Source organism: Nitratireductor luteus (assembly GCF_026162365.1).
Taxonomy (GTDB): Bacteria; Pseudomonadota; Alphaproteobacteria; order Rhizobiales; family Rhizobiaceae; genus Chelativorans; species Chelativorans luteus.
The window spans coordinates 1-56,600 of sequence record NZ_JAOANW010000018.1; the positions used below are offsets into that span (position 1 = coordinate 1).

Here is a 56,600-nt window from a genome sequence, read left to right on the forward strand (position 1 = left end):
CATGCTGCGCTTCCTTTCCTGATGCTTGTGGCTGTCGCGACAGACCACGTTCTATCATCAGCTCGAAGCGCAGCACCTTCCCGCATCACCGTCCGAGGATGGGGCGCAAGCCGAATATCCTATCTTTTTAGGTTCTTAAAGCTCTTTAGGCTCTTAAAGCTCTACGTGGAACAGTGTATCATCTTACCGCGACGACGTTGTTGCGCGAACCTCGGCTCGGCCGCAAGCTCATCTACACCGACCACGAGGATTTTCGAGGAGTAAGGAAAGGGACAGGCAGATGTATGTCCAGTTCGTGAAGTTCAAGAGTGGACTGACGGATCTTGATGTGCGCAGAACCATGGAAGAACGTGCACCCCAGTTCCGAGCAATTCCCGGTCTCGTGCAGAAGTACTACGTGCGGGAATCCGAGACCGGTGAGTATGCCGGCATCTACTTTTGGGAATCTGGCGAAGCGCTCGACGAGTTTCGAAACTCCGACCTCGCGCGCAGCATTCCTTCGGCCTATGAGGTCGCTGGCGCACCTCGTGTAGAGATCCTTGAGGTGCTCTCCCCGCTTCGCGGGGCCAAGTAAGCGTCAGGGAGGTCGGCGCCCGCTCGGCGTGGCAGGTTGGTGGTTGAAAGTTGCCCGAACACACGGGTGCCAGCGCGCAGGTTGGATGGCAAGAGCGGTGACGCCACATTTGGGGATCGTCGGAAAGGAGCCTCGATCTCAAATACCGCATCGTTCGGTAATTGGCTCTTCTCGACCCCTCAGTTGGATGAGATCAACGGTAGAGTTTGACCCACCCCTGCCTCTGGTGAAGATACAGGGAAGGACAAGATTGGGCTCAATCGAGCTTTTCATCGTGTCCGTAGGCTACGGCCGTAACGGGTCGCAAGCTGCCGTACAACTTCTGAAGCCAAGCCTATCGAGCCGAAGCCGGCAATATTCCTTCACATTATGAACTGCTGCTGATTATCGACCGTGCTTGCCAATGACTGTCGCTTCATCGTCTCGGCCGCCGCGCATGCGCAATGCGCAGCCACCTACCTGCACGATCTTCAGCCGGCGGTGAGCGTCGCGGGGGTGGAGACCTTAAGCCCCTTGAGATTTTGCCGTAGTGCTGTAAAATACAGCAATGTCAGCAAATGCAGGAGACGGCGATGCCGAAGTCCAGTGGCACATACTCGACCAGCGACCTGTCGCGCAAATCCGGTGATATCATCGCTGAGGCCATGCACCATCCCGTCACCATAACGCAGCGCAACAAGCCGCGTCTGGTGCTTCTCAATATCGAAGACTATCGGCGCCTGCGCGGTAGCGCAGACAAGCGCGCCATCGGCACAATCAATACCATGCCCGACAGCCTGCTGGAGGAATTCCAGGACGCGATCGAAGCCTACGCCGATTCAGATGACACGTTTAGCCGTGAGCTTTGAGGGTATCCAGACAGCCAGTGTTATCCGCTACCCCTATCTCTGGGTACGGGAGGCCGCGAGCGGTGAAACAGAGGGCCGCAAGAGCCGGCCGGTGGTCGTTGGCGTCCGCCTCGCCCGCGCCGATGGCGATCTGGTCCTGTTTTTCCCGATTACCACCAAACAACCTGAACCGGGCCGCTTCGCCGTGGAGGTGCCCGATATCGAGAAGCGACGGGCCGGGCTTGATGCCGCGCTGCGGCTTTGGATCATTTTCGACGAGGACAATACCGACATAGTCGGCCAGTCGTTCCATCTTGAACCCCGATCCCCCGATCGGGCGGTTCAGCAAGGCATTCTTCCTGCCCTTGGCTCGCGACTTCATCGCCTGCCGCAGATCCCTCAAGGAAGCAAGCCGAAAGCGGTAGCCACGTTCAGCGATATCACAATCTCAGCCGGCGAGCGCATCCGTGGTCGCCTTGGCCGGCGCGAACGGGTTCCAAGCTGAGCGCCGTGGGAGGAATATCATCGACGGTCTCTTTTTCGGCCCGTGGCCGCGCTGTTTGACGTCAAACAGATGCCGTCGTCCGCAGCGGTTCTCCTCCTTCCAGCGTTGGGCAAGGAAGGTTTCAAAGTACCATGATGATGTCGGGTTCTGCTCACCGCCAATCAAGCGGAGCCTTGAATCGAATGCGCGCACCGCCAGAGGCTCAGCAGGAGCTTCACCGCCACGGAGTTGCCCTGACCGGCAGATCCTGAAGGTTGCGGATGGACCAACCATGCCGACTTCGGCTTCGCCGTCCCCAATCGGGGCAAATGCCGATCGCTGGTCCGCGGCGGAAACAACCTAACTGTCGCCATCCGTAAGCGCGACGCCCAGAACTTTGACCCCTGGGCCGGGCGACCATCTCGAGCTGATCGGGTTGATCAAGCCGAACGAGCATGGCTGGTTCTTTCCCTGGGCGAAGGATCTGTCCAAGCAGGTCAACCACAACACGCTCTACAGCTTCATCTGGTGGCCGCGCGAGCGCAATGTGTTCCCGGTCGTCCCCAATTGGGATCCGCGCCGAACATGGAAGACGCTCGCCGGCAAGGCGGGTGTGTCGAAGCAGATCGCGCCCGCATCCAAAACCACGCGCTATGACATCAGCTCGAAGACCTACGACTGCCGGAACTACATGCCGGTAAAGCGTGAACCGATGGAGAGGTGGGATAAATTCATCAGGGCTATCCTTGCCAAAAGGCAAGGTAGGAGAGATGCTTAGCTGACATTGCTGAATTGGCCCTAACGTGAAGATTGACCCTTTCCCGACTATCGTTCCTGCATCCGGACAGCAACAGCCCCTGTTTCCGGAACCGCTTTCCACCAAATGCATTGGGCAATAGACGATGGGTATTTCCCCAGAAGCGGGCGACGTTGAATGGGAAGTGAACGTGCTGGACCGTCTGCGAGGACGCTTACGCAATCTCTACCACGGTCATTCACAAGGCGCGTTGCGATTCCAACTCGCTGTCATGGTCGTCGATCTTCTGATCATCGCATTTTTCGTTGCGAGCCCGGTGCTGCGCGAGCGGCCATCCTTTCTCTGGATTGACTATTCTATCGCGGCACTGCTGGCCGCGGACATCTCGGCTCGCGCCCTCGCCGCCAATGACATTCCGCGCTGGCTGCGGCAGCCCACAAGTGTCGTCGATCTCTTCATTCTGGCAACCTTGCTCGCGCCGCTGTGGCTGGCCAATCTCGGTTTCCTGCGCGTCCTGCGCCTATGGTCTCTCTCTCGCAGCGGATTTCTATGGCGTCCGCTTACGCGGCGGGGGTACGGATCGTGGCGGGAGGTCGCCCATTCTGCTCTCAATCTAGTCACGTTCCTATTCGTGGTGACCGGATTCATTTACACATTCTTCTTCCGGAATGGTTCAGGTCTCGCCGGTTATGTCGACGCCCTCTATTATACTGTCACGAGCATGACCACTACGGGTTACGGCGACATCCTCCTGCCGGGCATGTGGGGCAAGCTGACCTCTGTCGTCATCATGATTGCCGGCATTTCGCTTTTCATCCGCCTGGCCCAGGCGATCTTTCGTCCCTACAAGGTCCGATATTCATGCCCGCAATGCGGGCTACAGCGCCACGACCCCGATGCGGTCCATTGCAAGGCTTGCGGCCATCCGCTGAAGATTCCCGATCCCGACGATTGAGAAAGAGCCGCTCGGCATGGCTGGCGATACCAACCCGAAGAAGGGCGCGCTCGCCATTGTCATGGTCGTTTTGAAGAAGCTCGAGGTCTGGAACCCACCTTGCGGCTCCGACAGGCGCAATTTCTGTGCAAAGCGGGAATGCCGGCCGCCAATTTCGGACCCGGTGACTTTACCGTCTGCGTTCAGCCGAACGAGCATGTGAAAGTCGAGAATCTCGCCAACTGTGCGCGGATCGTACTCGCCACCACGCTCGACCTCTTGGAAAGTTAGAGCTCCTCCCTTGCCGGAATCATCCCCGCCGGAACGACCAGTAGAGAAAATATAGAAGCGGGACTGTGGAAACAGTCACGGAAGTTTAACGCGGCGGTCAAGCGCAGTTCATATGCCGCGACGATGCTTCTGTCTGGATGTGATGCATTCCTCAGGAGGGAGTTCCGACAATGAAGCGACTGTCCATATTTCTTTTCCTCGCGGCTTCCACGGCGCTCGCCGCGCCGGCGGCCGCAAAGGATACGTCCTATATCGGTTCGGTTCACACGGTGTCCGGCACTGCGGCCAATATGGCGCGCGGCAAGGTCTTTCTCGACGCCAATCGCAACGCCAGGCTGGACGAGGGCGAAGGCGGGGTGGAAGGAGTGCTGGTCTCCAACGGGCGCGAGGTCGTGAAGACCGACGCCACCGGCGCTTACGAGCTGCCGGCCTATGACGACATGAACCTCTTCATCACCAAGCCGGCCGGCTATGCGGTGCCGGTTAGCGAGGAAATGGTTCCGCAGTTCCATTATATTCACAAAGCCGCGGGCTCTCCCGACCTGCGCTTCGGCGGCATCGAGCCTACCGGCCTGCTACCTGAAGCGATCAACTTCCCGCTAGTCGAGGACGACATCGGCGACCAATTCTCCTGCCTGGTCTTCGGCGATCCGCAGCCCTACAACAATCGCGAAGTCGGCTATGTCCGCGAGACGGTCGGCACCATGCTCGCCAACCGCGACAACACGAACACCGAATGCCTCATCTTCGAGGGCGATGTGATCGGCGACGACCTGTCGCTCTATCCCCGTTTCAAGAAAATCGTGGCGACCGGCCGGGTGCCGCAATATTTCGTCCCCGGCAATCACGACGTCGATTTCGACGCCGAGAGCGATACCGATTCCTACGACACGTTCCGCCGCGAGTGGGGCCCGGAATACTACTCCTTCGACATAGGCAATGTGCATTTCGTGGTGCTCGACAATGTGCGCTATCCCTGCAACGGCGTCGACGACCATCCCTTCTGCGATCCTGCCGAAAGCCCCACCTACAACGGCGTCATTCACGACCGCCAGCTCGAGTGGCTGCGCAACGACCTGGCGCATGTGCCGCAGGACAAGCTGATCGTCCTCAACGCCCACATTCCTTTCGTTACCTTCACTGACAACACCGCACAGAAGCACCAGACCGACAATCTCGACGTTCTCTACGAGATCATCGGCGACCGTCCCGCACTTGGGCTGTCCGGCCACACCCACACCACAGAGCAGATCATGCCGGGCGAGAATTTCGAAGGCTGGGCGGAAGCCACGAACACCGGTCCGGCGAAGTTCCATCAGATCGTCACGGGTGCCGTGTCGGGCTCCTGGTGGTCCGGTGACCTGGATGACCGGGGCGTTCCGCGCTCCACCCAGCGCCTCGGCAATCCGCGCGGCTACTTCGTCTTCGAGTTCGACGGATCGGACTATGTCGAGACCTTCGTCCGCTTCGGCGGCTCGAAGGACGAGCAGATGCACGTCTCCTTCAACACGCCGCGCTTCCGCGAATGGGCGGCAGACCTGCTGGCCTTTGCCGATCTTTACGAGACGCCAAACGGCATCTTGCCGCCGGTCACGGTCAACGACCTCGGTGACATAAACATGATCACGTTGGACGACCTGAAGGACGGCACCTGGGTGGCGGCCAATGTGTGGAGCAGCGCCAAGGGCGACACGGTGTCGATCTCCATCGACGGCGGGGCGGCGATCCAGGCCCAGCGCACCCAACCGGGCAATGGCGAAGCAAAGCTCAAAGGGCCGGAATATGCCGATCCGCTGGCGCTGGTCACGCAGGCGACCGTTGGCCGTGCGGCGTTCCGCTCCGCACGCGGCGGTGACAGCACGGCCGGCTTCACCACCGGGCGCGGCAGCCGCGCGGCAGGCCTGCCGGGGCCGCTGTCGCGCGGACTTCTGACCGACAGTTCCAGCCATCTGTGGCGCGCGGACCTGCCGGAAACCCTGGCTGAGGGCGTTCATGTGCTGGAGGTGAAGACGACCGACCGCTACGGCCGGACCTTTACCCAAAAGCTGACCTTCGAGGTCGTGAACGAACTTCCCGATCCCGACTGGAACGAAGGTTTGTTCAACTAAGGCCTGTTGCTGTTCGGACCGGGCGGGCTGCAAACGGCGCTTGGGTCCGAACGCTTCCGGAAGAACGGGACCTCCTGCCCGGACGTCGAACCGCCCGGGCAAAACTACATCCGGAGCCAATGTGCGCATCTTCGTCAACGTCGTTTTGATCCTGACCGTGCTTCTTGCCCATGCAGGCCTCGCGCGCGCCCATTTTGCGCAGGGCACCAAAGTGCGGACCATCCTGATCGTGCCGCACGGGGAAACATTGACCGCCTATGTGCGCGCGCCGCTGCCGCTCGTCTTTTCCGACCTGGTCACGAGCGCGCAAGCAAGCAGCCAGCCGCTGGACACGCCGTTCCTCTATTTCGAAGAGACCGGGACGGGTGGTCGCTACAGGGTCTCGATGGGCGCTGTCGCGGCCAACGAGTCCGCGTTCCGTGAGCGGCTGGAACGCGCTCTGTCGTGGTCGCAGAACGGCAAGGAAATCACGGCCCGTCTCGTTGCCATGCGCGTTCACGCGCGCATGCCGGCGGGTTCTTTCGACAGCCGGGAGGCGGCGGAAGCCGCGATCGCGGGCGCCAGCAGCGGCCTCGACCCGGTTTTTGGCGAAGCCTATGTGGATTTCGCGGTCAGTTTGTCGCCGCCGGACGCGGCCGGTTCAGTTGCGGTACGCTCGGCCTATCCGCCCCTGCCGGTCCCCGAAGGCGTGACCATCGACAACCACATCATCGACGCGCGCGGCGACACGCCGGTTTCCTACACGCGACCGGGCCAATTGGAGCAGCCCGCGGTAATCGACACCTCGCTCTGGCGCACCGTCGGCGAATTCGCCTGGCAAGGCGTGCTGCACATTGTCGAGGGCCTGGACCATGTCTTCCTGGTCATCTGCCTGGCACTTGGCATCGGCGCGCGCGGCCGGCTGTTGTGGATCGTGACGGCTTTCACGCTTGGCCATTCGGTTACGCTGATCGCTACCTTCCTGGGAGCGGTGCCTTCCTGGGCCTGGTTCATATCCGCGGTCGAAGCCGGCATCGCGGCGACGGTGCTTTATGCGGCGGTCGCCGCTCTATTGGGCAGGATGGATTCGATCCTGCTGATTGCGGGCGTCGGCCTGCTGCACGGGCTCGGCTTTTCCTTCGTTCTCGGCGACATTCTTGGCCGTGACGCGCCCAACCTCGTGCCCGCGCTGGCGGCTTTCAATGTCGGTATCGAAATCGGCCAGTTGATGATCATTGCGGCAACTTTGCTGGCGGTGGCCGTCATAACCCGGCTTTCGGCGCCACTCACGCCGGTTCTGCGCGCGGCCACGCTCATCGGCATCGCCGTCGTGTCGGCCTGGTGGGTCGTGGAACGGTCCGCAACGCTCGTCGCTTAACGCATTTGCGATTGCTCGGCACTGCATGCCTGCGCTGGCGCGGCGCGTTGCCCTCGCACTTTGCATCAAGCCATTGCCAGATCACGAGCGTTAGGCGAAATTCCAGTGATGTGGTTCCTGAAACTGACGCTGGCGCTCGCCGGGTTGTACGCGCTCGTTGCCGCTATCGCGTATGCCCTTCAGACATGGCTGATCTTTCCAGCCGGCCTCGCAGCTTTCGGGCCGGAGCTGCCTGCCGGAGCACGTCGTATCGAACTGGCGACGAAGGGCGATGAGCACGTCGTCCTGGTGCGTTTGCCCGCAGAGCGGTCGGCGGCCGAACCACGGCCGCTCCTGTTGGGCTTCGGCGGCAATGCCTGGAACGCCGATGCGCTTGTCCTGATGCTGCGCCAGATGTTCCCTGAGCACGAGGTCGCCGCGCTGCACTACCGCGGTTATGGGCCGAGCAGCGGGCGCCCGTCGGCGGCCGCCCTGTTCGACGATGCCAAGCGCGCGTACGACCATTTGGCCGGTGAGGTCAAAGCCGATGTCGTCGCGATCGGCCTCAGCCTCGGTGCCGCGGTTGCAGTGGACCTGGCAGCTACCCGGCCTCTGCAGGGTATCGTCATGGTGACTCCGTTCGATTCACTCAAGGAACTTGCCGCTCACCATTATCCCTGGCTTCCTGTGCGCCTCTTGCTGCGCCATCGCATGGAAACGGCGGAAACCTTGCGCGGCCTCGACGTGCCGGCGGCCGTGATCACGGCGGAAAACGACGTCATTGTTCCCGCAGTGCGCTCGGCGCCCGTTCGCAAGGCGGCCCGCGATCTGCGCAAAGACATCACTATCGCGTCCGGACACAACGACCTCTATGACCATCCCGACTTTGCTGACGCGCTTCGCAGTTCTGTCGCTGCTGTCAGCGTCGATTGAGGTTCAACAATGTTGGTCCGGTGCGCTCCCTCACCCAAGAACATCAAAAAGCTGAACGCACAGCGACACGCTCGAACGCTACACCAGCCTCAACGATTGAGATCAGGATTGCGGTCCAGCAGCAGCGCGGCCGGCTCGCAGATCACCGACGCGTGAGGGAATGACTTTCCCCGGTTCCCATCGCCATCAGCGTCGCCCAACTCAGCATGCATTACGGCAGGCGCACGTGCAGAAGCTACCATCTTCGCGGGCCGGAGGCGCCATCACGTTGAGAAGATCGGAAACCTGGAAGATTTCCTGTCTGAATCGGCGCTGGCGAGCGCCTGACCGACGCTGTCGTTGTTTCTCTCCTACGCTGGAGCGCGCCGTCATGCACTTCATGCGCGATATCGGGTCGTTCGCATGGCCAGAAGATCAGGCTCCTTCTTCGCCTCCTGCGTGCCCGTTTTGCGCGGATCGGCGGTTGCTTTGGTCAGCCTCTTGATCTGATTCCGGTTGATCGAGTTCATCCATCGGCTGCTCCCGCCTTGGCGAAGCCTTCAAATGCGTCGTTCACGATCGCCTCGAGCCTTCCGACTTCCTCATCCGTAAGGAGCGCGAACTCGCGCTCGCGACTCTTGCGCGAAAGCGTGCCGCCGTTTTGCCGAACGAACATAACGAAGTCGCCCGCGGTGCGGTCCGGCATCTCAACGGTATCCATGATGCGCCGCACGGCCTGGTCGTGCCGCTGGAGATAGTCGGCCTCTTGCGGCAGATCTTCCTCGACCGTCCGGCGCACGCATTCAAACAGAAATTCTGTATGGGGCGTGGCATCGAAAAAGCGATAGAAATCGCTGGTGTCGTCGAGGACCTCGACATTGCCGCGATCGGTCGGCTTCCATTCGATGAGCGGCAACAGGCGTTGCGAGTAGCTCTCCAACACACGGCGATAATCGTTGATTGCTGCCAGAATCGCAGCCGAGACGGGAAAGACCACGCCCGGCGGATTGAAGCCGCGCTGCGCCAAGACATGGTGGATGAGGTAACGGTGAATTCGCCCGTTACCGTCCTCCAAGGGGTGAACATAGACAAAGCCGAACGCGAGCACAGCGGCTGCAATCACCGGGTCAAGATGCTCCGCGGCCCGCTGGTCGAACGCTTCCATCCCGGCGATCAACGATCCGAGATCTTCCGGCCGCGCGCTGACATGATCGGGCAGCGGCATACGGGAGTCGCGGTCGCTTGGGAGAGAGCATCCATGAAGGAAGTTTGCCTTGTCGGCTTGGACCTGGCAAAGCGAGTGTTTCAGGTGTACGCCGCTGGAAGCGGTGGTGCGGTTGTTTGCGCCGGAAGCTGTCCCGAGGACAGATCCTCGCCTTCTTTACGGAACTGCCGAGGTGCGATGGAACATGCGCGACAGCGCATTATTGAACACGTGAGGTCGGCAAGCTCGGTCATGAAGTTCGCCTGCTCTCACCAGCGTACGTGAAGCCTTCGTCAAACGACACAAGAATGAGGCGGCTCTCCGCCCGTCGATGCGGTTCGTTGTTCCAAAAACCGAGAGCCAGCAAGCCTGCTCCATGCGCCACAGGGAATTGCGAACCTGGCCTTGCTGTCGGAGATCATTGAGGAAGACAACCTCGGCCTCGAACTCATCGTCGTGGAAACCTCTCGGCTTTTTCTTGAGCAGATCGAAGTGCTCTCCTCTCGAATTGCCAGCTTGGAGAAGACGCTCAGATCGGGAGCAAAGCGCTCGGAGTCCTCGGCCCGACTGATGTCCATGCCTGGGATATGGCTAGACAAGGGCGGCACGCGGTCATTGCCCGGTGCCGCCCCCGCAATTACGCAATTCATGTGAGCCGAACACCACGAACGGCAAAGGCACGCGCCACGAGGTGGATGCTGCCGTCAAGCTCTGCGGGCAGCTCCGCCCGAAGCTTTTCCCGCAGCGATTGGCGTTTGGTCTCGGCCAGCGAAACGCAATATCCGGGCGCCGGCCCCTGGCCGCCGAGAAACGGCGACCAGTAGTCGTCGAAGTCGCGGAATACCGTCGGCACGTCGATCGCGCGATCCTGGATGTCTTCAAGGCCGGCCTCGGCGAACAGCGCCCGTAGCGGCTCAGGCTTGCAGATCGGGAACCTGCGCCCTTCATCGAGTTCGTGCGCGGCCGGATCCTGCGCCGCGGCGGCTTCCCAGAAGCGCCGCATCAGCTGCATTTCGCCGGCGTAGTCCCAGACATAGACCGCGACAGTTCCGCCTGGACGCACGGCGCGCCGCATTTCCGAGAGCGCTCTTGCCGGGTTGGCGACGAAGTTGAGAACAAGGCCGGCGATGGCGACATCGAAGGCCTCATCCTCGACAGGAAGGGCCTGCGCGTCTCCGGTCCGGAACGCTAAGCGTGGGTCGATGAGGCGGCTTCCGGCGAAATCAAGGAATGCCTCGGACGGGTCAATTCCGACGACCTGGCGCGGCGACGCGCGATCGAGGATCGTCTCGCTGAGCGCTCCGGTCCCGCAGCCGACATCAAGCCAGCGTGCATTTGCGGGGGCGGCGAGCCAGTCCAGGAATTCTGCTGCGACCAGCCTGCTCCAGCGCCCGACATAGGGCTCATAGGCCTCACCGGCGCTCCACTTGTCTTCACGTGGCGCAATATCTGTCATGGTATCCTCCCTTTTTCAGATCGTTTCCAGGAGCATGCGCCAAAGCGCAAATATCTCCAGTCCAGAAATTGAATCGGCCGGCAGTCTGATTTTTGCTATGATCGGGGTGGTATGGAGGCCGCCATGGACTACGGACAGCTCTGCCCCTTGGCCAAGGCCACGGAGATACTCGCCGAGCGCTGGACATTCCTCGTGATCCGGGAGCTCCTCTCAGGCGTCACCCGGTTCAACGAGATCCGCCGCGGCGTGCCGCTGATGTCGCCATCGCTCCTGTCGCGGCGGCTGCAGCGGCTGGAGCACGAAGGTCTGGTCCGGCGAGAGCCTTCCGGCTCCGGTCACCTTTACGAGCTGACCGAAGCCGGCCGGGAACTCGCGCCGATCGTCAGCCGGTTGAGCCGGTGGGGCGAGCGCTGGGTATTGGGCCACATCGACACGCACAAGCCCGATGTCACCGCGCTGATGTGGGCGATCCGGCGACGCGTCGATCCGTCGGTGTTCGAAGCAGCGCGTACCACCATCCAGTTCGAGTTTACAGATCAGCCCCGGGCGAAGCGCTGCTGGTGGCTCATCAACGAGGCGGCCCGTGTCGATCTGTGCCCGAAGGACCCCGGCTTCGAGGTCGACCTTTACGTTGTCACCGATCTGCAGGCCATGGCGCGAATTTGGATCGGCAAGCTGCAGCTCTCGGATGCGATCAATGCCGGTACCTTGGAACTCTCCGGGTCACGCGGCCTGCGCCAGGCATTCCGCTCATGGTTGCTCCTCAGCCCGTTCGCGCAAGGAGAAGCAGCAAACCGGGGCATCGACCGGCAGGCGTCGGGTTTGCAGTTAGATCAAGCTCGCGTGCGGGAAGAACGTCGGACTCCGCTCCTGTAACCAGCCTCTCAATCCCATCCTACCAGCTTAGGTCCGCTTTTTGCTGCAGTCGAGCCGTCCAACTTTGCTGGAGAATGGCAAGTTTTCCCCTTTGCTGCCCCTAGATGCTTCTTCTTGAAGATCACCAGGGAGCCAATGTTCTCTAATGGGTCGAGGGCGGCGGTTTGATTTCGGCATTTTCGACGCTTTCGGGTGCCTTCGTTCTCTGCGTGCTCGTCACCGGAGCTGCTGCGTGCCCCACGGCACGCCCACGGGTGACCAGATGCGCCGGAGGTTTGCGCTGGAAAGATAATTTACGTCAAATACCGGTCGAGATCCCCTGTCCTGGCCAAATTGAACGTCCCCTCAGTTGAGTCGATCACCCAAGGCTGCGCCGAGACACCTGATGTCGCCGCCTTCATCGCGACAGATTTATGGATATTCGGTGCGACCACAGCGAACTTGCGAATGGTGGTCAGTCAGTCATAGTGGTCGGATGGTGAAGGCCAAGCTGCGAGAATATAGAGGCAAGCGCGACTTCTCGAAAACTTCCGAGCCGGTCGGCGGCGTCAACGGTGAGGGCAACCGTTTCGTCGTTCATAAGCATTGGGCGACAGCCGATCATTATGATCTACGGCTCCAGGTCGGCGACGTACTCAAGTGCTGGGCGGTTCCGAAGGGACCTTCGCTCGATCCGGAGGAAAAGCGGCTGGCGGTCGAGACCGAGGATCATCCTCTCGAATATATAGACTTTGAGGGCTCCATCCCGGAAGGCGAGTATGGCGGTGGGCCAATGATCGTCTGGGACAGCGGCGTCTGGGCACCCATGGATGACATTGAGGAGAGTCTGGCCTCTGGGTCGTTCAAGTTTCGCATTGCAGGTGAGAAGCTCAACGGCGGCTGGATGTTGGCGCGACTAAAACCCAAGCCCGGTGAGCAAAAGCGGAACTGGCTTCTTTTCAAGGAAAGGGACCTTGCAGCCGACAGTACCATCGATATCCTCACCGCGCGGCCCGAAAGCGTCAAAAGCGGCCGGCTCATCGAGGAGTTGATCGAGAAACCCAAGCGCCCAGGTCCGCTGAAACCCGGTTTGCTGAAAGGAGCGATGAAGGCATCGGTTCCAGACCGCATCGAGCCTCAGCTTGCCACCGCTTCCGACAATCCTCCGGCAGGTGACGAATGGCTGCACGAGATCAAACTCGACGGCTACCGCACTGCGGTGCATATATCGGACGGCAACGTGCGACTGATAACCCGTAGCGGGCTGGACTGGACAAAGCGCTACCGTGATCTTGCTGCCGTGTTCACGCCACTTCCTTGCCGCCAGGCTGTCATCGACGGCGAGGTCGTAGTTCTTGATGAAAATGGCATCAGCCGTTTTGCGCTGCTGCAGGAGGCGCTCGCCGAAGCACTGAGCCACAAACTACTCTTTTACGCCTTCGACCTAGTGTATCTTGACGGTTGGGATCTCAGCAATGTCTGCCTCCAAGATCGCAAGAAACTGCTGGCGGGGTTGCTTTCCCCTCATGTGACGGGGCGCTCTGCCATTCAGATCAGCGACCATATCACCGGCGGAGGGAGGGCGTTCTACGAGCAGGCATGCGAGATGGGGCTGGAGGGGATCGTTTCCAAACGCGCTTCGGCCCCCTATCATCAGGGCCGCTCGAAGACCTGGACGAAGACCAAGGCTATGCAGGTGGGGGACTTCGTCATCGCCGGTTACACAGTTTCCGAGGCTGCAGAGGGTGTAGCCGCGCTGGCGCTTGGAGAGTGGGAGGATGGTGAGCTCTCCTACCGCGGCAAGGTAGGCACGGGCTTCGATGCCGAGACGCTTGGCCGGCTGCGCGAGCGTTTGGAGCCACTTTGCGAAGGCGCGGTAAAGCTGGAAGGCGGACCCAAGAATGTCATCTGGGTTCGCCCGGTTCTCTCCGCCCGCATCCACTACGCCAATCGCACCGCCGACAACATGCTCCGCCATGCGGTGTTCAAGAGCCTGCGTGAAGCGGAGCTATCAGGTGATGCTTCCCCAGTCGAGCGGAAGCGGCTGATCTCAGATGCCGATCTCGCCTCCATATGGGTGACCAATCCGACACGACGTCTATTCGGTAGGTCGGGGCCGACCAAGCTTGATATCGCCGTCTACTATGCGCTCGTCGGCGACTACATGCTGCCGCACATCATGGACCGCCCGGTGTCGCTGATGCGCTGCCCGACCGGCAAGCCGCAGGACTGCTTCTTTCAACGCCACGCATTTGCCGGCATGCCCGCATCCGTGGCAACTTTCCCGACTATTAATTCCAAGGGTGAGATGAAGACCTATCTCGCGGTAGAAGATGCCAAGGCCTATCTGGCGCTCGCACAGTTCGGCGTTGTCGAGTTCCACACCTGGGGTGCGACACGCAGGAAATTCGAAAAGCCGGATCGTATCGTCTTTGACCTCGACCCTGGCGAAGGGATCGGCTGGCGGGAGGTCGTCGAGGCGGCGGTTCACATCCGTGCCGAGCTTGAGAGCCTCGGACTCTTCCCGTTCGTCAAGACGTCGGGCGGCAAGGGCGTCCATGTCGTCGTGCCGATCAGGCCGAAACTCGCGTGGAGGCAGGTCCATCAACGAACAAGCGACATCGCGTCGAAGATCGCCGCAACCGCACCGGGCACCTTCACGACAACCATGGGGCAGGACAATAGGAAACGCCGGATTTTCATTGACTTCCATCGTAATGCACGGGGCGCTACGGCTGCCGCACCCTATTCGTTGCGCGCCAGGACCAACCTGCCGGTATCGACACCACTGAACTGGGCCGATTTGGAATCCATCGACGCTCCAGAAGATTTGAATTATTCTACCCTTCCGGGCATGTTGACGACCTCCGGCGATCCTTGGGTCGAAATCGCGGACTTTGCTCGAGACTTACCGACCTTGCAGCCGGCAAGGAAGTAGTTGAGTAGGAGAGTATTATGGCGCCAAGAGCCAGTTGGAAGGGTTACCTGAAACTAAGTCTGGTGAGCTGCCCCGTCCGACTCTACCCGGCCACCAGTTCGAAGGACCGCATCCGCTTCAATCAACTCCACAAGGACACGCACAATCGGATCAACATGAAGCCAGTCGATCCGGAACTGGGGCTGGTCGAGCGGTCCGATCTTGTGAAGGGTTATGAGTACGAGGACAAGCAGTACATCATCATTGAAGACTCGGACTTGGAGAGTGTCCGCATTGAGTCGAGCCATACGATGAACATTGAGGCTTTCGTCGACGAAGATTCGGTGGATATCATCTATCAGGACTCTCCCTACTACCTCGCGCCGGACGGTGCGATGGCTGAAGAGACATTCATTGTGCTTCGCGAGGCGCTGCGAAAATCCGGCAAGCTGGCGATTGCCCGCCTGGTGCTTTCGAGCCGTGAGCGGGTGATCACGATTTCCCCGCGCGAAACAGGTATGTTCGTCTGTACGCTGAGAAATCCGAACGAGGTACGCGGTACAGCCGAGTATTTCGGCAACATTCCGGTGGGTAATCCTGATCAGGAGATGCTGGATCTCGCCGAAAAGTTGATCGAGCAAAAGACGACGGAGTTTGATCCCGCCGACTACGAGGATCGCTATGAGATCGCCTTGATGAACATGATCAAGGAGAAGCTCAAGGGACACAAGCCTATTGTCGCCGCCGCCCCCGAGCGCGGCAATGTCATAAATCTCATGGATGCGCTGAAGGCCAGCCTTTCGCAGCCGAAGCCCCCGGCCAAGAGCAAGACCAAGTCCGAACCGGCGGCCAAGGCTGCGGCAGGCGGTGAGAAGCCGGCTTCCAAGCGAGCCAGTCGGAAGAAGGCGTGACCTGTATTGCTGGAAAAACGTTCGGTATCATCGGCGCCCTAGCAGCCTTTCCCAGGCGATTGGCAGCACGCGAGGTCGAAAGGCAGCAAGGACATCTAAGAAGCGGTGTGACACGCAAGACCAAGCACGTCGTCTTCGGCAGGAAGCTGCTGATGCGCTGCAGCGAGGCTGAAATTGAAGCGCGTTATGATGTCCAATGCGATGCCGGCCGTTATCCAGTCAGCGAAAATGGCTTCCTCCGGCTCTTAGGACTTCTGCAGGCGCCAGAAGCCTCTGCCATGAGCCGGCAGGATTTGCTCGGACAGTCGAAGCTTACTGAACGCGAATTTGCACTCCTGTCGCTCTTTGATGGTTTTGAGCACGACTGCGAGCCCTACTCGTTCCGTGATCTGATCCTGGCGAAGAAATATGCAAATCTGATCGCAGGCGGAGCCGGTTGGAGTACCATCGTCAAATCCGTACACCGTTCATCAAGTCCCGTGACGGCACTCACCTCGTTGTCGCTCGAGGCCGAAGGACGGGATGCGATCTATGCCCGCAGGGGCGAACGATTGAGTGAACTCGACGGTCAGTTACTGCTTCCCATGGACCGGGCGGGCGATGCAGAACTGGAAGACCTTTTCGAACAGGCAGAAGAGGCAGAGGCGGGGGAGCGGCATGAGGAGGCTGCAGCCCTTTACAAGCGATGTCTGTCCCTTGACCCCGGTGACGCCGTGGCCGCTTTCAACCGTGCCAACAGCCTGCGGGCGATTGGCCGATCAAATGAAGCGCGCCAAGCCTATCTCCTGGCCCTGAAGGTCGATTCCGAATTTGTCGAAGCTTGGTTCAATCTTGCAAGTCTCCTGAAAGAAACCGGTCATCCGGACTCGGCCCGCAAGTATCTGCAAAAGGCTATCGTTCTTGACGACGGTTATGCTGACGCCATCTATAATCTGGCGGTTTTGGAATTCGAGACCGGTCATCTTGTGGACGCACGCAACTGGTGGGCCCGCTATCTCGAACTCGACAAGAATTCGGAGTGGGCGCGCAACGCCGCCAAGGGCGTTCACTTCGTCGATCTTCATCTCGCCACGAGGAACATGAGCTGAATGGGCGGACGGTTCCTCTTCGACGGTCCTCAGGGCGCCCGCGCAATGATCCTGCTTGCCCATGGCGCAGGCGCGCCGATGGATTCGGTGTCCATGACGGCTGCCGCAAAGGCGCTGGGTGAGGTAGGATTTCGCGTTGCCCGTTTCGAGTTCGATTACATGGCAGCCCGTCGGACATCGACTGGACGAAAGCCTCCACCTCGAGCAGAAACCCTTAAGGACGAATATTTTGCCGCAGTCGCCGAGCTCAGTGCTAATGTTCCATTGATCATCGGTGGCAAGTCGATGGGCGGCCGCGTCGCCAGTATGATCGCGGACGAACTTTTTGCCGAGAACAGGGCTGCTGGCCTCCTATGCATCGGTTATCCTTTCCACCCACCCAGTAAGCCGACGCAGCTTAGGACAAAACATCTGGCTGGGCTGAAAACTCCGGCACTGATCTGCCAGGGCACACGCGATGTGTTCGGCGCTCGCGAGGAAGTTGCCGGCTATGCACTATCTGATCGCATCGAGTTCCTCTGGCTTGAGGACGGGGATCACGATCTAAGGCCCCGAAAATCGGTATCAGGCTATTCTGCGGCCGATCACCTGAAGACGATGGCAGGGGCGGTGAGTTCATGGGCCGAAATAATCGCGCGCTAACGGCCACAAACGCATGAAGATCGCGACCTTCAACATCAATGGCATTAACCGGCGTTTGGACAGTCTGCTTGAGTGGCTCCGCGAGGCGGAACCGGACGTCGTCTGCTTGCAAGAACTGAAGGCGACTGGCTCGCAGCTTCCGCGCGCAGCTCTCGAAAAAGCCGGCTACGGCGCCGTCTGGCGCGGGCAGCCCGCCTGGAACGGCGTTGCGATTCTTGCCCGCGACACCGAGCCCGTGCTGACGCGAGCGGACCTACCCAACGCCCCAGACGCCCAGGCTCGCTACATCGAGGCTGCAGTGAACGGCATCCTGATTGCCTCGCTCTATGCGCCCAACGGCAACCCGCAGCCAGGACCGAAGTTCGACTACAAGCTCGCCTGGTTGAACCGGCTGAACGTCCACGCAGCCGAACTCCTTTCCGCAGGTGTTCCGGTCGTTCTTGCTGGTGACTATAATGTCGTCCCGGAGCCACACGACATCTATTCAACCCGTTCCTACGACGACAACGCGCTCGTCCAACCGCAAAGCCGGGAAGCCTACCGCAGGCTGCTCGGGCAGGGATGGGTCGACGCGATCCGCAAGTTTTATCCCAACGAAACCGTCTACACGTTCTGGGACTACCGAAGGAACCGATGGCAGAGAAATGCCGGCCTGCGCCTCGACCATCTCCTGCTCAGCTCAGCGTTGGCGCACCGTTTGGTTGGCGCGGGCGTCGACAGGCAAGTCCGAGGCCATCAAAGTGCCAGCGATCATGCCCCTGTCTGGATCGAGCTGACGGATTGATCGCGCGACCGTCGTCGCTGTCGAGATTGTCCATCATCAAATCGGCGAAAACAGGCATCAGGAAGCTGAGTATGGCGGCGGTGCGTATTATGGCGACGATGATCGCAGTGATGCCGAAGCCTGAGCCGCCAATGGCCAGCCAGGGCGGACTCGGGCACGGAAAGCCTGCGCGCTGGCAGTCGCGAGCGTCAAGCGAGTAAAGAAGCCCGTCGCATTCCGGCGACGGGCTTTGCATAGCCGTCTTCGTCGCGATTCAGGACGGGGAGCACTGCCGGCGCGGGCCGACATAGGGCTGGAACGTATTGTCGGAAACTCGATAGCGGGGTCTCTTGGGAGCACGGCGCCGGAATCCGTTGTCGCGCCCTGCCCACCGGCTGTGGTCATGCTGAAGGGAAGACCGCGCATGATCGGCCGCGACAGAATCCGGTCAATACCAGCGGCGGGAATTGCCGGAGAGCGCATGGCCGACGAAGAGGCCGATCAGGAAGCCGACAACGCCAGCCGCGGACAGCACGCTCGCCGCCGTGCCCGGGTTCTCCTTGATCGCTTCCGAGACTGCATGAGCCTGCTGGCGAGCCTGCTTGCCCGCTCCGCGAGCCCGGCGGGTTACCCTGTCGTAGGCACCCTCGGTCTCCTCGCGGAGGTCATCGCCACGCGCTGGCAGCAACTTCCCGATCTTCGCCACTTCCTTCTTCAGATCCGCGATCTGCTTCTCAAGGTCCTTGCGGACGTCTTCCACGTTGGGGCTATCTGCCATGGATGTCTCCTGATAATGCGAGTGGGTTCAGCGTCAGCTCGCCGGGTCCCTTTAGGCACATTCAGTTTTCCTGAACGGAGATGCCGGTTTCGTCGATGTGGAGTTCGACGCCCGATGGTTTGGACTCTTCTCGAAAAATATAGATCGCAAGGCCGACTGCGACGATCGCAAGCACACCGATAATCAGGTAAAGCTGGTTCTGCTTCATGCAACGCCACCGCTGGAGAGAAAGTTCCGATTAACCGCCGTCGCGCTTCGCCGGCGGCAACGGCGTCTTATCGTTTTGCTTCTGGGCGGAGGCGGATGGTGCGGTCGTGGACGCTGGTACTAGGCCGCGTGGGGCAGCCGAAAACTTATCATTCCGTGGGTGATCGACACGGTCGTGCCGCCCGACCCCATCGAGATATTCACGCGACCTTCAAGCTGTTTGGCGAGCGCCTCGACGATGCCTGTGCCCAGTCCGGGACTTGCCTTGTCCGTCGTACCCTCTGATTTCCCGATCCCATTGTCGGAGACTGTAAGCCGCCAGCCTGACTCGGTGACCTCATAGGTGACGACGATCAGGCCGGCGGCCGTATCTGCTACAAACGCATGTTTGAGGGCGTTGATCACCAACTCCGTCACAACGAGGCCGATGCTGACAGCCGCCGCGGACGGTACTCTGGCCTCGTCCGCCTGAGCCCTGATCGAAATCGGACGGCTAACGCCGATCAACGAGGCAGCCAGCGTCTCGCAAAGCCGCGACAAATAAGGGCCGAGTTCGATCTGTTCTCCATGTCGCGCGATGGCGAGTTGCTGTTGCATGGCCGCAACCGACATGATCCGCTGATGGGTATCCTTGAGATATAACCGCGCCTCCTCCGACTGCACCGCACGCGCCTTCATGAGAAGGATGCTCGCGATGATCTGAAGGCTGTTGGCGATACGGTGCTGCATCTCCTCAAGAAGTGTCTCCTTCTGATGCAGCAGTTCCGCAGTCTGCCTTTCGCCGGCGCGGCGCTCGCTGATGTCCTCGATCGTCAGAAGCACCAGCGCGCGGTCGTTGCGCTCGTGGAACAGCTTGCGCGCATTCAGCTGCATCGTACGCCGCCCGATCCCGGGAACGTCTGCCTCGACTTCGCAAACGTCCATCGGCAGGACATTGGCCAAAAGGAATCTCAGTTCGGGGATGTTCCACCGGCCACCGCCCAACGCGTAGAAAGGTCGACCCTGAACCTCGCGCCGGCTGACTTTGAACATGCGGCGGAAGGAGCGATTTGCGGTGACGATGCGCAGTTCCTCGTCGAGAACCAGCAGGGGTTCGCGGATCGTTTCCACGATTGCCTCAGCCAGGGCGCGCGCTTCATCAAACTTCGGGATATACCGATTGGCGGGCGCCACCAGTTTGTGTGCCCGGAATGGAGGCACAGGCTGGAATTGCGTTCTCATGTCAGCTCTCCTGCAGCAGGCGCCCAAATTCGTACCCTGTCAGGCGAGCAGGGGATGAATATCCCGCAATCAGACATTCCGAAGGAGGAACTATCCATAGCTATAGTGTTACGCTCATGCCGGGATGACGGCTGTGCAGAATTGACCACATCGCGAGTATACGGAGTTCAGGATTCGATGTGCGGCTGGTCGTGCAGGACGGCGTTGAGCAGCGAACTGTGGACTTCGATCCCACCATTGTAGGAGATAAAGCCCAGCTTGCGGAACTTGTTCATGAAGAAGCTCACGCGCGCCCGCGTTGTTCCGATCATCTGCGCAAGCGTCTCCTGGCTGATCTTCGCGATCATGGGCTCCGGCTGTTCGTCCTTGCCGAAATTCGCCAGCAGCAGGAGCAGCCGGGCAAGGCGCTTCTCGCTCGAGTTGAACAACTGATCGACGAGGTCCGCTTCGACGCGAACGGCCCGGCTCAGAAGATGGGCGATGAACAGTTCGGAGAATGCCGGCTCCTCGTGGATCACGCGGAGGATCGCTGTCTTGTCCAGTCGCGAGATGACAGCATCGGTGATGGCCTCGACCGTCGAGAAACGTTTTACCTGTCCAGCCAGGCATCCCTCGCCGAAGAACTCGTTCCTCCCCAGCATGGCGACGACGGCTTCCTTGCCTTGTTCCGAAACGACCGTGACCTTGACCTTGCCCTTCTGGATATAGAAGACCGCATCCGCCGGGTCGCCCTGCGAGAAGACGATCTGGCCTTTGTCGTAGTTGCCGATGCTCCTGCCCTTGCCGACACGGGCGAGAAAGGTTTTGGGATCGAATGTCGGCTGGCGTTTTGTGGTCATGGCGCCCCTTCCAGTACCAGGTCTCTCGACAGCCCTAGCATAGAGGTGGAGCGGGCCGGAAGTATAGCATAATGGATTGTGCAGACGGACCCGGAGAATAAGGACACTAACGGGGCATGCGCCGCATTCCCCTAGCCCGCACCAGGTTCGCAAGAGTGTTCAAAATTGCTCAGACGCCGCCCGCGATCGTGTCTAGCATTCGAAATTCCGGGCAGCCGCGATTTCGCCTGTTCGTTACCATCGACCTTCCGGCGTTCATCGGCCAGCATTCAGGTGACGTCGGAGGATGTTCCGGTCGAGCCTCGGTTCGACGGAACGGTTGCAACATCACATTCCACGCTTCGGCATACGGTCCCGTTTTGGCCCGAACCATGATCTGCGTGCCGAGCCTGATCGAGAGGCTGCGCATGCCTGAACGACGCTCGAACGCCAACAACACGCCCGATTCTCGCACATTGATACGAGACCTTGCCCCATACCGGGAGCCGAGCAGCGCGCGCAGCGTGTTCGAGCTGGTAATTACGGCCGTGCCGTTCGTGCTGCTGTGGGTTTTGATGTGGGCCGCATTGGACGCTGGTTACTGGATCGGTTTGGCTTTCGCCGTTCCGGCGGCAGGCTTTCTCGTTCGTCTCTTCCTGATCCAGCATGATTGCGGCCACGGTTCATTCTTCCGTCATCGTTTCACGAATGATTGGGTCGGGCGCGCCATCAGCGTTGTGACGCTGACGCCTTACGACTATTGGCGGCGGGCCCACGCACTCCACCATGCGAGCTCGGGCAATCTCGACCGTCGCGGCATTGGCGATATCGACACGCTTACCGTTGATGAGTTTCGGGCGCGGACGCCATGGCGCCAGCTCCTTTACCGCCTGTACCGGCATCCGATAGTAATGTTTGGCTTGGGGCCGGCCTATCTGTTCATCCTGCGCCACCGGTTGCCGATGGGGCTGATGCGCAACGGTTGGGGGCCCTGGGCAAGTGCGATGGCGACGAACGCGGCGATCGCGATCCTGGTCGCCGCGATCATCTGGCTGGTGGGCTTGGGTCCATTCCTGCTCGTGCAGCTGCCGATCACGCTTCTCGCTGCCTCGATTGGCGTCTGGCTATTCTATGTCCAGCATCAGTTCGAGGATACGCTCTGGGAGCATGAAGAGGGCTGGAGCTTCCACGAGGCAGCGCTACACGGCAGCTCGCACTATGATCTGCCGGGCGTTCTGCGCTGGTTCACTGCCAATATCGGGGTGCATCACGTGCATCATCTGTCGAGCCGGATTCCGTACTATCGCCTGCCGGAGGCGCTGCGGGACCGCCCCGAGCTTCGCAATGTCGGCCGCCTCACCCTGCTTCAAAGCCTGAAGGCCGTGCGGCTCGTGCTTTGGGACGAGGAGAACCGACGCCTGATCTCCTTCGCGGAGGCGCGCAAATTTGCCTAGCCGAGTTCCGGAACTCGCTGCAACCGAAAGCGCATATGGACGAAAATATCAGCCTACTTTCTGGAGGTTAAGGTCGTTTATCGTGTAGCCGGGACCGATGAGGGTTGGCGATGGTGCAAACTGCGATTGTGGGTAATGACACGATCGAACAAGAGCTTATAAGCCGTTCCGTCGATATCGGGAGCGCCGTCGCGGCGACCATGGACGACGACGGGGCAATCACGATTTACATTCGCTGATGCCGAGGCCCGAGGGCGCTGATTGGACAGCATTCCTCGCCAGGACGTAACCAAAACTGACTGCGGCCTTCCAGATACTTATGGGCGCCCCAGCAGCGCCTTGACCGTTTCGCGCCGCGCATCGCCACCGCAGGCTGGATGATAGCGTCGGCCGCCGGCTCCAAGGGGGCAGCCGCACGCTCGTGTTGTTCCCGCATCCTGCCATGTCCAGGCCGCGACGGCGCGGGCGCGCTCTTGCAAGCCTTGCAGCGGCCGTTCCCGGTCATCCGCAGGTCATTGCCGATACCGGATACCGGCTATCAGGGCCCGCGTGTGGCGGCAGCCATCTCCATCGCTGTCGAGATCGTGAACCGAAAGCCCGATCAGATCGGTTTCGGCGTCCGGCCGAGACGGTGGGTAGTGGAGCGCTTCTTCACATGGATCAGCCGCAACCGCGGACTATGGAAGGACGCAGAGGCGACCATCGAATCCGCAACCACCTTCCCCTGTGCAGCAGCCGTCATGATCCTCGTCAGGCGCGTCGCGCGCCACTCACGAGCAGTTTCGGTGCGGACTGTTAGGTCGGCAAAGCTGATTGCAACGCGATTTTCGTAGCATCCTCCGCTCTTTACTCGGCCGCCCGCGGGTGTCGGCGCGTCGCCGGCATGTGCTCTCGCTCCCAATCCACCATGTAATCACGCGTTAGCGGAACAATGTCAGATTGCTTGGCAAGCTGTACCTGGAAAACCATCATGGAGCGAAAGCGGAATCCGATCTCGCACAAGACGAGATAGAACTCCCACATGCGGCAGAACCGTTCGTCGTAGAGCGCCGCAACGCGCTGCCAATTGGCCATAAAGCGCCTGCGCCAGTGACGGAGAGTTTCCGCGTAGTGAAGACGGAGGATCTCGACGTCGGTGACGATCAGGCCCGAGCGCTCAACGGCTGAGCAGACTTCGGACAAGGATGCCAGGTCGGCACCCGGAAAGATGTATTTGCGGATGAACGGGTTTATCGGGGCCGGCGCATCCGAAAATCCGATCGCATGCAGCAGCGCAACACCATCTTCCCTGAGCAGGTCGTTGAGTTTAGCAAAGAACTCATCATAGTTCTTCTTGCCCACGTGCTCGAACATGCCGACCGATACGATGCGGTCATACGTGCCAGTCACTTGGCGATAGTCGCGCAGTTGAAAGCGGGCTTGATCAGCAAGGCCGGCTGCCGCCGCCCGCGCCTCGGATATTTTGTGCTGCTCGACGCTCAGTGTGACGCCAGTAACGTCAGCGTCCGTTTCTTCGGCCAGATACAAGCCCAGCCCTCCCCAACCTGAGCCGATATCCAGTATGTTGAGGCCCGGCCGGTCGAGCAGCAGCTTTGCCGCGATATGGCGCTTCTTGTTCTCCTGTGCCGTTTCCAGGCTGTCGCTGGCATTGATGAAATAGGCGCAGGAATACTGACGGTCGCTGTCGAGGAAGAGATTATAGAGTTGGTCCGATAGATCGTAGTGATGCGCGACATTGCGGCGCGCCCGATCGATCGGATTGTACTGCTTGAGCCGTCGCATCATACGCGACAGCAATGAGAACCACGGAATTTTATCGAAATTTTGGAGGTTTCGTGCAGCAATTTCAAGGAGATCGTAGAGCGTCCCGTCCTCGACGGTCAGCAGGCCGTCCATGTAGGCTTCGCCGATCGAGAGTTCCGGATTCAGGGCAAGCGTGTAGTCAAGATGGCGAGCGCGCAGCCGAACGGTACAGTGGGGCGGGGAGCCATCGCCATACACGTGAGTTCTTCCCGCACCGTCGATCAACCGCAGGCTGCCAGTGCGGATGGAAGATTTGAGGATGACGGGAAACAGCATGTGGCGGTCCTCCAGATTGATCGCTATTTTAGCGCGATCGCGTGCGGCGGAAAGTCGAATGTCCTGCGAAGCAAATTCAGCACGCAGCATTTGTTGATGTCCCGAACAAAAGAGGCCGTCGACCATTAACCCAAGTTGGAGTGCGGCCGCGCAAGGCGCAACGTCGACTCCCAGGAGATACCTATGGACATCACCACGCTTCTTATCATCGTGCTTATTGTCATTCTGCTTGGCGGCGGCTGGTTTGGCCGCGGCCGCTGGTACTGAGCAACTCTAACAGAAGACCGGAAATATTCGGGCTGTTCAGCTTTTGCTCGGACACACGAAACTCGATAACACTGTGCGCTATCTCGGCATCGAGGCCGATGGCGCGCTGGCGATCTCCGAGCAGAGCGATCTCTAGTCCCAGCAGGAACGGCGCACCTGTGCGCCCTTCCTTACCCGAACCGGTCATTGCCGCTGCACGGCGGCAACGACGCGAAGGGGTGGGAGCGGTCGTTCGTTTCAGGCATTAGTCAGAACAGTAGTCGCGCTGCCTGTCGCCGCCAGCGCGATCTTATTTTGCTGACATCCGTGCCGGATCAGCGACCACGTTACCATCTCCGCCACACGATTTGTGCTGACGGTCCGCCCGTGCGAGGGTGTCTGCTTCCGTCGGCCCTATAATGCCGATATACGATTGACCCGATATCCGGATCACATTCCAAGTATGCCGAAAAAGATAGTCGACAAGTCCGAAGGGCAAAAGGCTGCCGAAGCCAATGTCGAAAGCTTTCGGGACGAACGTGGCCCGTTCGTCGTCGCCGCCCAAGAAACACGGATGGCAATGGTTTTCACGGACACGAAAGAACCCGGCCATCCGATCATCTTCGCCAATGACGCCTTTCTCTCCCTGACCGGATACGCCAGGGAAGAAGTGCTCGGCCAGGACTTCAATTTTCTGATGCAGCGCGGCGCAGATGCCGCGGCCCTGGCGAAGATCGAGAGCGAATTCAAGAGGCATTCGGAGGGCGGCGCGGAAATCCAATACCGCGCAAGGATGGCAGTGTTTTCTGGGCCGTCCTCTTCATTAGCCCGGTTCGCGATGAGAACGAAGACATCGTTCAGTATTTCGCCTCCTTCGTCGATGTCACGAGACACAAGGAGGAGCAGACCGAATCCAAGATGCTCATTGACGAGTTGAACCACCGCGTAAAGAATACGCTTGCGACGGTGCAGTCGATCGTCTGGCAGGCATCGCGAACGAACTCCGATCCCCAGGTCATCCGGGAAGCAATTGAGACCCGTCTATTCGCGCTTTCCCGGTCGCACGATCTACTGACCCGGGAAAACTGGGGAAGCGCAGGTCTGGTGGACGTGCTCAACGACGCCCTCGAGCCGTTCGGAATCGCGGACGGCCGCGCGGAGCGCGTTACGATCAAGGGCGAGAACATCCGCTTCCCGCCGAAAGGCGCCTTGGCGCTTGGGATCGCGTTCAACGAACTTGCAACCAATGCCGTGAAATACGGCGCATTCTCCAATGCTGCCGGCTCAATCCATATCGGGTGGAAGGTCGAACCGGGAACGAATGGACCCCGGTTGTCCCTGATATGGCGGGAGAAAGATTGCCCGCCGGTCGCGCCGCCCATACGCAAAGGGTTCGGCTCTCGCGTGATCGAGCGCGGCCTGGCTCACGAACTAGAGGGCGTCGTGCATCTCGACTACCGTAAGGAACGATTGGTCTGCACCATGGACATTCCCGCTCCGGGACCGCGCAATGGATGATTTGCTCTCCGGCCGCCGCGTCCTCGTCATTGAGGATGAAATGCTGATCGTCCTGATGATCGAAGACATGCTGGCCGACCTCGGCTGCGAGTCCGTGACCGCCGCCGCCACGATTGATAAAGCCCTCGCGTCGATCGAAGAGCATGTCTTCGACGCGGCGATGCTGGACATGAACCTGAATGGCGACGACAGTCTCAAGGTAGCCGACGCGCTGACCGCACGCGGCCTGCCGTTCGTCTACTGCACCGGCAACAACGGCCATGGCATGAGGGTAGGTTCCGCCAACATCCCGGTTCTTCGCAAGCCGTTCAGCTTCGAGGAATTGACCGCCATCCTCACGCGCCTTCTTTCTCGCTGATTGCAAGCCATCCATTGCGGAGCGGGCGGTCTTTGCCTGACTTCGCCCCGATCCCCAGGGCCGGGAGTGCTCGAAGGATGGTCGGCGGTAGAGGAAAATCCCGTGGCGGGTCACAGCTTACTAAAAACTCAGCTCCCGCAGAATCTAGAGCCGCTGCTGCCGCTGGAGCCATTTGCGCAGGTCGCGCTCGGCGCTTTCCAGGCTTTCCGCGTTGATGGCCCGCAAATTGAGCGCCCGCGTGAAGGCGCGGGTGCGCTTGTTGATGGGCAGATCGTCGGGAGCGCCTTCCAGGCTGTCGACGCCCAGCTTGTCGTAGAGCGAAAGCAGCCGGTTCTGAACCGTGCGCAGCGACATGCCCTGCCGCTTGGCGATCCATTTATCCGAAAGCCCGAGCGACATGTCGATCAGCACGGCGTACTCGCTATCGGTCAGCGTATCATGGGTGCGGGTCTGGCGCTGCTGCACCGAATGTATCTCGCGGTCCACCACGATCTGCGCCTCGACCAGCACCGCGCGAAGCGCCAGATGCAGGCGTTCCTGCGTGGCCGTTTTCAGCACATAGCCGTAGGATGATTCGGCGGGCACGATGCGCGCGATGCCGCGCATATAGGCTTCGTCCGAATAGTTGGACCAGAACAGGATGCGCGTCTTCGGCCGTTCGGCCCAGATGGTGCGGGCGGCGTCGATGCCGTTGCGCTCCTTCATCTGCAGGTCCATGACCACGGCAGCCACGTCGTGCCGGCGAGCCTTTTCCTCGCCCTCGATTCCGTTGACGGCATGCAGGATTTCATCCGCCTCGGGAATGGCCTGCCGCACCGCTTCGCGCAGATAGCTCAGGTGAAACTGGTCGTCTTCTACCAGGAGAATTTTCATGGGATCAGTCCTGTGGCGCGGCGCGCGGCGGCGTCTTGGTCTTGGTTTGGGGCAGCGTCACCTCTATGCGCGTGCCGTTACCCGTCGTCACGCGAAAATCCGCCGCGATCAGGCGGGCGCGGGTGCGCATGTGTGCCACGCCGCCGGTCACCTTCTGCGACGAGGAATTGTAGGTGGGTTCGGGAATGCCCTGCCCCGTGTCAGCGATGGTGAGCTTCAGCCCGCCTTCATGCGGACTGACCGTAACCGCGATGCGGTCGCCGCCGGAGTGGCGCGCTGCATTGTTGATGGCCTCCTGCGCAATGCGGAACAGTGCGATGCGCGTGGTGGCATCAAGCCTGTCAATCCGGCCATTCGTGTCGTCGACAACCGAGATCGATACATCGGTCCTGTCGCCCACCGCCCGCTCCAGATGGATACGCAGCGCGTGAACGAAACCGAACAGGTCGAGGAGCGTCGGCACCGCCGTATCGATGATGCGCCGGAGATCCTGGATGCAATCCTGCAAACGGTTGACGACGAGCGCGCGGTCCGCCGCGCCATCGGCGCGCTCCATGTCGCGCATGATGCGGGTCAGGTCGGCCAGTGTCTGATCGTGCAGGTCCATACCAATGCGCTGGCGCTCCTGCTCCAGCGTCCGGGTCAGTTCCAGCGCCCCCTGGCGCAGCCCTTCCTCGCGGGCCTGGGCTTCGGCATGGACGATGGCCGCTTGCTTGGCCTTTTCGGTTGCCCGCAGGGAGTAGAAATACGGGGCAAGAACATCGGCCACGTGGCGCACCCGCTCAACGGTGGCATCGTCATACTGATCGGGACGGCGGGAGGAACAGTTCAGCGCACCGATGGTGCGCCCCAACACCTTCATGGCAACGTTCACCCGGCTGCGCAGTTGATGCCGGAATATGGGCTGCGATATCGCCCCCGGATAGGTGTAGCGCGGGTCCTCCATCGCATTGCCGGTCAGCATGTGGTCGGTTTCGCCATACAGAATGCTGCGCACCGGCGAGAGGGAGACCAGCGTACGCGAAAGGCTCCAGCGGGTGCGGATGCCGACCTCGTAGCTGGTGTTCCACACGGCGTCGTCGTCGATCAGGCAGACGTCGAGATGGTCGAGCGGCAGGAGGTTCTCGATCTCGGCCTTGACCGAGCGCAGGGCGGCACGGATTTCGACCTGCCCGGCGAGATGGCTGGAGATGCGCAGCAACGAAAGCAGCGGGTTTTCTTCCGCCGGTTGAACCGCCCTGTTTTCCTGTCGCATCGTATGGACAAGCTCCTCCCGCTTATCGATAAGCAGTGTGCGGCACTTGCCCGGCGGCGGCAAGGGTGCCGGCATGAGGCCAAACGCATGTCAGTTGCGGGAACCCGCAACCGGGCTGCATGAGTCCGGCTTTACCGCCCCATGGCGTATACATAATGTTCTTGCGGGCGCCGGGAGAAGGTTGCGTCCGATATCAGGAACCCAATATCAGGAATACGGCGCGCGCGCGCCAGGGAGGAAAATATGCATTTGAGGAACAAGCTGATGGGCGCCGTCGCGCTCATGGCGGTATGCGTGCCGGCCTTGGCCCATGCCGATACTTCGGACAAGCGCATCGCGCTTTCCAACAACTATGCCGGCAATTCCTGGCGGCAGGCCATGCTGGAAAGCTGGGAGAAGGTGGCCAGCCAGGCCGTGGAAGACGGTGTCGTCGCCGCGGCCGATGCCTTTACGACCTCGGAAAACCAGGCGACCGAGCAGGCCGCGCAGATCCAGAACATGATCCTGCAGGGCTATGACGCGATCGTCGTCAACGCCGCCTCGCCGACCGCGCTCAACGGCGCCATCGCCGAAGCCTGCTCCGCCGGCATCATCGTCGTCTCCTTCGACGGCATCGTCACCGAGCCCTGCGCATGGCGCATTGCCGTCGACTTCAAGGAAATGGGGCGCCAGCAGGTCGAATACCTGGCCTCGCGCCTGCCTGACGGCGGCAACCTGCTCGAAATCCGTGGTCTGGCCGGAGTTTTCGTCGACGATGAAATCCACGCGGGCATCCAGGCCGGCGTCGAGGAGTTCGATCAGTTCGAGATCGTCGGTTCGGTCCATGGCGATTGGGCGCAGGATGTTGCGCAGAAGGCCGTTGCCGGTGTCCTGCCGAGCCTGCCGGAGATCGTTGGCGTCGTGACCCAGGGCGGCGACGGCTATGGCGCTGCCCAAGCGATCGAGGCAGCCGGTCGCGATATGCCGATCATCGTCATGGGCAACCGCCAGGACGAAATGCAGTGGTGGGCGGACGCGCGCGACGCCGACGGTTACGAGACGCTTTCGCTGTCGATCGCACCGGGTGTTGCAACGCTCGCCTTCTGGGTGGCGCAGCAGGTGCTGGACGGCGCGGAAGTGCCGAAGGACCTGACGGTGCCGTTCCTCACGGTTACGCAAGACACGCTGGACGAGGCTCTTGCCTCCACGCCCGAAGGTTCGGTCGCCAACGTCGAATACAGCCTGGAAGATGCCAAGGCCGTGATTGCCGAAGCCAAGCAGTAAGGGAGCACCGCTCGATGCAGCCGCCCGCACCCGGTGGTCATGCTCCCGAGAACCCGCTGGTTTCCCTTGTCGACGCGCACATGCATTTCGGTGCCGTGCGCGCGCTCGACGGGGTGAGTCTTACCATCAGCCCGGGCGAGTGCCTCGGGCTGATCGGGCACAATGGAGCCGGCAAATCCACCGCCGTAAACGTCATCAATGGCGGGCTAACGCCGACCGGCGGAGCCGTGGAGTACACGCTGCCCGATGGATCGCGGGCAACCGGGGCGGCGGCCCGCGCGGCGGGCATTCGAAGCGTGTTCCAGGAACTTTCGCTCTGCCCCAATCTCACGGTCGAGGAAAACCTTCGCATCCCCCAGCACGACCTTTGGGGTCCCGGCTGGCGACGCATCGCACGAAAGCGCATCGCCAAGGCGCTCGACGAGGTTTTTCCCGGTCACAGGATCAAGCCCGGCATGACCGTCGGCGGGCTGACACTGGCCGAGCGCCAGATGGTGGAGATCGCTACCGGCTTTGCCGAGGCCACCGAACCGGCGCGGCTGGTCATCCTCGACGAGCCGACATCATCGCTCGACGCTTCCATAGCCCACCAGCTGCTCGACTATGTGCGCGGCTTCTGCGCCCGGGGAGGCGCCGTGATCTTCATCTCGCACATGCTGGGCGAGGTCTTCGAGGTGGCGACCCGCATCGATGTCATGAAGGACGGCAGGATCACGCAGTCCCGGCCCGTGGCGGAGTTCACCCAGCAGGGGCTGATTGACGCGATGGGCCATGTAGCCAGCGTCGAGGCAACCACCGCGATTCGCGAAGACGCGGCCACGCGCATCGGCGAGGAAGTGCTGCGCACGGATGAGGGACTGAGCGCGCGGCGCGGCGAGATCGTTGGGCTCGCGGGACTGGCCGGCCACGGACAAGCCGAAGCTCTTGCCCGGTTCTTCATGGGCCGCTCTAGCGGCCCACGCCATTCATCCCATCCGGACGTCGTTTTCGTGGCCGGCGACCGCGCCCGCGACGGCGTCATGCCACTCTGGTCGATCTTGCGCAACCTGACGCTCACCCACCTGCCGGCGCTCACGCGCCGCAGTATCGTCGACCGAGCCGCAGAAAAAGTGCTCGGCGCCGACTGGAAGAGGCGGATAGGCATCCGCACCGACGATATCCTCAATCCGATCCTGTCGCTGTCGGGCGGCAACCAGCAGAAGGTGCTGTTCGCACGCTCGCTCGCCTCCTCCGCGCCCATCGTGGTGATGGACGACCCGATGCGTGGCGTCGACGTGGGAACCAAGCGCGAAGCCTACGACATGATCCGCTTTGAGGCCTCTGCCGGCCGAACCTTCCTCTGGTATTCGACCGAGACCGAAGAGATCTGCCAGTGCGACCGCGTTTTTGTGTTCCGCAACGGCAGGATTTCGGCCGAACTGACCGGCGACCAGATCAACGAAGAGAACATCCTCGCGGCGTCGTTCGAGATGCAGGAGAGCACCGCATGAACGGCAATTATCGGATATTGCTGCCGGTGCTTTCGCTGGCGGTGCTCATGGCTGCCGTTTTCTATCTCCAGCCACGGGCCATGAGCTATTTCGGGCTCAACCTTCTGTTCAATCTGGCGGTGCCCATCGCGCTGGCGACGATCGCCCAGATGATGATCATCATGGTCAACGACATCGACCTTTCGGTGGGCACGTTCGTAAGCTTCGTCGCATGCGTGACGGCCACCTTCCTCAACGACGCGCCGCTTATCGGTGCCGCGATACTGGCCGCATCCATTCTCGCCTATGCGGGGCTCGGCGCGCTGATCCACATGCGCCAGCTACCGGCCATCGTGGTCACGCTCGGCATGTCGTTCGTCTGGGCGGGGCTGGCGGTGCTCATCCTCCCCTCGCCCGGCGGCGCAGCGCCCGCCTGGATACGCACACTGATGACGGTCAAGCCGCCGCTGGTGCCGATGGCGATCGTGGCCAGTGTGGGTATTGCCGCCCTCACCCATCTGCTGATCATGCGGTCCTCGACAGGAACGCTGCTGCGCGGCGTCGGCGGCAACACGCGGGCCGTGCTTCGGGCCGGCTGGTCGGTGACGCGGCTCAAGGCGGGCGCCTATGCGCTGGCCGGGTTCTTCGGCGTCCTGTCCGGCATGAGCCTTGTGGGCCTCACCACATCGGCCGACGCCAATATCGCGCTGCGCTACACTCTGCTTTCCATCGCCGGCGTGATCCTGGGAGGCGGCGAATTCACCGGCGGCAGGATTTCGCCCGTCGGCGCGGTGATCGGCGCGCTGACGCTGGCGCTGGCCGGCAGCTTCCTGTCGTTCATGCGGCTTTCGCCCGACTGGCAGATCGGCGCGCAGGGCGCGATCCTGATCCTCGTTCTGGCCGTCCGCCTGGTGTTCTCGCGCCGCAGCGCGCGCGTGGAAGGATAGCAACGATGACGGACACGGTGATTTCCACGCTTTCGCAGACCCACCGCAGGCCCTGGTTCTGGGCGTTTGTGGCCAGCACTGCGGCCTTCGGCGCGACGCTGCTTCTGACGGAGGGCCGCGGCGGCGGCGAGCTGCTGTCGGCGGCGCTGACCTTCGCCGCCTTCTCGGCCATTGTCGGCATCGGGCAGATGTTCGTCATCACGCTCGGGCCGGGCAATGTGGACCTGTCCATACCGGCGACGATGACGCTGGCCGGCACGCTGTCGCTCAAATTCATGGGCGGCGACGCCGCGCTCATCCTGCCCGGCCTTGGCGTCGCGCTGGCAGTGGGGCTGGGCGCCGGCACGGCCAACTACCTGCTGATCCGCTTTCTGCGCATCCCGCCGATCATCGCTACCCTGTCGGCCTCGTTCCTTTACCAGTCGCTGGCGATCTGGTCGAACCGGGGGCTGCGCATCAAGCCGCCTTCGATATTGGCCGACTTCACGACCGGGGCCACGCTGGGCGTTCCCAATGTCGCGATCGTCGGGCTGCTCATCGCGGTCATCGCCTGGATCATCCTCGAACGTTCCATCTATGGCCGGTGGCTTTCCGCCGTCGGCCAGAACGCGCGGGCGGCGCGGCTGAGCGGCGTGCCCGTCCAACTCATGTTCGCGGCGACATTCATCGGCTCGGCCGTGCTCGCCTCGCTCACCGGCTATCTGCTGGCAAGCTTTTCGGGGGGCGCTGCGCTGAACATGGGCACCGAGTATCTGTTGATCTCGATTGCCGTGGTCGTCATCGGCGGCTGTTCCATCGCCGGCGGCTATTCCAACGTTCCGGGCATATGGGGCGGGGCACTGCTCATGTTCCTCATCGTGTCGATGCTCAATTCCTACGGTCTGGGCGCAGGCGTGCGGCTGATCATGACCGGCACAATCATTATCGCCATCGTGGCCGCGGCGGCCGGAAAGGAGAGCTCGGCATGAGCTGCGCAACATCAATCTACCAGATCGTCGACCCGCGCTTCCGGCCGCTGATCCAGCCCAACGCCCATCTGCGCCAGCTTGCCACCGGCTTCGAATGGGCGGAGGGGCCGGTCTGGTTCGCCGATCACCAGCTCCTGCTTTTCTCGGACATTCCAAGCGACCGCATGATGCGGCTGACGATGGACGGGCAGGTCGGCGTCTTCCGCGCGCCGTCGGGCTACAGCAACGGCAATACGCGCGACCGGCAGGGCAGGCTCGTCACCTGCGAGCACGGCACGCGCTCGGTGACATGCACCGAGCCCGACGGAACGCGCACCGTCCTTGCCGACAGCTACCAGGGGCGGCAACTCAATTCGCCCAACGACGTCATCGTGCAGTCCAACGGGGCGATCTGGTTCACCGATCCGACCTACGGCATCCTGAGCGACTATGAGGGCTACGAGGCGGAGCCCGAACAGGCGCATCACAACGTCTTCCGCATCGATCCCGGCTGCGGCGAGGTGGAGGCGATGATCACCGATTTCGTGCAGCCGAACGGGCTGGCGTTGTCGCCCGACGAGCGGACGCTCTATGTGGCCGAGTCCGGCTCAAGCCACGATGACGGCGTGCCCTCCATCATCCGCGCCTTCGCGCTTTCGGAGGACGGAAAGATCGAGAACGACTGGACATTCGCCACCATCGACAAGGGGCTGCCGGACGGCATGCGCGTGGATTCGCAGGGCAATCTGTGGAGCTCGGCCGCCGACGGCATCCACTGCTTCTCCCCGGAAGGCACGCTCCTGGGCAAGATCCTGGTTCCCGAAGTGGTCGCCAATCTCTGCTTCGGCGGTCCCCGCGGCAACCGCCTCTTCATCACCGCGACGACATCGGTCTATTCGGTGGCGCTCAACGTGCGGTCGGCGGTTTGATGGGCAGAGTGTTGCGGGAGGCAGTACGGCTTGCTGCCGCGTAGCCTATCGGTTCGAACGCTGATTGGGGGTGGCGTGCCCCACCTCGTTGGCGTTATGCCGGGATCATTGCGCCTGCCCGAGGGGGGCTGGCGAATACCGCCGACGGACACGATGGAACGGATACAGCAGCAGGCGGGGCCATGCGCCCTTGATCTCCAGAGTGCCGAGATCGATCAACTTGGCATGACAAGTATGGTCTGCATCAAGCGCGAGCCAAAAAACCAAAAGCGACAAACAAGGCGCTGACGGCCACGGCGGGATCGGATAATGCCAAATATGGGGCAGTTCTTTTCAATGGTTTCGAGGTCCAGGCCTTTGACCCTCGTTCGGCAGTCTGCCGGTTGCTGGGTCGCGACCTCCCTCTCCTTCTCAGACCTGCTTGAGGAGCTTCAGATAGCCGCCCTCCACTATTCGCCGCGCGCTCCGGATCAACCGCTGAACGCGTGTGCGGTAACCTGCATCCCAATCCTCGGTGGCAGCGCGTTGCCCGAACAGCACCGTGGCGATGTCGCGCCGGCTCGCCCCTGCCTCGATCCCATCCCAGGCACGTAGCATATTGACCCACCGCCCGGCCCGACGCTCAACCGGATAGAGGCTGCCGAGAAAGCGCTGATGGCGATGGAGGCCGCTCAGCCGGCGCAGAAGAATCGACTTGGTTTCGAATTCCGCCATGCCGCACAGCGTGCACCTCAAATTGACTGGTCCCGCAAAAGGATCGCTTCCTGAAAGGGCCAGTTGCAGATGTCGTGCGCCGTCGGAAAACAGGATGTATTGTCCCTCCGTCCCCATGCGCACAACGACCTTCAGCAAGGAACAATCGCGAAAATCGAAGCTCCCACTGCTGGATTGTGCTGGCCATGCCTCCACCTTCAACACCAGCGGATTACGCTCGGGAAGCCAGCATAGTACTGGCCTGCCGTCGATTTCAAAGCAGCAGGCACCCCACTGCCTGACATGTTCGGTCTCAGCACATTCGATGATTGGTGCGTATTGCTCCGCAGCAAGCCGGCAGGGTAACGCTTTCATGTCTGACTGAAACTGGCGATTGCGGACAAGCCACTCTCCCGTCCAGCCGAACAGGTCGAGATTTCCGGCATGGTTGTAGCGGGCGGAGTCGTGCCAATCAGCGCATGGGCTTCCGTTCCACAGAACTTGCGCCCCGCCCATTACGCCCATTCATGGCCGAACGCCAAGACGCCGCTGGTCCAGGCTGACCGCCGCCGCCGGTGGCGTCAGCAATCCCGGTTCGGCTCCATTTCGCGGGTGCCATGCGCTAAGATGCGCGTGGAATCCTGATCCATTTTCAACTCGGCGGCTGTCAGGCTCATGCGGCCGACTTCGACGAAGGGCCCGAGCGTGCGATAAGAAAAACCGGCAGCCTCAAACCGCCCAATCCAGTCGGGCTCGATCACGCAGGTGAGGGTATTGATACCGAGCGACCTGCAGGTTGGCGCGACAGCATCGATCAGCTCTCTGAAGAGCGGTCCGCCTCGATATTCCCGTTTGACGAAAAACCGCGACCATTCCCAGATGCCACGGCCGCACGGAACGGAGCTCTCCACGAGGTGCGAAAAATGATCGAGGAGCAGGTGTGGTCGGTTGGTGGGAATGAATCTGTACCCGCCAACCACCTCGTTTCGATGGGTGGCCAGCAAATAGACGGTGTCCGGGGTGTCGTAGTCATCGATCTCACGGCCGTCGGGCCTGCAAAGATCGGTCCAGCCGCGCTCGCGGACAAAGATATCGTGACGCAGCCTGTAGTGCCTTTCGAGCAGCTCCTGGTGGCGCGCGTCGGCGGTTCCCTTGATAAGATGCAACATCGAGACTGTCACTCCTGTCGGAAGCGACATTCTTCGTGCAGCCCGGACGCGCGACCATGGTCAAAGCTGACCATTGACGCTCCTGTTCGGATCAAGCGGCGATTTCCATCAGGATCAATGCCTTGGCGATGGCCTGGGAACGGGTGACGCAGTCGAGTTTGCGCATCGCACTGGTGACATGCTTGTTCGCAGTAGATTCGGAGATACGCAGGATGCGCGATATCTCCCAGGCCGTCTTGCCTGCGGCCACCCAGCTCAGTACCTCCCGCTCGCGCTGCGACAGCCTGGGACCATCTCGATGAAATTTGCGGTCGGTCAGGAATTGCAGCCTGCTTGCAAAGGTGAGCGAGAGCGCGCTGAGCGATGGGAGCGCATCGGCCTTTGCGCTGGGTGCGTCTCCCGCTAGGGAGATACATCCGGTGAGCGCGTTACGGACAATGACCGGCACGCAGTAGCCGTCCCTGAGCCCGGCGTCCACCGCCTCCATCATGATCCTGTTGGCTGTCGGACCGTAGGCCCTCGTCCGCCCAACGGCCTCTTTCCAGGTAAACGGCCGCTTGCGAGAAACGCAGGTCAGGACGACGGGATCATGCTTAACGTAGTCGCGGGATACATAGTGCGACATCCAGTCTTCTGGCCAAAAACGCTCCAGGACCAACTGGTCAAACCGCTGTCCGGCTGAGGGCAATCCGGTCAGGATAAAGTATTTGCAGCCGAATTCCTGAACGGCCGCGTAATATGTCTCGACGAGCACATCAACGGCCATCGCGTTTGCCAGCGACAGCGTGTGTTGAAGAACCTGCTTTGCATCCATGCCGCGCTCCCACATAACCCCAGCGTCTGGTAACGAGCCCTGCAGATACTTAGCCGCCTGCGTTCGAGCCCGCGCACTGCAAACGATTTTGAGCACGTACAAGCCATCGCGCAAGCCTGCACAATCAATTGGCTATGCTTGCTGGAAACGGACCGAGAGTATGGGGCAACCCATTAGACGGCGTATGTCAGGGGACTTCCTCTGGTCGAGAGGGGGGATCGCCTTCTCCCGAAGCACAGGCTTGCTCGCCTCTGCGCTGCAATTCTGCGAACACCGTAAACCAGAAACGGAAGTCGGCCTCGCGCCCCGCGTATCGGGCAGTAAAGGCCGCCGACGCAGCGGCGAGCGACGCCTTCGAGCCGTATAGAGAGGCTGTTATATCGACTGCCTCTGCCGGATCGGCAAAGTTCCACAGGGTCATCTCGCCGCTGCCGTCAGCAGCGCTTGTTCCTTCGCACTTGTGTTCAGCCATACCAAATCTCCCGCGGGTGAGTCGGACGCGGGGCGCAATGCCCCGGGCCGGACGTCAAAAACCCACGGAAGTGAGCCACGGTCTTCAGGCCTGAGCCCTCGACATAATCGTGTCGTCCCTGGCCGTCGAGGCGACGAGCATGGCACGGCTTGCGTGCGAGACCAATATTGCAAAGCCTGGCGTGAAGCGCAATCGGATCTTCTTTTCTGCCGGTCGCTCGAGTTTTGTGCGCAGCCAGCGGTCATCCCGCACCCAATGCCTGAGGGACCGGGCACGTGAGTAACAACGGGAACGTCAACACGCCCCGCAAAGCGCGGCCTCGGTTGAAAACAGCGGTGGTTGAGCGCAGCTTGGCAACTTGTTCTCCGAACACGGCGCGGCTTCGACCGTTGGGTAAATCCGCACCAGCAACGCCTGGCGACCCGCGCAGCACAGTTTTGGCGCCTCTGTAAACGGGTCTGTCGATATGGCTCGCCTCAGCTCTTGCCCGCTTCCTTGCCCAGCTTTTCAAGATGCTCGCGACAAACCAGCTCTACAAGTTCGTGCAATTGCACGGTGCGCTCGCCGAGCCAGCGGAGAGCCTCTTCGCTGATCTCGTAATATCTTGAATAGCGGGCTTTCACATAGGCCTCGTTCAGCGTGTTGAACCATGCCGTATACCGGTGCTGATCCCGTGGCCAGATATCGGCTAGCCGGTGATCTTGATCTTCTGCAAGAGACCGCAGAAATGTAAGATTGTGAGATGGCGGCCCATAATTCGTGAGGGTTAGCAGCACAGTCGAGTACGCATGCTCTATGGCCTGATGCATCTCGAAGGCAGCGATTTTATACCTACCCTTCTCGGTGTGTAAGCGGATGCTGTCCATAAGCCCTTGGGCGAAAGGGAATCTATCTTTGAAGTTCTCCTTCGCCACTCTCCAAGCATCCTTGGATGTCAACGGCCGCGGCTCGGCAAGCGGCTCGTCATCCAACTCATAAAGCACAATGCCTTCGCGGCGGATATCGGTGAAGAAATACTGCCCCTCGCGCAGGGCTGTGTTTACCTCGCGCCGCGAATGCACGATGAAGCTCACCACGGTTTTCACGCCGCGGTCACGTAGCAGTCGGTCCTTCGCTTTTGCCCAGTAGGCCGCGAAATCGGCAAGCTTCCTGTTGTTGATGACGATCAAAAGATCGTAGTCGGAACGGTAACCTTTCTTGGTGTGCGGCTCGTCCACCCAGTCGCCGCGCGCGTAGGAGCCAAACAGGATGATCTTGAGGATCCGGCCCCGCTTCTTGAACCCGGCCGTTCCCTCTGCCAGCGCATCATCGAATTCCTCGTGGAGGATATCTACTATGCGGCCAAGCTCGCGCTGTTTCTTCTCCGGGAGGTGGTCGAGGTTTGTCTTCATCCGAACCTTTCGCTTGACGCAGCGTGCTGCGCCCGACCCTTACAACAGCTACCGCCCTGTCGCAAAGGATCGCGAGCGGCATTGCGCCCAAGGGTGGCCGGCTGGCTGCGGTAACCTGGCGGCCTGACGATGATACGGTTTTGTTAGCGTACGAGACACTAAATCAGGATATTGCGCCCCGCCAGAATTGACCTCTCTAGGTATAAGTTCTGTCACCTTCCCTGCAGTTGCCAAGGGGATAGCGGTCGGCTTTGATTGCACCGTAGTGCGATATCGAATGCCAGATGGCGGCGATTGTTGCGGCGGATGGATGCGGCCCGATTTGCAACGGTCGCGCCTGACCCGCCCGTCTTGCCGCTGCGGCAGGAAACCCATGAAACCAATAGTGGTCATCTGTTCGCGAGATGCGGAACTCTACCTGATCCTCGAGCACATCCTGGAAGTGGAGGGCTTCGACACCAGGCTTGCAAACGACGCAGATGAGGCCGTGCCAACGGCAAAGGAGCGACCCGCAGCGGTCATCCTAGACTGCCAGCCGAACGGGCTGGATGCGCTTACCCTGCATAGCCGTCTCAAGCAGGAAGGTGGGGCCCGCAAGATCCCGGTTGTGGCGCTAATCGCCCCGGGAGCAGAGAACCTACACATGGCACTTCTGAGGGCCGGCATCGACGATGGCCTCGTGCGACCGCTGGTTCCGGCCAGGCTTGTCGCCTCCCTGCGCTCGTGGATTGCGCAGCCACGGCGGACCATTTTGCCAGACGGGGGAAATGCGCTCGTGATCGGCAGCCTTGAATTGCACCCAGAAAGCTTTCGCGTCAGGCGAAACGGCAAGGAGATTCAATTACGAGCAACCGAGTTCCGCATATTCCGATACCTCATCGAGAACCGGGAACGTGTTTTCAGTCGCGAAGCACTGATCGCCGCGGCTTGGCCGAACAACGTCCATGTCAGTGCGCGCACCGTCGACGTGCACATCAGTCGGCTGCGCAAGGCGTTACGGAAGATCGGTTGCCACGACCTCATTCGTACAGAACGCTCGGGAGGTTACCGTATCGATAAGGGGAACGGATTTTAAAGGTGGATCGCTGCCGGAGGCGACCGAGCGCGGGGACGGACGTCCTTCGCTGAAGCGCTAAGTCCGCGGCAAGTGGTGGCTTTCCCGCTGCACACATGTGGTGACATCTATTGATATAGTCAGCCAAAGATGAACAGAGTTTATTACAGTTAATCCATAAATTTACTCGAATAGTCAGCGCAATAAAAAATATAGTAAAATATGATATACATTTATTTTAAATATAACAATATTAAACGTAAACCCCAGTAGAATGGCGCGGAACTTCCAAAATGGACAGAAGGGAGGATGCCGTGAAGGCGCCCCTATCAAGCGAAGAAGCCGTCCAACGCAGCACGCGCCCCCAGCGCTACCGAAATACCGCAGCGGTTATCGACAGGACACAAGCTCATTTCGATGAGGCGCACCGACGCGGCCTGATGGCCGTCTACTGTCGGCCGACGGAGGGGCGAGCGATCCTGCTCGCCAGGGCCAAGCGGCAAGGTATGGTGGCGACCGACTTTGTTCGTTGCTCCTATCTCGGCCTGGACAACCACCCGCTCGTCATTCAGGGGGCCATTGCTGCCATTGAGGAATACGGAACCCTCCACTGGTCATGCGCGCGCACACGGCTGAATTTCGCGATGATTGGCACCCTGGAGGAGAGATTGTCGCAGCTCTTCAAGGCCCGCGTCATCGCCTACTCCACCGTGATGGTCGCCAATTTGGGGGCCCTGCCCCTCATCGCCTCGGGGCACCTGACCGGTAGCCGGAAGCCCGTCATGGTCTTCGACCAGTTCGCGCATGCATCGCTTGCGTTCCATAAGCCGGTGGTGGCCGACGAGACCCGGGTCGAGACGATCTCGCACAACGATCTTAATGCCCTGGAGCAAATCTGCCGCAAGCATCGGCTCGTCGCCTACGTCTGCGACGGCGTTTATTCGATGGGCGGATATGCGCCGATCCCGGAACTCCTGCGGCTGCAGGAGCGGTACGGTCTTTTCCTGTATATCGACGATGCCCATGGGATCTCCATCTTCGGCGAACATGGAGAAGGGTTCGCGCGCTCGCGAATGCCCGATGAACTCGGCGAACGGACGATCATCGCCGCATCGCTGGGAAAAGGATTCGGCGCATCAGGGGGCATGCTGATGCTCGGTACAGCCCGACAGGAGGCACTCTTCCGGTGCTATTCCGTTCCGCATGCCTTCTCCGCCTCGCCAAACGTTGCGGCCTTGGGAGCGGCAATCGCCTCGATCGGCATCCATTCTAGCGGCGAACTGGCGGCCCGCCAGTCTCAGCTGGTAGAGCGCATTACGTTTTTTGACGCGCGGGTCAGAACCGCCCAGCACGGCGCGCTGCTACCCATCCGCTTGGTCAGAATCGGCGACGAGTTCGAGGCGATCGACTTCGCGGAGCGGCTGCTGGACGCCGGTTTCTACACGTCGGTCACCTTCTTTCCGACGGTGGCTCGCGGACAGGCCGGCGTCCGCATTTGCCTGACGGCAAGCCATGATTTTGCGAATCTCGCGCGGCTTTGCCGCGGCATCAACCGCCAACGCGGGTCAGCAATCCATGCCGAATAATGCCCGTCCGATCGACCGTCGGCCCTGGCGGGTTCGCGCAGTTCCGCCCAAGAGCAGCGCCCATCTCTACCGATGCTTTCGGGCCGTCGGCAACCACAATGTGAAGTGAATGCCGATGCTGCTTGAATCGTACCGCGTCTTCCTACGTCCCATACTGCCTTCCGATGCCTCTGTGCTCTTCCGACTGCACACAGATCCGCTCGTCGTCAAGCTGATCATGGACGGACGCGCGCCGACAAGAGCCGAGTCGGACGCGCGCCTCGACCTTTATCTTCGCGACTGGGACCGTCTCGGATATGGTTTTTGGATGGTCTATGAAAAGCAACCCGGCGGTGATCTCCATTTTGCTGGGCGGTGCGGCCTGCGCGACTTTGACGGGGCTGATAGGGAGCTGGGGTATTGCTTTTTGGAGCGTGCCTCCGGACGCGGCCTGGCCACAGAGGCTTCCAGGATCGTCATCGAGGCTGCCTTCTCCAGACTCGGCCTGACCAAGCTCATCGCCGTGGTTCGGCCGGCTAACATTCGCTCGCAACGCGTCATGGACAAGCTGGGATTTTGCTCCCGCGGAATGAGGGTCCATCGCGGCGCGAGTTTCCGCTTCTACGAGCTTCATCCCCGGCTCATGCAGGAGGGATGATTTGCGCTGAGATGGCCACCCGCATAGCGAGCCGGGCATCACTGCGCTATCCAGCGGTTCCAACGCTCGACGATTTCTCCGTGATGTTGTGCCAGCCACTCATAATCGACCTTGACCACGCCCTTGAGATTATCCGGAAAGACCGGGCTGTTCTCCTGCTCGCTGGCCGGCAGCAACGCCAATGCGGACTTAGTCGTAGGCGAAGTCGCAACCGCACGCGCGAAGGCCGCCTGCACTTCCGGATGATCGAAATACCAGTTGAGAAAGCGCAGCGCGTTCTTTCTGTTCGGAGCGCCCTTGAACACGACCCAATGCGCCTCATTGAGGGTCGAGCCTTCCCAGATCCGCTGCAGGGGCAGGCCTTCGTTGAGAAGAAAGTCGATGCGGGTGTTCCACACCAGTGTCATGGCGATCTCGCGATCGCGTAGTGCACGTTGGATCTGATCGCCCGTTCTCCACCAAAGCGAGATATGAGGTCGAATCTCTTCCAGCTTCTTGAATGCACGATCCAGGTCGAGTGGAAACAGATCACCCGGCTCAACCCCGTCGGCAAGAAGAGCTCCGATCAGGACACGCCAGGGCGTGCCGAAGCTGGGAAGCGAGCGCGGACCAGGAAACGCCTCGATATTGAAGAAGTCGCTCCAGTTCCGGGGCGTGTCACCCTCGAACATGTCACGGTTTGCGGTCAGAAGCGTTGCGCCATAGGTCGGCACCACACCGAAGCGATGACATACCTCACCGGCCCCGTCGGACTTTGCCCGGGGCACCAGGGCGCAATCCTCGCCCAGGTCGAGAAGCAAGCTGTTGCGCTCCGGGACATAGACGTCGCCTGAACCTGCCTCGAGCATGTCCCATTCCAGGCGTCCGATCTCCGACATTGCTTTCGCTTTCGCCCAGAATTCTCCAGCGGCGCCGCCGACGAGAACGACTTCAATGCCGGTCTCCCGCGAAAAGGGCTCGAAGACGATTTCCTTGAGCTTGCGCTCGTAATCCCCGCCGGTAGCAGCCATGACAAGCTGGCCTCCTTCGCCCGCCTCAACGCGCGACGGCGCGGCCAGGCACAGCACACCCACAAGGATGCCGACGATGACACCGGCACCATACCCAGCAATAAACCTTGACAAGCTGTACATTGTCTCCTCCATCCGAGATTGAAATATGATGCAACAAATTGATCATGATATCGGTTTTGTGCGTCGTCAAGTTTAAATTGGCGCATCAAAATACGCGCTACAGCTGGACCCGAGAGGAATTGTGGAGGAGGTGATTCAACGTCAACGGCGCGATTCAAAGGTCGAACAGATGCGGGCGACCGAGCGCGGGTCGAACCCATCGACCACGAGCGACGCGTTGAAGGGTTGCCCGCGACCTCGCGACCATGGCACGCCCAGGCGTTCGCTGCCGGGCTCAAGGCGATGATGCGTCAACACCTCCGATATTGCCGCCGGCCTGCGCGCAGCCTGTAACGGATAAAAAGAGGGATCCACTTGGTCGATTGGCAAGTCAGGGCGGCGTGAACTCTCCGCCGTTCACGTCAATGACCGCGCCGCTTATGAAGTCAGCCTCCGGAGCAGTAAGGAAAAGCACGGTGCGGGCGACATCCTCTGTCCGACCGAGGCGGGCGACGGGAATGCGTTTGAGCGCCTCTCTGTTCGCGGAAGAATCGGCCGGACCGGCCATCTCGGTCGCGATGCGCCCTGGCGCGATGGTGTTCGCGGTGATGCCGAAGCGGGAATATTCGCTGACGATCGAGCGGGACAGCCCGAGCAGAGCACTCTTGGATGCCGCATAGGCGCTACCTGCGATGCGCGGCATGGTCCTGCCGGCGAGTGAACCGATGAGGACGATCCTGCCACCCCGGCGCCTGACCATACCGGGCAAGGTGCACTGACAGCAGATAAGCGCGCCAGTGAGGTTCACCGCAAGCACCTCCTGCCACTCGCCGAGATCCACATCTTCAAGCAGCACCCGGCCGCCATTCCGTTTGGGGGAATAACCTGCATTGCAGACAAGGACGGAAGGTGCTGCCCATTCCGCTTCGACACGGGCGAAGAAGCGACGTACGGCTTCAGCGTCGCGCAAATCTACGCCATCCGAGATTATACGCGCGGATCCATGGCGGCCTGCCAGTGTGTCCGTCGCCGCGGCGACGCGGTCGGCCTGGTGGCTGAAGAAGGCGACTCGATAGCCCGCCTGCAGGAACGCCTCAGCCGTTGCAAAACCGATCCCGCTCGACCCGCCGGTGACCACCGCGACCTGAGCCTGAACCTGCGAACAACTCATTGTGCGGCCTCCGGAACGGGAAAACCTGCTTCCGACCGGTCAAGCGTTCCGTCGTAGAGTGACAGGGGCGGATGCGCGTCGGGATCGGTGATAGCTTCAATGAGCCACGGTTTTCTGGACGCTATCGCCGTTTGCAGCGCCGGCAGTATTTCGCCCGGCTCGCGAACTGTAGCGGCGTTGCAGCCACAGGCCTGCGCAATGGCCGCATGATCGACGGGCGCGAAATGGCAGGCGGAGGTGCATTTTCCGAACTTCACGGTCTCCGCATCCTTCTGGTAGCCAAGCACGCCGTTGTTGAGCACAATCACGGTGACGCCAATATCGAGGCGAACCATGGTCTCCAGCTCCGCCCAGGAATGGGCAAATCCGCCGTCTCCGACAAGGGCTACGACCGGATCAGCAGGCGCTGCAAGCTTTGCGCCCACAGCCAAGGGCAGTCCCCAGCCGAGGCCAGCAAGACCGCGCGGCGTCAGGAACCGCTGTCCTGCGGCAAGAGCCGTGAGCTGGCCGACCACCCACATGGAAGAGTAGCTGGCATCCGCGACCACCGTCGTGCGCGGCGTTAGACACCGCTGCAGCTCCGCCATGATCCGCTCGGGCCGAAGCGGCTTGGCATCACTGGCTGCGAACTTGCGCCGCTCGGCTTCGAACCTTGTCCGGAAATGCGCAATCTGACGCTCCAGCGCCTTGCGTCCGGCCCGGCGCAGCGAGAGGTCGCGGCGTTCCACAACGGCGGTGAGCGCCTCCATTGTTTCCGCGGCATCGCCGACCAGACGCAGTGCCTCATAGTTGCGACCGATCTCGACGGGATCCACGTCGATGTGGATGATCCGCGCGGATCGAGGGATCAAGCGCCAGCTGTCGGTGCCGTTCTGGTTCGTGCGCGTGCCGATGAGAAGCACCACATCGGCATTCCCGAGAAGCTCCCTGGAATGGCGTCCCAGGGAGCCTGGTCCGGTGAGCGAGGCGATGACGCCCAGCGACAGCGGATGCGTTTCGTCCACTGCTCCCTTGCCCATATTGGTCGTTGCCACAGGCAGATGCGCGGCCTCCTGCAGTCGCGAAAGCGCCTCGGACGCGCCGCGCGATAGCGCCCCGCCGCCGGCCATAGCAACCGGGCAACGTGCTTTGACGAGAATATCGGCCGCGGCCGCAATCACCTGATCGGCCGGCCGATTCCGGTCGACCGGCCAGTTGCCGAGCGCGACCTTCCGTTCCATGATAGGCTGCGAAGTCGGCTCGCGCAGGAGATCCGCAGGCAGAAGAAGCACTGCTGGGCCCGGGCGCCCGCTACCGGCCGCGGCAAAAGCTGCATCCACATAGTCCTCCACCCTGTCGGCAGTCAGGATGCGCCCGACCCACTTGGCGCAGGGCTGGAAGAGGCCGGTCTGATCGATCTCCTGGAACGCATTACGGTCGAGGTGCGGCCGCTCCACCTCCTGGACCAGGGCAATGATGGGGATGCTCGCCTTCAGCGCCTCGGCGAGAGGCGCAACCAGCAAGGTAGCCGCGGGACCGTTTTGCGCGGCTACCACGGCAATGCGACCGGAACGGCGGGCGTAACCGTCAGCCATCGCACCGCCCATGTTCTCCTGACGATAGGCGACCTGCCGGATCCCCATTTCCTCTGCGGCCAGGATTACGGCCGAGGGCAGGCTTTGGGCGAAAACGAATTCGACACCGTGGCGCTTTAACGACCGTGCGATGCGCGTCGCGACAGTTTCTTCTATGGTCTGCGACATCACAGCGCCTCCCCTTCACGCCCACCCCTTGTGGCCAGGAAAGCTTCGAACACGTGCACGATCTCTGCGATCTCGGCCTCGCCCATCGGCGTAGAAAGGCATGCTGCCGCTCCATCCGGAAGAATGATGCCATTGCATCTGAAGAATCGTGACATCATCTTCATCGTCCTTGCCTCGGCAGGACTGCAATAGGCTTCTCGAAAGTCCCTTGGCGGTGTCGGCTTTGGATGGATCCGGAAAAGAGACGCCGCGCCTGTGATGCTGAAGGGCGCATCTGCGCGTCGGGCGGCCATTTCCAGCCCCGTGCGTAGCTTGTCGCCGAGGGCCTCCAGGCGTTCGAAGGCTGCCTGGTCGAGCGCCTCCATGGCCGCAAGCCCGGCGATCATCGAGATTGGATTTGCAGAGAACGTGCCGCCCTGTGGAAGCAAGGGCCGGCCTCGGCTGGTATCGAACACCGACATGATCTCGGTGCGACCGCCCACGGCACCGATCGGGAATCCACCACCGATGATCTTTCCGAGGGTGAAGAGATCAGGTTCAAGCCCGTAGCGGGAGGCGGACCCGCGGTAGCCCAGTCGGAAGCTCAGCACCTCGTCGCTGATGATCAGTATTCCGAGCGCCCGCGCGGTCTCCTGGAGCGCGGAAACGAATGCGGGCTCGGGCGCCACGAGGCCGGCGCGACTCGGCATCGGATCGATGACGACGGCGGCAAGGCGCTCGGCGTTGGCCTTCAACAGCCCTACGGCGCCATCGGCGTCGTTGAAGCGCAGCACGACCGCTTCTTCAAGGACGGAAGTTGGCATTCCGCGATAGCAGGGCACCGGCTCGGGCGCATCGGCCGGTCCCCAATTGTCCGGCGTGCTCGCCTGCGTCACCTCGACCCAGTCATAGGCGCCGTGATAGGCCCCTTCGATCGTTGCAATCGCGCTGCGGCCTGTGAACGCCCGGGCTGCCTTGATCGCGAACATGACGGCTTCGGTGCCTGTGTTGACGAAGCGGATGCGCTCGAGTTGCGGCACGCGCTCGCACAGAAGCGTGCCGAGCGCGATCTCAGCCTCAGTCGGGTTCGCAAAGCAGGTGCCGCTGTGCAGTTGCCGTTCGACCACCGAGGCGACCGGCGCGAAACCGTGACCGTGGATGAGCGTCGTGAAGTTCGCGTTCAGATCGAGATAGCTCGCCCCGTCCACGTCGAGGAAATAGGCCCCCTCCCCTCCGGCGGCATAGCATGGCGTCGGATCGCGCTCGATCGTCACGCGCGTCGTCCCGTCGGGGAACACGCGACGGGCGCGTTCGAACAGTTCCGCCGAGCGCGGTCCCGGATGTGGGTCTATGAAAATGGTTTCGAGCCGATTGGAAGGGGCTGGCATGGCGTTCCTGCCTCCTGGTTGTTGCCATCAAACGCGATCTTGCGCTCCCAAATGAGAGCGTATTTTGATGTTTGATGCAACAAAAATATTCTAGGCCGTCATTCCACCCCCTCCTGCCGCGATATGATAAGCGAGGAAAGACGCCGATAGCCGCTGCGGATGTCGTTCTCGATCGCGGCCCGCACGGCAGCAGCATCGCCGTCCTGCAGGCCGCGCAACGCAAACAGGTGATTGGATACCCCCGTCCGGGACTGTGCGAACTCGGGGTAGAGGTCGTTGAAGGCGGGGCCGATCTGCAGCCACATCGATTCGACGATCGCTACGAGCCGGGACATGCCGCTGCGCCGATAGATGAGAAAGTGAAAATCTTTGTTGGCGTCCAGCACATCGGTGTAACGCGCCTCGTCTAGCCCGCGATTGATACGTTCCTGCAAGCGCTCCAACTCCTGGATGTCCTCCGGCGTCACTTTGGCTGCCGCCTGCTCGGCCGCCAGTCCCTCTAGGGCCAGGCGGATTTCTGTAATCTCGTCAAGGGCTGCAAGTGTCAGTTCCGGCACGACCACCGTCTTCGGGCCCAGATTTACCAGCACTCCTTCCCCGATCAGACGGGTGATAGCATCGCGCGCCGGTGTAGTGCTCACTTGGAGCGCCTGCGCGACGGAGCGAACGGTAAGCTTCATGCCGGGGCGCAGCGCGCCGCGAACGAGCGAGTCCTTCAGGCTTGTATAGGCCCGCTCACCGAGGCTCTCGTGCCGGTCGATGGGCGCGATCTCCCCGGCGGATAAGTCCGGCCTCTTTTTCTTTGGCGCATCATCCATTGCATCGTCCTTTTGGCGGGGCCGTTTCCCGCAGCGGCGATTCGGTCCGGATCTATCGTATCCACTAAATCGCAGAGGCGCGACCTTGCCAAACCGCCTGCAAAGCGACTTGACAGCATCGTCATTTTGTTGCATCAAATTTCAAATATTAACTCAGCGCCGCATTCCCGAGTGATGGAGGGACGATGACGCTCTGAGCCTCCGCCGAGGTTTCGTGGTGTCCCGACACCAGCGGCGCCGAATGCGTAGGCAGCACAGCCAGGCGCCGAATCAGGCCAATTTTCAGCATGCTGAAGCGAAAGGTGGTGAACAGTGCATGGAGCAAGCGTTTCCCTGCGGGAACTGGACAAGCGGTACGGCCGGGTGCAGGCGGTCGACCAGGTGGCGATCGACATCCGACCCGGCGAGTTCCTCTCCCTCCTCGGTCCCTCCGGATCGGGCAAGACCACCCTGCTCATGATGGTGGCGGGGTTCGAGCAGCCGGATTCAGGTGTGATATGGGTCGGCGACCGCGACATCACGCATGTGGCGCCAAACAGACGCGACATCGGAATGGTTTTCCAGCGCTATGCACTCTTCCCACACATGACGATCGCCAAGAACATCGCCTTTCCGCTGCGCATGCGCCGATTCTCGAAGGAAATGATGTCACGTGCCGTGGCGAATGCCCTGGAGCTCGTTCAATTGGAGGGTTTTGAAACGCGTCTGCCGAGCCAATTGTCCGGCGGGCAGCAGCAGCGGGTGGCGGTCGCCCGCGCCCTCGTCTTCAAGCCTCCCCTCCTCCTGATGGACGAGCCGCTCGGCGCCCTCGACAAGAAGCTGCGCGAGCAGATGCAGATTGAGATCAAGCGTCTGCAGCAGAGCTTGGGCATCACGGTGATCTACGTCACACACGACCAGGAAGAGGCGCTCACCATGTCCGACCGCATTGCGGTGATGCGAGAGGGCCATCTGGAGCAGATAGGCTCCCCTACCGAGCTCTATGACGCGCCTGCCACCGCCTTTGTCGCTGACTTCATCGGCAAAATGAACTTCTTGGATGGAGAATGTCTGCGACACGATGCCCGCTGTTTCGAGGTTGCGATCAGCCGAAGCGGTACGATCGTGCTGGATAGCGGTTCCCATCCACTCGTGACCTCGCCTCAGCGCGGCGCTCGGGTGCGGCTCGCAGTGAGGCCGGAGCGGATCGAACTTGTGCCGTATGGGAGCCAGAATCTCAATGGCCTCGTCGAGGCGGTAATCTTCGTCGGTTCATCCCACACGTTTCTTGTGCGGCTTGCCGGAGGGGAATTGCTTCACGTCCAGTGTCAGGCGAGCCGCGCCGGCAATTCCCTCTGTGAAGGCGATCGCGTCGGGATTTCCATCCCGAGCAACTCCGTGCTGGTTTTCCCGCAGATGGAGTGCTGAGCGATGCCGGAAAACCCCGTCCTTAGGCGCCGAATCCGCGGCCGGCCCCTTTCGGCCGGTGGATACGGAACGACCGCGTCCCTCGTGCTCGTCTCCCCGCTCATCCTGTTACTCGTCAGCGCCTTCGCTTACCCCGTGGGCCGACTGCTGTGGAATAGCGTCTTTACGCCGGAACCGACGCTCGCCCATTACGCGCGCATCATAGCCGAGCCGCTCTACCTCATTGTCCTTTGGCGCACGTTCGAAATTGCCTTCATCGTCACTGCTCTGGCGTTTCTGCTCGGCTATCCGGTCGCCTATGCGATGGCGCGGGTCCAAGGTCGACGCGCAATCCTGGTCGCGGCCTGTGTTCTTGTTCCCCTGTGGACGAGCGTACTTGTGCGCTCCTACGCCTGGATCGTGCTCTTGCAGCGCAATGGAATTGTCAACACCGTCGTGCAGGAGATGGGACTGTCCAAGGCACCGCTCCAGCTTCTCTATACCGAAGGTGCGGTCATCCTGGCGATGACCCATGTTCTGCTACCCTTCATGGTCCTGCCGATCTATTCGACGCTGCGGAACATCCCGGATGAATTTGCAAAAGCGGCCCGCAACCTCGGAGCGAGCGCACCACAAGCCTTTCTCCGGATCACTTTTCCGCTCAGCCTGCCAGGGGCGGCGGCCGGTACGCTGATAACCTTCATCCTAGCGCTTGGCTTCTACATCACGCCGGCGCTGGTGGGTGGCCCGAGTACGCTCATGATGTCCACCCTTATAGCGCAGCAGACGACGGAACTGCTCGACTGGCCTTTCGCGGGGGCGCTGTCCGCGATTTTGCTTGTGTCAACGCTACTGCTCGCCGCTCTGTATCGCCGGGCCCTCTCGTTCAGCAAAGGATTTTCGAATGGCTGAGGTCGACCTTGCAATGGCCGCGCGCGCTGCGAGGGAACGCAGCCGGACAGGAGTAGACATGGCCCGCGTCTTTGCAGGTCTTGGACTTAGCCTCGTGCTGTTCTTTCTCATTCTGCCCACTCTCATCGTGATCTCGATGTCGGTGGGAACTTCATCCTACATCGCATTCCCCCCTGAGGGCTTCACGTTCAAGTGGTATGCCCAATACTTCCAGGATCCCGACTGGATGGCCGCTACCTGGTTCAGCCTTCGTATCGCCGGCATTACGACCTTGGCGGCAACGGTGATCGGCACGCTGGCAGCGATCGCGCTTGTCCGCGGGTGCCTTCCCGGCAAGGAGTTTGTCCAGGCCGTCACGATTGCCCCGCTAGTCGTCCCGCACATTGTCGTCGCGGTCGCGCTTTATCTCACCTTCGCGCCCCTCGGCCTGACAGGTAATCTGTACGGTTTCGTGATCGCCCATACGATGCTTGCCGTCCCCTATGTCGTGATCACGGTGGGAGCGGCGCTGCAGCGCTTTGATCCCGCGCTGGAGCTTGCAGCGCTCAATTGCGGCGCGACTCGCCTCCAGGCATTCTTCCACGTTGTCCTGCCCAACATCCTGCCGGGCGTTGCGGCCGGTGGCGTGTTTGCCTTCCTCGCATCGTTTGACGAGGCGACAGTCGCCTTCTTCATATCCGGCATCGAAGGCAAGACGATCACACGCAAGATGTTCGAGGATATCGACTTCAACCTCACCCCCGTCATCGCCGCGGTCTCGACGGTCCTGACCCTGGTGTCGCTTGCCCTTATGGGCACCATCGAAATCGCACGGCGCAGGAACGAGGCCAACTCAGATGGCTGATCGCCTGACCCCGCATGAAAGAGCGACTGGAGGCTTTGCATGAACATGCCGCGAAAAGCGGAACAAATGCGTTCCGCGACGTTCCCGAAGACGCGACGGATTCTGGTTGGGTGCGTGTTCCATGAATCGCACGGATTCAGCCCGCATATAACGGGAGCCGATCAATTCGAGATCGACAGGGGCATGACGTTGCTGATGCAGGCGCGGCAGTCCGACACGACCCTCGGGGGTATGGTGCGCAAGACGGAAGCGTTGGGCCACGAGGCGATTCCTGCCATTTCCATCAGCGCCCCGCCGAGCGGCCGCGTTGACCATGGATTTTACGCCAGGATCCGTATTGAACTCATCGAGCTCGCGCGGCGCGAGCGATATGACGCCATCGCGCTCGAACTGCATGGCGCCATGGGCACAACTGAACTTGCGGATGCGGAGGGCGATCTTCTCTCGGACCTACGTAAAGCCGTCGGGCCGAACGTTCCGATTGGCGTCGGCCTCGACCTGCATGCCCATGTGACGCCCGCTATGCTCGATGCAGCCGATATCTGCATCGCCTGCAAAGAGAACCCTCATTCAGACGTAGTCGAATGCGGTGAGCGCGTGATCGAGGGGCTTCTGGCCATGCTTGACGGCACGTTTAAGCCAACCATCACAATGGCCAAAGCGCCGATGATCCTGCCAGGTGCTGCGGAGACAGCAATAGGCCCGCTTGCGGAATTGCATGCCAGGGCCCGCTCCATACAAGGGGTGCATCCCGAGATCTGGGACATCTCGATCTACAATGTCTTCCGCTACCTGGACGACGAGGATATTGGCCAAGCAGCCGTCGTGATTTCGAACGGAACAACCGAGAGTGCCATAAGTGCAGCCGAGGAATTGGCCAGTCAGTTCTGGGCGTGGCGTGAACGTTTCCGTGACGATCTCCTGACGATCGACCAGGTTCTCGACGTGGCGGCAAAGGACCCACAGGGGCGCCCCTATATATTGGCCGATATGGGGGACCGGGTGTTGGCGGGCGCGCCGGGCGACAGCACGGCGATCCTCATGCATGCTCTGTCTCGCGGCGACGAACTTCGTGGTGCAATCCCCGTGACCGATCCCGCCAGCGTCGAGGCCGCCACGGTAGCTGGCGCAGGCGCCCGTATCACACTGGACGTGGGTGGACGTCTGACGCCCGGCTTCAGACCCTTGAGGATCACCGGCAGGGTTTTGGCTGTCGGCGACGGCCGCTTCGTCATGGCAGGGCCATTCCGGGGTGGCGAGGAGACGAGCCTCGGACGCACCGCCGTCCTTCTCGTGGAGGACCGGATGTGCATCCTTCTAACGAGCAAGCCCGGCTTTACCCACGATCCCGCAGCTTTCACAAGCCAGGGGATCGACCTTGCTGCGCAGGATTTCGTAGTCGTGAAATCTGGATACCACTTCAAGATGAACTTTGCCGGCATTGGAACTCCGCTCAGCGTGGCGACGCCCGGTATCGGTTACTACACACGTGGACAGCTCAGTTGGCAGAAGGCGCGCTTCTGGCCGGAACACGATATCTCCGCGCCACGGATCGAAGCGATCGTTCACGGGAGGGGCAAAGATATCGCTTGAGCCCGAGCCTGGCGCATCGATCTGCCGTCTTCTGCCAAGGGTAGGTAGACGGGACAGGCGATAAGATTGCGCTATGGCGAGATTCGGCACGAGCGGACCGGCGTGGTCGGCCTCGAATACGGCTCTTCATCCGTGAGGACGGACAGCAAAGCCACCCGCATGGCTTCGTATTTCGCGCGCTCAAATACGCCCACCGCTGACCTCGCAAGGCTCAAGAAGGGCATCGAAGCTAAAGGCGCCAGCGTGTCGGCATCTCTACCCATCTCCGCCCATTTGGGTGGGCGACCCGCGGTCACGGACGCGATCTTGCAGGCGAGCGATGCGGTTTTGCTCCTGCCGGGGCTTATGAATCCCTCGCTGCCCTTGCATCCCTGCGTGCCACGGGCGCCCTTGCATCCGATGTCATGATTCTCGGCACCGGCGATTGGCCGCAGGAGCAACTGGCCGAAGCGGTGCTTGCCGGTGCTCTTTCATGTCGGTTCGAGTTGCATGCGGTCGGTGGTGTGGGCGGGCGTTACCACGCGCAATTCGGTCGGCCTATATCCGCCGATGCAGCCTACGGGTTCGATGCGGTGGCGCTGGCTATCGGAATCGTTCGCGCCCATGGCGCGGATAGGCTCACCGCCGTAACACTCCAATCGCTCCCCAAGAGAGTACATCAGGGCTTAAACACAGTAGCCGGGTTCGGCGAAATGGGGGTGCTCCACCTCTACTTTCTGATGTCTAGTCTCCACTGTGCCTTCGAGGATAGCTACCCAACGGCTCACAGAGTTTGATATTGCAGCGCGAGGCCCAGCATCCTCGTCAAGCGGCAGCAATGCGCCGCCGGTCCCAATCCAACCCAGCCCATTACCCCTTATCGCGCTGGAAAATCCAATCATGCTCCGGATGGTTCTTGAAGCGCCACTTGCGCAAGGGGCCGGCCATGACGTTGAGGTAGTACATCTCGTAGCCATAAGGCGCGCCGCAGGGGTGATGGCCGCGCGGAACCAGGGCCACGTCGTGGCTCGCAACCGCCATGGCCTCGTCCAGGCCGCCGTCCTCGGTGAACACGCGCTGGAAACCGAAACCCTGTTCGGGGTTCAGGCGATGGTAATATGTCTCCTCCAGATAGGTCATCTCGGGGTAGTTGTCCTCGTCGTGCCGGTGGGGCGGGTAGGAGGACCAGTTGCCGGCCGGCGTATAGACCTCGGTGACGAGCAGGCTGTCGGCGACGTCGCGGTTTTCCATCGCGATGTTGTGGATGAAGCGCGTATTGGCGCCCTTCCCGCGCTCTTCCAGGCTTATGCCGGCGGGGCCAATCACCTGGGTGTCGTGGCCGCCCCTGCCGGGGGCGCTGCAGACGGCCAGCGTGCATGCCGTGGTGGCGGTGGCGGTCCAGCCGGCGCCATTGGGAATATAAACGGCGTGCGGCGGCAGGCGCTCGAACACGTCCATGCGCTCGCCCAACTCGCCGAAATCCTTGCCCGCGCCGGAGATCTCCGCCTTGCCCTCGACCAGCACGAGGATCACCTCGCTGTCGCCGGTCTCCTCCATGGCGGTCTCGCCGGGCGCGAGGCGGTAGAGCCCGAAGCCGACATAGCTCCAGCCGGCCGATTGCGGCGTGATATTATGGACCTTGCCGTTCGTTCCTGCGGGCTTGACCAGAAGGTCGGGCATGGCGGTCTCCTTATTGCTCGGTTTGCCAGGCTACTCGTTTTCTGTGTGCTTGTTGGAGCATGATCTTTGCCGAAAACCGGTATCCGCTTTTCGGGATCGCGCTCTAATCGTCCGGCGTCTTGGCGATCAGCAGCACCCAGGCGGCATAGGCGCCGGCGCCGGTGAACAAGATGCCCCAGAAGGGCGCGCCGGAGACGAACTCGAACAGCCCCCAGCCGATGCAGATGGCGACCACGAGGACGCGCCGCCACAGCGGGCGGAAAAAGGGATGGCTTGCGTCGAGAAAGCTCATGCCGCGTCGGCCCGATCCAGCCCTGCGTCCACTGCTGCCTGCCTCAGCGCCTTCAGGCCCATGGACTGATAAGCCACGGGGTCGGCCTTGAGCGGGTCCTGTTCGGCCTCGATCACCAGCCAGCCTTCATAACCGCCGCGCGCCAGCACCTTCAGCACGGGCGTGAACTCAATGCCGCCTTCCGCATCGCCCGGCACGGTGAACACGCCGCGCCTGACGCCTTCGAGGAAGGAAAGTCCCTCCGTCTCCACCTGCGCGCGGATGGCGGGGCGCACATTCTTGGCGTGGAAATGGCCGATGCGCCCGGCATGGGTCTCCGCCAGCTCCACGGGATCGGAGCCGCCGAACCAGGCATGGCCCGTATCGAGGAGAAGCTTTGTCGCCGGCCCCGTGCTCGCCATCAGCTTGCCGATCTCCTCGCGGTTCTCGACGATGGTGCCCATGTGGTGATGGTACACGAGGTGGATGCCCTGTTCGGCGCAGTATCGCGCGAGCGCCTCGACGCCGGCGCAGAATCGCGGCCATGAGGCCTCGGGCAGCACGGGCCGGTCGCGCAGCGCGACCGCGTCGTTGCCGTGAACGGCGTTCGAGGTCTCGCACACGATGCAGACCTTGCACCCATTGGCCTTGAGCATGTCGAGATGCGGCTGGATCGCCTTCTTCTCGGTCTCGATGTCGTTGACCAACAGGTTTAGCGAGTGCCAGCCGGACACGAAAACCAGGCCATGGGTCGCCAGAACGGCTTTCAGCTCGGCGCCGTCGGCGGGCATCTTGTGGCCCTTCTCGATGCCGTCGAAGCCTATTTCTGCCGCCTCGCGCAGGCACTGCTCGAGCGGGATGTGCGAGCCGATGCTCTGATCGTCGTCATTGGACCAGGCGATGGGATTGGTGCCGTAGCGGATCATTCAGTTTCTTTCTTTCAACATGGCTTCATATCTTTTGCGCGCCGCCCTTACTTCCTCGCGGTTCGAGGTTTCAGGCACCGCGACGTCCCACCAATGGCCGCCCGCCTCGGTGGAGGGATAGGGATCGGTGTCGATGACCACGACGAACGGACCGTCGGCCTCGCGCGCCTCGGCCAGCGCTCCTTCCAATTCGGCGATGGAGCCCGCCTTGCGCGCCGTCGCCCCCATCGAGGTGGCATGGCCCACGAAGTCGATCCGCGACGGGTTCGCATGCTGCGCGTGATCGAGCAGATTGTTGAACTCGGCGCCGCCGGTGCTCATCTGCAGCCGGTTGATGCAGCCATAGCCGCGATTGTCGGTGATGACGACGGTTATCTTGATCCCCATCATCACGGCGGTGGCCAGCTCCGAGTTCATCATCATGTAGGAGCCGTCGCCGACCATGACGATCACGTCGCGCGCCGGCTCGGCCATCTTGATGCCCATCCCGCCGGCGATCTCGTAGCCCATGCAGGAGTAGCCGTATTCCATGTGGTAGCTGCCGGGCCGCCCGGCCTTCCAC

55 protein-coding genes and 7 pseudogenes (1 of these 62 running past the window's edge) are annotated in these 56,600 nt (G+C 61.3%); 35 read left to right on the forward strand and 27 right to left on the reverse strand.

All coding sequences use genetic code 11. From position 1 onward, the window contains the following. Positions 1–280: 280 nt before the first annotated feature. From N1058_RS21130 to N1058_RS21145, 3 genes and pseudogenes are all read left to right on the forward strand, one after another. On the forward strand, positions 281–574 hold the full coding sequence (locus N1058_RS21130) for a YdhR family protein (protein WP_265519587.1): 294 nt from the start codon (positions 281–283) through the stop codon (positions 572–574). 572 nt (positions 575–1,146) lie between these two features. Beyond that, positions 1,147–1,422, forward strand: coding sequence for a type II toxin-antitoxin system prevent-host-death family antitoxin (locus tag N1058_RS21140; protein WP_265519588.1), 276 nt, complete (start codon positions 1,147–1,149; stop codon positions 1,420–1,422). Next, a pseudogene (locus N1058_RS21145) lies at positions 1,412–1,826 on the forward strand (hypothetical protein). Before N1058_RS21140 ends, N1058_RS21145 begins: the two are co-directional and overlap by 11 nt. A gap of 262 nt (positions 1,827–2,088) precedes the next feature. Here the strand turns inward: N1058_RS21145 and N1058_RS24295 are convergent. Further along, positions 2,089–2,317, reverse strand: a pseudogene (locus N1058_RS24295) (ISL3 family transposase); the annotation flags it as partial. Between N1058_RS24295 and N1058_RS21150 the strand changes: the two are divergent. The 5 genes from N1058_RS21150 to N1058_RS21170 all read left to right on the forward strand — a co-directional run bounded on the left by N1058_RS21150 (position 2,283) and on the right by N1058_RS21170 (position 8,244). Continuing rightward, positions 2,283–2,663, forward strand: coding sequence for a hypothetical protein (locus N1058_RS21150; protein WP_265519674.1), 381 nt, complete (start codon positions 2,283–2,285; stop codon positions 2,661–2,663). The pseudogene N1058_RS24295 and the gene N1058_RS21150 sit on opposite strands and share 35 nt — an antisense overlap. 124 nt (positions 2,664–2,787) lie before the next feature. Further along, positions 2,788–3,597, forward strand: a complete 810-nt coding sequence (locus tag N1058_RS21155) for an ion channel (RefSeq protein ID WP_265519589.1) — start codon at positions 2,788–2,790, stop codon at positions 3,595–3,597. Positions 3,598–4,037: 440 nt separating this feature from the next. Further along, the gene (locus N1058_RS21160) at positions 4,038–5,975 is read left to right on the forward strand and encodes a calcineurin-like phosphoesterase family protein (RefSeq protein WP_265519590.1); all 1,938 of its coding nucleotides are present in this window, start codon (positions 4,038–4,040) and stop codon (positions 5,973–5,975) included. A 121-nt stretch (positions 5,976–6,096) separates the two neighbouring features. Beyond that, the gene (locus tag N1058_RS21165) at positions 6,097–7,332 is read left to right on the forward strand and encodes a HupE/UreJ family protein (protein WP_265519591.1); all 1,236 of its coding nucleotides are present in this window, start codon (positions 6,097–6,099) and stop codon (positions 7,330–7,332) included. A gap of 108 nt (positions 7,333–7,440) precedes the next feature. Next, complete coding sequence (locus N1058_RS21170) at positions 7,441–8,244, forward strand: alpha/beta hydrolase (protein ID WP_265519592.1); 804 nt, start codon at positions 7,441–7,443, stop codon at positions 8,242–8,244. Between the two features lie 505 nt (positions 8,245–8,749). Here the strand turns inward: N1058_RS21170 and N1058_RS21175 are convergent. Beyond that, complete coding sequence (locus N1058_RS21175) at positions 8,750–9,448, reverse strand: Fic family protein (protein ID WP_338040713.1); 699 nt, start codon at positions 9,446–9,448, stop codon at positions 8,750–8,752. A 33-nt stretch (positions 9,449–9,481) separates the two neighbouring features. On the opposite strand from N1058_RS21175, the pseudogene N1058_RS24300 reads away from it, so the two are divergent. Both N1058_RS24300 and N1058_RS21180 read left to right on the forward strand, forming a co-directional pair. Further along, a pseudogene (locus N1058_RS24300) lies at positions 9,482–9,821 on the forward strand (IS110 family transposase); the annotation flags it as partial. Positions 9,822–9,832: 11 nt separating this feature from the next. Then, a complete protein-coding gene (locus N1058_RS21180) occupies positions 9,833–10,081 on the forward strand; it encodes a hypothetical protein (protein ID WP_265519593.1) in 249 nt (82 codons plus the stop codon). Here N1058_RS21180 and N1058_RS21185 read toward each other — a convergent pair. Further along, complete coding sequence (locus tag N1058_RS21185) at positions 10,074–10,883, reverse strand: class I SAM-dependent methyltransferase (RefSeq protein ID WP_265519594.1); 810 nt, start codon at positions 10,881–10,883, stop codon at positions 10,074–10,076. The two genes, N1058_RS21180 and N1058_RS21185, sit on opposite strands and share 8 nt — an antisense overlap. Before the next feature lie 123 nt (positions 10,884–11,006). Here N1058_RS21185 and N1058_RS21190 point away from each other — a divergent pair, with 123 nt between their 5' ends. The 6 genes from N1058_RS21190 (at position 11,007) to N1058_RS21215 (ending at position 18,080) form a co-directional block, all read left to right on the forward strand. Next, positions 11,007–11,759 carry a winged helix-turn-helix transcriptional regulator gene (locus N1058_RS21190; protein ID WP_265519595.1) on the forward strand — a complete coding sequence of 251 codons (753 nt, stop codon included), beginning with the start codon at positions 11,007–11,009 and terminating at the stop codon, positions 11,757–11,759. Between the two features lie 475 nt (positions 11,760–12,234). Beyond that, a complete protein-coding gene (gene ligD / locus N1058_RS21195; protein ID WP_265519596.1) occupies positions 12,235–14,676 on the forward strand; it encodes a DNA ligase D in 2,442 nt (813 codons plus the stop codon). A gap of 17 nt (positions 14,677–14,693) precedes the next feature. Continuing rightward, on the forward strand, positions 14,694–15,566 hold the full coding sequence (gene ku, locus N1058_RS21200; protein ID WP_265519597.1) for a non-homologous end joining protein Ku: 873 nt from the start codon (positions 14,694–14,696) through the stop codon (positions 15,564–15,566). Further along, positions 15,563–16,654, forward strand: coding sequence for a tetratricopeptide repeat protein (locus N1058_RS21205; RefSeq protein WP_265519598.1), 1,092 nt, complete (start codon positions 15,563–15,565; stop codon positions 16,652–16,654). Before ku ends, N1058_RS21205 begins: the two co-directional genes overlap by 4 nt. Then, entirely contained in the window at positions 16,655–17,296 is a 642-nt protein-coding gene (locus tag N1058_RS21210; protein ID WP_265519599.1) for an alpha/beta hydrolase family protein, read from the forward strand. A 13-nt stretch (positions 17,297–17,309) separates the two neighbouring features. After that, positions 17,310–18,080 (forward strand): exodeoxyribonuclease III, encoded by a 771-nt coding sequence (locus tag N1058_RS21215; RefSeq protein WP_265519600.1) that lies wholly within the window; start codon positions 17,310–17,312, stop codon positions 18,078–18,080. Positions 18,081–18,333: 253 nt separating this feature from the next. Here the strand turns inward: N1058_RS21215 and N1058_RS24305 are convergent. From N1058_RS24305 to N1058_RS21235, 5 genes and pseudogenes are all read right to left on the reverse strand, one after another. Continuing rightward, a pseudogene (locus N1058_RS24305) lies at positions 18,334–18,399 on the reverse strand (BA14K family protein); the annotation flags it as partial. Between the two features lie 108 nt (positions 18,400–18,507). Continuing rightward, positions 18,508–18,837: a hypothetical protein gene (locus N1058_RS21220; protein ID WP_265519601.1), complete on the reverse strand. Its 330-nt coding sequence runs from the start codon at positions 18,835–18,837 to the stop codon at positions 18,508–18,510. Positions 18,838–18,898: 61 nt separating this feature from the next. Further along, positions 18,899–19,045, reverse strand: coding sequence for a hypothetical protein (locus N1058_RS21225; protein ID WP_265519602.1), 147 nt, complete (start codon positions 19,043–19,045; stop codon positions 18,899–18,901). 119 nt (positions 19,046–19,164) lie between these two features. Continuing rightward, the gene (locus N1058_RS21230) at positions 19,165–20,265 is read right to left on the reverse strand and encodes a sensor histidine kinase (protein WP_265519603.1); all 1,101 of its coding nucleotides are present in this window, start codon (positions 20,263–20,265) and stop codon (positions 19,165–19,167) included. Between the two features lie 167 nt (positions 20,266–20,432). Next, positions 20,433–21,104, reverse strand: coding sequence for a Crp/Fnr family transcriptional regulator (locus N1058_RS21235; protein ID WP_265519604.1), 672 nt, complete (start codon positions 21,102–21,104; stop codon positions 20,433–20,435). A gap of 407 nt (positions 21,105–21,511) precedes the next feature. Between N1058_RS21235 and N1058_RS21240 the strand changes: the two genes are divergently transcribed. Beyond that, the gene (locus tag N1058_RS21240; protein WP_265519668.1) at positions 21,512–22,537 is read left to right on the forward strand and encodes a fatty acid desaturase; all 1,026 of its coding nucleotides are present in this window, start codon (positions 21,512–21,514) and stop codon (positions 22,535–22,537) included. A gap of 412 nt (positions 22,538–22,949) precedes the next feature. Beyond that, positions 22,950–23,310 (forward strand): annotated as a pseudogene (locus tag N1058_RS21245) (transposase family protein); the annotation flags it as partial. 73 nt (positions 23,311–23,383) lie between these two features. Here N1058_RS21245 and N1058_RS21250 read toward each other — a convergent pair. Continuing rightward, positions 23,384–24,706 carry an SAM-dependent methyltransferase gene (locus tag N1058_RS21250; RefSeq protein ID WP_265519605.1) on the reverse strand — a complete coding sequence of 441 codons (1,323 nt, stop codon included), beginning with the start codon at positions 24,704–24,706 and terminating at the stop codon, positions 23,384–23,386. Between the two features lie 187 nt (positions 24,707–24,893). Here N1058_RS21250 and N1058_RS24310 point away from each other — a divergent pair. The 4 genes and pseudogenes from N1058_RS24310 to N1058_RS21270 all read left to right on the forward strand — a co-directional run. Further along, positions 24,894–25,019 (forward strand): annotated as a pseudogene (locus N1058_RS24310) (tyrosine-type recombinase/integrase); the annotation flags it as partial. A gap of 306 nt (positions 25,020–25,325) precedes the next feature. Beyond that, positions 25,326–25,799, forward strand: a complete 474-nt coding sequence (locus N1058_RS24170) for a PAS domain-containing protein (protein WP_265519607.1) — start codon at positions 25,326–25,328, stop codon at positions 25,797–25,799. After that, positions 25,685–26,380, forward strand: coding sequence for a sensor histidine kinase (locus N1058_RS21265; RefSeq protein ID WP_265519669.1), 696 nt, complete (start codon positions 25,685–25,687; stop codon positions 26,378–26,380). The genes N1058_RS24170 and N1058_RS21265 overlap by 115 nt, the downstream gene beginning before the upstream one ends. Then, positions 26,373–26,738, forward strand: coding sequence for a response regulator (locus N1058_RS21270; RefSeq protein ID WP_265519608.1), 366 nt, complete (start codon positions 26,373–26,375; stop codon positions 26,736–26,738). Before N1058_RS21265 ends, N1058_RS21270 begins: the two co-directional genes overlap by 8 nt. Before the next feature lie 144 nt (positions 26,739–26,882). On the opposite strand, the gene N1058_RS21275 is transcribed toward N1058_RS21270, so the two are convergent. Then, positions 26,883–27,611 carry a response regulator transcription factor gene (locus N1058_RS21275; RefSeq protein WP_265519609.1) on the reverse strand — a complete coding sequence of 243 codons (729 nt, stop codon included), beginning with the start codon at positions 27,609–27,611 and terminating at the stop codon, positions 26,883–26,885. A 4-nt stretch (positions 27,612–27,615) separates the two neighbouring features. Beyond that, a complete protein-coding gene (locus N1058_RS21280) occupies positions 27,616–28,866 on the reverse strand; it encodes a GAF domain-containing sensor histidine kinase (RefSeq protein WP_265519610.1) in 1,251 nt (416 codons plus the stop codon). Between the two features lie 243 nt (positions 28,867–29,109). Here N1058_RS21280 and N1058_RS21285 point away from each other — a divergent pair, with 243 nt between their 5' ends. The 5 genes from N1058_RS21285 to N1058_RS21305 are packed head-to-tail and all read left to right on the forward strand — an operon-like array spanning position 29,110 to position 34,421. Then, on the forward strand, positions 29,110–30,129 hold the full coding sequence (locus N1058_RS21285) for an ABC transporter substrate-binding protein (protein ID WP_265519611.1): 1,020 nt from the start codon (positions 29,110–29,112) through the stop codon (positions 30,127–30,129). A gap of 14 nt (positions 30,130–30,143) precedes the next feature. Beyond that, entirely contained in the window at positions 30,144–31,619 is a 1,476-nt protein-coding gene (locus N1058_RS21290; RefSeq protein WP_265519612.1) for an ATP-binding cassette domain-containing protein, read from the forward strand. Beyond that, positions 31,616–32,545: an ABC transporter permease gene (locus tag N1058_RS21295; protein WP_265519613.1), complete on the forward strand. Its 930-nt coding sequence runs from the start codon at positions 31,616–31,618 to the stop codon at positions 32,543–32,545. The genes N1058_RS21290 and N1058_RS21295 overlap by 4 nt, the downstream gene beginning before the upstream one ends. A gap of 20 nt (positions 32,546–32,565) precedes the next feature. Beyond that, the gene (locus tag N1058_RS21300; RefSeq protein WP_420848028.1) at positions 32,566–33,513 is read left to right on the forward strand and encodes an ABC transporter permease; all 948 of its coding nucleotides are present in this window, start codon (positions 32,566–32,568) and stop codon (positions 33,511–33,513) included. Continuing rightward, the gene (locus N1058_RS21305; RefSeq protein WP_265519615.1) at positions 33,510–34,421 is read left to right on the forward strand and encodes an SMP-30/gluconolactonase/LRE family protein; all 912 of its coding nucleotides are present in this window, start codon (positions 33,510–33,512) and stop codon (positions 34,419–34,421) included. The genes N1058_RS21300 and N1058_RS21305 overlap by 4 nt, the downstream gene beginning before the upstream one ends. Positions 34,422–34,832: 411 nt before the next feature. Here the strand turns inward: N1058_RS21305 and N1058_RS21310 are convergent, their stop codons facing one another. The 6 genes and pseudogenes from N1058_RS21310 to N1058_RS21330 all read right to left on the reverse strand — a co-directional run bounded on the left by N1058_RS21310 (position 34,833) and on the right by N1058_RS21330 (position 38,960). After that, positions 34,833–35,135, reverse strand: coding sequence for a DUF2285 domain-containing protein (locus N1058_RS21310; RefSeq protein ID WP_265519616.1), 303 nt, complete (start codon positions 35,133–35,135; stop codon positions 34,833–34,835). Between the two features lie 279 nt (positions 35,136–35,414). Beyond that, positions 35,415–35,639, reverse strand: a pseudogene (locus N1058_RS24315) (transcriptional regulator domain-containing protein); the annotation flags it as partial. Positions 35,640–35,695: 56 nt separating this feature from the next. Further along, the gene (locus N1058_RS21315; protein ID WP_265519617.1) at positions 35,696–36,283 is read right to left on the reverse strand and encodes an acyl-homoserine-lactone synthase; all 588 of its coding nucleotides are present in this window, start codon (positions 36,281–36,283) and stop codon (positions 35,696–35,698) included. 91 nt (positions 36,284–36,374) lie between these two features. After that, a complete protein-coding gene (locus N1058_RS21320) occupies positions 36,375–37,112 on the reverse strand; it encodes a LuxR family transcriptional regulator (protein ID WP_265519618.1) in 738 nt (245 codons plus the stop codon). Between the two features lie 172 nt (positions 37,113–37,284). Then, positions 37,285–37,569, reverse strand: coding sequence for a hypothetical protein (locus tag N1058_RS21325; RefSeq protein WP_265519619.1), 285 nt, complete (start codon positions 37,567–37,569; stop codon positions 37,285–37,287). Between the two features lie 476 nt (positions 37,570–38,045). Then, positions 38,046–38,960 (reverse strand): nucleotidyltransferase and HEPN domain-containing protein, encoded by a 915-nt coding sequence (locus tag N1058_RS21330; protein ID WP_265519620.1) that lies wholly within the window; start codon positions 38,958–38,960, stop codon positions 38,046–38,048. Positions 38,961–39,333: 373 nt separating this feature from the next. Here N1058_RS21330 and N1058_RS21335 point away from each other — a divergent pair, with 373 nt between their 5' ends. The 3 genes from N1058_RS21335 (at position 39,334) to N1058_RS21345 (ending at position 42,237) form a co-directional block, all read left to right on the forward strand. Continuing rightward, entirely contained in the window at positions 39,334–40,035 is a 702-nt protein-coding gene (locus N1058_RS21335) for a winged helix-turn-helix domain-containing protein (protein ID WP_265519621.1), read from the forward strand. A 293-nt stretch (positions 40,036–40,328) separates the two neighbouring features. Next, the gene (locus N1058_RS21340; protein WP_265519622.1) at positions 40,329–41,600 is read left to right on the forward strand and encodes an 8-amino-7-oxononanoate synthase family protein; all 1,272 of its coding nucleotides are present in this window, start codon (positions 40,329–40,331) and stop codon (positions 41,598–41,600) included. Between the two features lie 115 nt (positions 41,601–41,715). Next, positions 41,716–42,237, forward strand: a complete 522-nt coding sequence (locus tag N1058_RS21345) for a GNAT family N-acetyltransferase (RefSeq protein ID WP_265519623.1) — start codon at positions 41,716–41,718, stop codon at positions 42,235–42,237. A 38-nt stretch (positions 42,238–42,275) separates the two neighbouring features. Here the strand turns inward: N1058_RS21345 and N1058_RS21350 are convergent, their stop codons facing one another. The 5 genes from N1058_RS21350 to N1058_RS21370 form a co-directional block, all read right to left on the reverse strand. Further along, complete coding sequence (locus N1058_RS21350; RefSeq protein WP_265519624.1) at positions 42,276–43,361, reverse strand: ABC transporter substrate-binding protein; 1,086 nt, start codon at positions 43,359–43,361, stop codon at positions 42,276–42,278. Between the two features lie 379 nt (positions 43,362–43,740). Then, entirely contained in the window at positions 43,741–44,520 is a 780-nt protein-coding gene (fabG, locus tag N1058_RS21355) for a 3-oxoacyl-ACP reductase FabG (RefSeq protein ID WP_265519625.1), read from the reverse strand. Beyond that, complete coding sequence (locus N1058_RS21360) at positions 44,517–46,262, reverse strand: acetolactate synthase catalytic subunit (RefSeq protein WP_265519626.1); 1,746 nt, start codon at positions 46,260–46,262, stop codon at positions 44,517–44,519. The genes fabG and N1058_RS21360 overlap by 4 nt, the downstream gene beginning before the upstream one ends. Further along, complete coding sequence (locus N1058_RS21365; protein ID WP_265519627.1) at positions 46,262–47,629, reverse strand: aspartate aminotransferase family protein; 1,368 nt, start codon at positions 47,627–47,629, stop codon at positions 46,262–46,264. The genes N1058_RS21360 and N1058_RS21365 overlap by 1 nt, the downstream gene beginning before the upstream one ends. A gap of 98 nt (positions 47,630–47,727) precedes the next feature. Next, positions 47,728–48,447 carry a GntR family transcriptional regulator gene (locus N1058_RS21370; protein WP_265519628.1) on the reverse strand — a complete coding sequence of 240 codons (720 nt, stop codon included), beginning with the start codon at positions 48,445–48,447 and terminating at the stop codon, positions 47,728–47,730. 312 nt (positions 48,448–48,759) lie between these two features. Here N1058_RS21370 and N1058_RS21375 point away from each other — a divergent pair, with 312 nt between their 5' ends. The 5 genes from N1058_RS21375 (at position 48,760) to N1058_RS21395 (ending at position 53,590) form a co-directional block, all read left to right on the forward strand. Then, on the forward strand, positions 48,760–49,854 hold the full coding sequence (locus N1058_RS21375) for an ABC transporter ATP-binding protein (protein WP_265519629.1): 1,095 nt from the start codon (positions 48,760–48,762) through the stop codon (positions 49,852–49,854). 3 nt (positions 49,855–49,857) lie between these two features. Then, positions 49,858–50,745, forward strand: coding sequence for an ABC transporter permease (locus N1058_RS21380; RefSeq protein ID WP_420848026.1), 888 nt, complete (start codon positions 49,858–49,860; stop codon positions 50,743–50,745). A gap of 58 nt (positions 50,746–50,803) precedes the next feature. Continuing rightward, positions 50,804–51,589, forward strand: coding sequence for an ABC transporter permease (locus tag N1058_RS21385; protein ID WP_265519671.1), 786 nt, complete (start codon positions 50,804–50,806; stop codon positions 51,587–51,589). A 66-nt stretch (positions 51,590–51,655) separates the two neighbouring features. After that, positions 51,656–53,182 carry a M81 family metallopeptidase gene (locus N1058_RS21390; RefSeq protein WP_265519672.1) on the forward strand — a complete coding sequence of 509 codons (1,527 nt, stop codon included), beginning with the start codon at positions 51,656–51,658 and terminating at the stop codon, positions 53,180–53,182. Positions 53,183–53,248: 66 nt separating this feature from the next. Continuing rightward, the gene (locus N1058_RS21395) at positions 53,249–53,590 is read left to right on the forward strand and encodes a hypothetical protein (protein WP_265519630.1); all 342 of its coding nucleotides are present in this window, start codon (positions 53,249–53,251) and stop codon (positions 53,588–53,590) included. A 62-nt stretch (positions 53,591–53,652) separates the two neighbouring features. On the opposite strand, the gene N1058_RS21400 is transcribed toward N1058_RS21395, so the two are convergent. The 5 genes from N1058_RS21400 to iolD all read right to left on the reverse strand — a co-directional run. Beyond that, positions 53,653–53,820, reverse strand: a complete 168-nt coding sequence (locus N1058_RS21400) for a hypothetical protein (protein ID WP_265519631.1) — start codon at positions 53,818–53,820, stop codon at positions 53,653–53,655. Between the two features lie 211 nt (positions 53,821–54,031). Beyond that, the gene (iolB, locus tag N1058_RS21405) at positions 54,032–54,841 is read right to left on the reverse strand and encodes a 5-deoxy-glucuronate isomerase (RefSeq protein ID WP_265519632.1); all 810 of its coding nucleotides are present in this window, start codon (positions 54,839–54,841) and stop codon (positions 54,032–54,034) included. Positions 54,842–54,944: 103 nt separating this feature from the next. Then, positions 54,945–55,133 (reverse strand): DUF3329 domain-containing protein, encoded by a 189-nt coding sequence (locus tag N1058_RS21410; RefSeq protein ID WP_265519633.1) that lies wholly within the window; start codon positions 55,131–55,133, stop codon positions 54,945–54,947. Further along, on the reverse strand, positions 55,130–56,038 hold the full coding sequence (gene iolE / locus N1058_RS21415; protein ID WP_265519634.1) for a myo-inosose-2 dehydratase: 909 nt from the start codon (positions 56,036–56,038) through the stop codon (positions 55,130–55,132). Before iolE ends, N1058_RS21410 begins: the two co-directional genes overlap by 4 nt. Next, positions 56,039–56,600, reverse strand: the end of a protein-coding gene (iolD, locus tag N1058_RS21420) for a 3D-(3,5/4)-trihydroxycyclohexane-1,2-dione acylhydrolase (decyclizing) (protein WP_265519635.1). Its footprint extends 1,265 nt past the window's final position; 562 of the gene's 1,827 nt are visible here — the last part of the coding sequence; its start codon lies beyond the right edge, outside the window; it ends in the stop codon at positions 56,039–56,041.

Coding starts and splice junctions, on each gene's coding strand:
- N1058_RS21390 (WP_265519672.1), top strand. CDS start 51,656: ATGCGTTCCGCGACGTTCCCGAAGACGCGACGGATTCTGGTTGGGTGC.
- N1058_RS21130 (WP_265519587.1), top strand. CDS start 281: ATGTATGTCCAGTTCGTGAAGTTCAAGAGTGGACTGACGGATCTTGAT.
- iolE (WP_265519634.1), bottom strand. CDS start 56,038: ATGATCCGCTACGGCACCAATCCCATCGCCTGGTCCAATGACGACGAT.
- N1058_RS21160 (WP_265519590.1), top strand. CDS start 4,038: ATGAAGCGACTGTCCATATTTCTTTTCCTCGCGGCTTCCACGGCGCTC.
- N1058_RS21270 (WP_265519608.1), top strand. CDS start 26,373: ATGGATGATTTGCTCTCCGGCCGCCGCGTCCTCGTCATTGAGGATGAA.
- N1058_RS21190 (WP_265519595.1), top strand. CDS start 11,007: ATGGACTACGGACAGCTCTGCCCCTTGGCCAAGGCCACGGAGATACTC.
- N1058_RS21175 (WP_338040713.1), bottom strand. CDS start 9,448: ATGCCGCTGCCCGATCATGTCAGCGCGCGGCCGGAAGATCTCGGATCG.
- N1058_RS21315 (WP_265519617.1), bottom strand. CDS start 36,283: ATGTTGCATCTTATCAAGGGAACCGCCGACGCGCGCCACCAGGAGCTG.
- N1058_RS21155 (WP_265519589.1), top strand. CDS start 2,788: ATGGGTATTTCCCCAGAAGCGGGCGACGTTGAATGGGAAGTGAACGTG.
- N1058_RS21325 (WP_265519619.1), bottom strand. CDS start 37,569: ATGGCTGAACACAAGTGCGAAGGAACAAGCGCTGCTGACGGCAGCGGC.
- N1058_RS21185 (WP_265519594.1), bottom strand. CDS start 10,883: ATGACAGATATTGCGCCACGTGAAGACAAGTGGAGCGCCGGTGAGGCC.
- N1058_RS21215 (WP_265519600.1), top strand. CDS start 17,310: ATGAAGATCGCGACCTTCAACATCAATGGCATTAACCGGCGTTTGGAC.
- N1058_RS21360 (WP_265519626.1), bottom strand. CDS start 46,262: ATGTCGCAGACCATAGAAGAAACTGTCGCGACGCGCATCGCACGGTCG.
- N1058_RS21295 (WP_265519613.1), top strand. CDS start 31,616: ATGAACGGCAATTATCGGATATTGCTGCCGGTGCTTTCGCTGGCGGTG.
- ligD (WP_265519596.1), top strand. CDS start 12,235: ATGGTGAAGGCCAAGCTGCGAGAATATAGAGGCAAGCGCGACTTCTCG.
- N1058_RS21370 (WP_265519628.1), bottom strand. CDS start 48,447: ATGGATGATGCGCCAAAGAAAAAGAGGCCGGACTTATCCGCCGGGGAG.
- N1058_RS21230 (WP_265519603.1), bottom strand. CDS start 20,265: ATGAGAACGCAATTCCAGCCTGTGCCTCCATTCCGGGCACACAAACTG.
- N1058_RS21410 (WP_265519633.1), bottom strand. CDS start 55,133: ATGAGCTTTCTCGACGCAAGCCATCCCTTTTTCCGCCCGCTGTGGCGG.
- iolB (WP_265519632.1), bottom strand. CDS start 54,841: ATGCCCGACCTTCTGGTCAAGCCCGCAGGAACGAACGGCAAGGTCCAT.
- N1058_RS21170 (WP_265519592.1), top strand. CDS start 7,441: ATGTGGTTCCTGAAACTGACGCTGGCGCTCGCCGGGTTGTACGCGCTC.
- N1058_RS21380 (WP_420848026.1), top strand. CDS start 49,858: ATGCCGGAAAACCCCGTCCTTAGGCGCCGAATCCGCGGCCGGCCCCTT.
- N1058_RS21305 (WP_265519615.1), top strand. CDS start 33,510: ATGAGCTGCGCAACATCAATCTACCAGATCGTCGACCCGCGCTTCCGG.
- N1058_RS21310 (WP_265519616.1), bottom strand. CDS start 35,135: ATGGCGGAATTCGAAACCAAGTCGATTCTTCTGCGCCGGCTGAGCGGC.
- ku (WP_265519597.1), top strand. CDS start 14,694: ATGGCGCCAAGAGCCAGTTGGAAGGGTTACCTGAAACTAAGTCTGGTG.
- N1058_RS21225 (WP_265519602.1), bottom strand. CDS start 19,045: ATGAAGCAGAACCAGCTTTACCTGATTATCGGTGTGCTTGCGATCGTC.
- N1058_RS21220 (WP_265519601.1), bottom strand. CDS start 18,837: ATGGCAGATAGCCCCAACGTGGAAGACGTCCGCAAGGACCTTGAGAAG.
- N1058_RS24170 (WP_265519607.1), top strand. CDS start 25,326: ATGCCGAAAAAGATAGTCGACAAGTCCGAAGGGCAAAAGGCTGCCGAA.
- fabG (WP_265519625.1), bottom strand. CDS start 44,520: ATGAGTTGTTCGCAGGTTCAGGCTCAGGTCGCGGTGGTCACCGGCGGG.
- N1058_RS21140 (WP_265519588.1), top strand. CDS start 1,147: ATGCCGAAGTCCAGTGGCACATACTCGACCAGCGACCTGTCGCGCAAA.
- N1058_RS21345 (WP_265519623.1), top strand. CDS start 41,716: ATGCTGCTTGAATCGTACCGCGTCTTCCTACGTCCCATACTGCCTTCC.
- N1058_RS21330 (WP_265519620.1), bottom strand. CDS start 38,960: ATGAAGACAAACCTCGACCACCTCCCGGAGAAGAAACAGCGCGAGCTT.
- N1058_RS21365 (WP_265519627.1), bottom strand. CDS start 47,629: ATGCCAGCCCCTTCCAATCGGCTCGAAACCATTTTCATAGACCCACAT.
- N1058_RS21235 (WP_265519604.1), bottom strand. CDS start 21,104: ATGACCACAAAACGCCAGCCGACATTCGATCCCAAAACCTTTCTCGCC.
- N1058_RS21250 (WP_265519605.1), bottom strand. CDS start 24,706: ATGCTGCGTGCTGAATTTGCTTCGCAGGACATTCGACTTTCCGCCGCA.
- N1058_RS21275 (WP_265519609.1), bottom strand. CDS start 27,611: ATGAAAATTCTCCTGGTAGAAGACGACCAGTTTCACCTGAGCTATCTG.
- N1058_RS21240 (WP_265519668.1), top strand. CDS start 21,512: ATGCCTGAACGACGCTCGAACGCCAACAACACGCCCGATTCTCGCACA.
- N1058_RS21335 (WP_265519621.1), top strand. CDS start 39,334: ATGAAACCAATAGTGGTCATCTGTTCGCGAGATGCGGAACTCTACCTG.
- N1058_RS21290 (WP_265519612.1), top strand. CDS start 30,144: ATGCAGCCGCCCGCACCCGGTGGTCATGCTCCCGAGAACCCGCTGGTT.
- N1058_RS21285 (WP_265519611.1), top strand. CDS start 29,110: ATGCATTTGAGGAACAAGCTGATGGGCGCCGTCGCGCTCATGGCGGTA.
- N1058_RS21210 (WP_265519599.1), top strand. CDS start 16,655: ATGGGCGGACGGTTCCTCTTCGACGGTCCTCAGGGCGCCCGCGCAATG.
- N1058_RS21320 (WP_265519618.1), bottom strand. CDS start 37,112: ATGTGGGAGCGCGGCATGGATGCAAAGCAGGTTCTTCAACACACGCTG.
- N1058_RS21280 (WP_265519610.1), bottom strand. CDS start 28,866: ATGCGACAGGAAAACAGGGCGGTTCAACCGGCGGAAGAAAACCCGCTG.
- N1058_RS21385 (WP_265519671.1), top strand. CDS start 50,804: ATGGCCCGCGTCTTTGCAGGTCTTGGACTTAGCCTCGTGCTGTTCTTT.